A 57,671-nucleotide genomic window follows, 5' to 3' on the forward strand; every position below is an offset into this window, starting at 1 on the left:
TGTTAATGCTTTGCTAAATAAAATGGTGTTGTTAAATTTTTTCTTCATAGTTTTATTCACTATTTTCAAATAAAGTTTATAAACCTCAAAATTCACATTTCAAGGTTATAGGTCATTGATTTAAAAGGTAATTAGAAACGTGCATACCAGCGAAAATTAAATCGCCCATCTGTAGGGCCGTCGCTTCGATTTCCATGGGCGTACTCTAAAGCTAATGAGCTATTGAAAGCTGAATCAGCCTTGGAGTCCCCTATCCTTAGTCCTATGCCGAATGCTTTTGCATTGGTGTATTTGTCTTCTGCAGCGGTGGGTTTTTCGATTGATGCAGCACCCGCTGCGCCATAAACATAAGGAACGATGTTAGAAGCAAGGCCAGGGAGAGAAAGCGTTTCAGGCAACAATAGAGGCAAACTTAATTCACCACGTACCACGGCTCCCGAATCCCCCATCAAGACTCCACCTTCAAATGCGGAAATCCAGTCAAAGCCACCTAGAGAGAATTCTTCTGAAGAGATCAAAGTGTCACCCATTGATGTTTGGGCCTTACCTGATAAGGACAGTTGCAAACGGGTATTTTTAAAACCTTGTTGATAGTTAGCACTAATCGCCAATTTTTTAAATTCAGGTTCAGCGCCATCCCGAGACATTTTTAAAGCACTTGTTGGGCTGCGTGCACCAATACCATCGACGCCAAAAGACGCAGTTATTTCTCCCGATAGAAATCCGTTCGAATGCGTATACATATCAACATTTTGCGTAAGGCGAAGAATGCTCACCTTGTCTTGCTTCCAGTTTTCTCGGACTCCCTGAAGATCGAGACTTAATTTTTCATCAATAAGGTCTAGACCTAGTACTGAGCTAGTATTTAGATTACGACTACGAACCCAGTGATACCCCAGCTTCGTTGAAAAACGCTGATAATCATCAGGCACGGTATATCCGACATCGGTGGTTGGATGAGTTTGGCTACTTACAACTTCCGCATTCATCCAAGCACCATCTATTGAGAGTGGTAAATTAAAGCCTGCAACAATTTGCCTGTTGCGAGGGGCGCCACTAAAAACACTATTTTCTGTCCCAAAGTAACCACCTAGCTGAAAGTAACCCGCCTCACCTAAACCAAGCGTATTATTAAAATTAGCACCTACACTGGCTCCATAATTCCCAACACCATCGCTAAGGCTATTATTAACTGAAGCTGTTAATGACACGGGATCGTATCGACCATCAACAATGATCATAGTCGCGCCCGGTTTATCTCCGGCTTTGAGTGTTGATCTCAATGAAACGCCCGGTATATCACCAGCTAGCAGCAAGCGTCGTTCGAGTTCACGTTTCAATAAAATCATCTTACCGACCAGCGGTTGTAAAACGGCTTCAATGCGCTGTTTTGTCACACCGTAAAAGGCTGAAGCATCAATACTTTCAACAAAACCATTTGTCACAACCAGCCGAAGAGGAAGACCATCCTTGATTGTTTGAGGGGGAAGTGAGACGCGTGCTAAAACGTAGCCAGCCTGAACATAAGCCGACTCTAGTTTTTGGGCCGCTTCAAAAAGCTCAACGCCAGAAATTTGCTTGTTTTTGATCCCAGCTTCGATTTTATCTGTTTGTTCCTCAACCCCTTTTAGCTGTCCTTCGATAACTAACCCAGATGGTGTGACCTTCAAATTTTCCGCACCTTTAGGAACAGAAAGTGTCGACAAAGCGGGGAACTCGAACCCGCCTGGGACTTGACGTATGACATCCGGGGCATAACTTGGTTGAGTTAGTTGCCCTGCCGTTTCAGAAAAAGCAAATGACGACATAAAACCAAGCACTCCAGACAAAGCAAGAGCGGGAGCGAAATGACAATATTTATTAGGCTTCATTACTAAAAATCTCATCTTTAACTATTAATACAAGTCATCAATCTAATTTTATGACTGTGTGGTCGATTCTTTTATTCTTCTTTTTTTCCAGCTTATGGTTAGCCAACGGAGTATCCAAATCAGAGCTAGCCCTGAACTTACAGAACCGTAAGAAGTGAGTTTTTCGGCACCACCAACAGGTTCAGCATTTAAGCTTTTAACTATTTCACCTGTGTGCAGAGCATCAGTATTTAAAGGTAATTTCTTTGAAAAAACCTTATCTGCACTATTGTGTTCAGTCAGACCATCAGCCTTTATATCTGCACCTACTGATGCGACATTCTTTTGCTGGTCGGTTGCCCACACTGGTGAGACCAAAAATATAAAGATGACCATAAAAAAAACTGTTTTTATTAGCCTAATGTCCGGTCTAAAACCTCTAAACCATAAAAATTTCATTACCCTCTCCATAGAAAAAAATACATAACTTGGATACCCGCCTTGTAATAGGCAGGCACACCAAAAGACCCAAGGGGAATAAAAAACATAGAAAAGAATGTGGATGATTTAAGCAGGTAACACTAAAAAGCAGATGATATAAACAAGATGTCAATAATGTATTCGTGTAACAGAGCAATACACCGTTAACCAATTAGTAGAGATAACAAATACTCCACATTCATAAAGTTTAGTATCCGTCCCAGGTTTTCACCTCAAGAAACAAACACTAAACACATCATGGATAATCAAAAACTTTCTCCTTGCTTACATGTAAAAAGACCATCCATGATCTAACATTAATCTTTATCAGTCTTTTTCCTTAAAAAGACCGATACTTGAATTGAATCAAGCCACCTCAACTACACCCCTGAAAGTGATGCTCAAAATTCTTGCATTACCTTTCAACAAGCCAGTTACTTCCAAAAAATTACAAAAAAACACCTAAAATCTATTGTAGAAAAATAAATTAAAACTTCTTTTTTTTACACCAATACAAATTATCGGTAAAACTTCATTTAAATCCGTTAGTTAGGAATTATTTAGGGGGCGGGAATTTAGCACAAAAAAACAACACTAACTATTACAAAAGTTACTTAAAATTACCTAAATCGTCTTAATGCTTACAATATTCATTTTTTTTGCTAATTTAAAACTTCATTTGTCGTAAAATTACAAGCTTTAATTGAGTTAACCTGTCAGCATACCGATTACTCACTTTGAGAGAAAAAGACGCCAGAAAACAACACAATCTCTTGTCTGTGGACATAAAAGAAAGGCGATTAAATAAGAAAATATGAGGCACTGATGGCGGGAAAAGTCTAATAATTAAAGAATTAACTTTCTTGTAAATTCCTTGCTAAAGAAAGGCACGTAAAACATAGTCGCAGAACTTGAAACAAAAAAAATGCCGCTTGTTTTTATAAAAAACAAGCGGCATTTTTCACTACACATATTTTGTAAGTAGAGTCGAGTACTAGCCACCAAGTACACTATCTACTAAGGATTTCGCCTCGCTTTCAAGCTCCGCAAGATGTGCTTCTGAAACAAAACTCTCTAAATAGATCTTATAGACGTTTTCAGTGCCGGACGGCCTAGCGGCAAACCAACCATTTTCAGTAGACACTTTCAAACCACCAATAGCAGCGTCATTGCCGGGAGCGTGTGTTAATACCGAAGTAATGGCTTCACCAGCTAATTCGGTTTGCATTACATCTTTGGCGTCCAAAGCTCCTAGCAAAGCTTTTTGGGCTGATGATGCAGCAACATCAATACGTTTATAGAAAGGTTTACCATATTTAGCCACTTGCGCTTCATAAAGCGTTTGCGGATCTTTGCCTGTTACTGCTAAGATCTCAGCGGCAAGCAGCGCCATGATGAATCCATCTTTATCGGTCGTCCAAACGCTTGCATCTTTACGAAGGAAGGACGCTCCAGCGCTCTCTTCTCCACCAAATGCCATAGTGCCTTCGTATAAACCTTCTACATACCATTTGAAGCCAACGGGCACTTCGCAAAGCTTACGGCCAAGTCCAGCTACTACGCGATCAATCATGCCACTGGAAACTAGCGTTTTGCCAAATTGAATATCTTGCGGCCATTGTTTGCGATGTTGTGATAAATACTCAATTGCCACCGCTAAATATGCATTTGGATTCATCAATCCAAAGCCTGCACACACAATACCGTGTCGGTCGTAATCTGGATCATTACCTACCGCGATATCGAAGTCATCTTTCAGCTTTAACAGTCCTTGCATGGAATAAGGCGAAGAACAATCCATACGAATACGGCCGTCTTTATCTCTTGGTACAAAGCGGAAAGTCGGATCCACTTCTTTATTCACGACGGTAATATCTAAACCATATTTTTTCGCTATCGGCTCCCAGTATTGAATGCCTGAGCCACCCATTGGATCCACACCAATACGAATTTTCTTATCCGCAATGGCTTTCATATCGATGACATTTTCAAGGTCATTAACGTAATGATTGATGTAGTCAAAAGGTTCAATTAAGCCGCTGGCTTCTACTTCTTCGAGAGAAAAACGTTTTACGCCTTGAAGGTTATTTTCTAGTAGAGCATTTGCTCTTTTCGCCACCCAATCCGTTATGTCTTTGTCTGCTGGACCGCCTTTACTTGAATTGTATTTGATACCGCCATCTTCTGGTGGATTATGGGAAGGCGTAATGACAATACCATCGCTGGTGTCTGATTGTGTTTTGTTGTGGGTTAATACGGCATGGGAAATAACTGGTGTTGGTGTGTAACCGCCATTCAATTGTACACGCACCCGTACGCCATTAGCTGTGAGCACGCTCATTGTAGTTTGAAAAGCCGCTTCAGATAAGGCATGCGTATCTTTGCCCAAGTACAACGGACCAAATATATTTTGTGATTGGCGGTATTCAGCAATAGCTTGAACAATGGCTAAGATATGATTTTCATTAAAACCGGTTAATAAGGCACTGCCACGATGTCCGGATGTACCGAAACTGACACGTTCATCTGGATGTGTTGTAACACAAGGCTTTTTTAAGTAATAAGCCGACATAAGTTCTGGTAGGTTCACAAGTAATTCGTGAGAAGCAAGCTGCCCTGCTTGAGGATGAATTGCCATATTTTAATCGCCCTATTAAGTCATTGAAACCGATGCAATTAGTCTCCCTTATAATCACATCGGTTTCAATGACTTAACTTGGCTATTACTTAACTTAGACAATTTATTTCGCTTTGAAAAGAATAAGCAATTAGATGCTTAGGTTAGCGTTTACGAAGGATCAAACTGCCTATTGAGTAGCCCGCACCAAAGGAACAAATCACGCCAATATCATCCGTTTTTAAGTCTTCATGATATTTAGCAAAAGCAATAATAGACCCAGCCGAAGCCGTATTAGCGTATTCATCAAGTACCACTGGCGCCTCTTCAAGCGTGGCGTCTCGGCCGAGCAGTCGCTTGCTAATCAACAAGTTCATATTGATATTGGCTTGGTGCAGCCACCAGCGTTTTAGTTCTGACACTTGAATACCTTGGCTCTTCAAATGGCCTTCAATATGGTCCGCCGCCATGGGGCAAACTTCTTTAAAAACTTTTCGACCGTTCTGATGAAATAGCATATCTGCTGAATAAGGATCTTCATCGGTAACCCGGGTCGTATAACCAAAGTTAGAACGAATATTATTTGAATACGAGGTAATGCATTTACTACTTAGCACATCAAACGAATGCGCTGACTGACAGGTTTCACTGCTCTCAACCACCACAGCGGTTGCTACATCGCCAAAGATAAAGTGTGAATCTCGATCCATATAATTAACTTGTGGAGATGTCAGTTCAGGGTTAATCACCAACACACCTTTTGACGAACCCGCTTTTATTGCATCAACGGCGCGCTGCAGACCAAAAGTAGCGGCCGAGCAGGCAACCAGCATATCAAAACCAAAACCCTCGATCTTTAAGGCTGCTTGTACTTCAATCGCAATCGCTGGATATGAGCGTTGCGTATAAGCACAGGACACAATTACCATATCTATGTCGCTGGTTTTTTTATTCGCTGCATTTAGCGCTTTTTGTGCTGCAGCGATAGCCATTTCAGCTTGATGGGAAACTTGCTCATCGCTTCGCACTTCAAGTATTGGACGCATGCGATTGATGTCTAATGCGCCTTCTTTTGAGTAAATATAGCGGCTTTTTATACCGGATGCTTTTTCGATGAATGCTGCGCTAGAAAGAGGTTTCGCTACTATTTCTCCTTTCTCAATCGCATCAGAGTTTTTGGCATTAAATTGTTCAGCCCAAGCGTTATAACTGTCTACCAGTTCTTCATTACTAATACTGTGCGCGGGAGTCCAAAGACCAACACCGCTAATGACGACAGAAGAATTCATGGCGTTATCCTTTTTCTTATTATTCAAAAAGTTTTCATTTATCTTTATGCATCTATTTGTCTAAAGAGTATAGATGGGATTGTGGAATAGATTGCTTAGACAGTCCACAATTAGTAATAACAAATGCACTGTATTATTCAAAAAACTTATATCGTCAGGTGGCACAATTCTCTGTGCCACGCCATACTTCATAAAAGCGAGTGATTGTTTTAATAGAAGAAAGCTGTATTTTGTGAGATACATTGACTGCTTGAACAGATTCAGACTAGGCGAGCCTTTATGACAAATAACAATGCATTAATCTTATCTGGTGGCGGTGCTCGTGCGGCTTATCAGGTGGGTGTTTTATCTGCAATGGGAAAGATGCGACCTAAACATACGCCTCTTCCCTTCCCCATATTATGTGGCACATCAGCTGGTGCATTGAATGCCACCATGCTCGCGTCCCATGCAGATAATTTCTCCAAAGCTGTTTCATCTTTGGCTTTTGTTTGGCGCCATTTAACACCAGACCAAATATACACAGTTGGCCGCTGGCCGGTTGCCAGTTCACTGACAAAAACTCTGCTCTCGCTTTTTCATCTGCATAATCATGATGAGTCCATTGCATTGATGGACAACACGCCTTTAAAACAACTGCTTACAAATCATTTGGATTTTTCAAGAATAAACACTGCGATTGATAAGCATCAACTGAAAGCTTTGGCTATTACCGCGATGAGTTACAGCACCGGGGAATCCACCACTTTTTTTCAAGGAACGCCTGATCTACAGGCATGGCAAGGAAATCGACGAAAAGGTGTGGCGGCAAATTTAGGTGTGGATCATCTGTTAGCATCTAGCGCTATTCCGACTATATTTCCAGCCCATAAAATCCATAATCACTATTATGGCGATGGCGCCATAAGACAAAAATCAGCCATTTATCCGGCTCTTAAACTAGGTGCGGATAAGCTATTTATTATTGGTGTGAGCGGCAACCGAAGCGCTAAAAAATGGGCGACGCAAGAAAAAGATGTTGATACTAGTGCACCAAGCATGGCGCAAATTCTTGGCCAGTTATTAAATAGTGCGTTCATCGACAATCTTGAGGATGATATCTATCAACTTGAAATTATGAACAGTCTTATTCGCGACCTTCCAAAAGACAAACAAGCCAACCATCAAAACCTTCCGACGGAGACGCTGATTATTTCTCCATCTGAAGAGCTGAATGAGATAGCACATCATTACATTGCCACTTTACCTAAAAACATTAGAATTCTGTTAAAAGCAGCAGGAGGTTCAACAAGGGAAAAAATCAGTTCTGCGGCGAGCTACTTACTCTTTACGCCGCAGTATTGTCGAGCATTAATGGAGTTGGGTTATCAAGATGCCATGTGGGAAAAGGATCGAATTATCGCTTTCCTTGAAAATAGCAATTAACCATTAAATTAAAACATGCCTACGGTCTTTGATTATGCCTGACGATATAACCCATGACGTAAGGCGCTGCATATTTTGCAATCCAAGAGAGCTGCAAAGTTCGATGCTGCCTTGATTTAGAGTGCTATCTTGATTTTTAGAAAGGATATCAAGCAACGGATTCATTTCATTAGGATAAGATTCTGTAAGACGGCGAATTAGCTGAGCAGTCACGCCTTCGCTTGGTTCTATGATCTCACACTCGTTACCTAAGGCTTTCTCAAATAAATGCTTCACCAAAGGGTAATGAGTACAAGCCAGAACTAATGTATCAATGTTTTGAGCAAGCATTTCTAGGCTTAATTGGTCAATCGTTTGCTTAACTTTGTCTTCTGTTTCTGGCCAGGCATCAATATCAAAAGCTAGTGTTGAACTGGACATGATAGAGACATGACTGTCCGCTTTCCAAAGATCAATCAATTGGTTTAGACGTGGGCTTTCTGAGGTCACAGGCGTTGCAAGTACTGCGACTCTGCGTTTTTTACTGAGTCGAAAAGCAGGCTTTACCGCAGGTTCAACACCAATAATAGGCAACGAAGTACTAGCTCGCAATGCATCAATGGCTGCGACAGTTGCCGTGTTACAAGCGACGACAATCGCACCAACTTTTTCATTTTCAAAAAATCGTCCGACCTTAACCAATCTATCTTGTAATTGAACAATGCTTTTACTGCCATATGGCGCAAAAGCATCGTCTGCTAAATACACCAAATCAAGATAAGGATGTTTTTGGTGTATGGCATTAAGGATAGTTAATCCCCCGGCTCCAGAATCCATCACGCCAACTTTCAACGTTGTGCCTCCATATCAAGAGGCAATCGAACGGGCTCTCGCTCTAATTGAACGCCATACCTTTCAAATACCGATTGCTTTATTTGAGCTTCCAGCTCTAGCAAAGCAGCGGCGTTAGTCTCTGAATGATTCACTAACACCAAAGCCTGTTTTTCATAGACTCCCACGCCCTTATATTGCTTACCTTTCCAGCCAGCTTGGTCAATTAACCATCCAGCAGCCAATTTGAAACCATCCTCAAACGGAAATGATACTAGGTTTGGAAAACGATCTTTTAACTCATCATGCTGAGCCTGACTAACAATCGGATTTTTAAAGAAACTACCTGAATTTGCCAGTACTGCAGGATCAGGTAGTTTTTCACTTCTAACGCGACATACAGTATTAAACACAGCTTGAAGGTTTGGCTTTCCTTCAATTCGTTCAGACAATCCGCCATAGCTTAATAAAAGCTCAGATTGTTTTTTCAATGACAATTCAACCGAGGTGATGAGTAACAAGTCTTTCCATTGAGCTTTGAAATAACTATCGCGATAGGCAAAGCCACAGTCTCTGCCATTTATCCAGTAAACATCACCCGTGTTTCTGTTGATGACTTGAACACGAGCCAAGACATCTTTTATTTCAACACCATATGCGCCAATATTTTGTACTGGTGCTGCGCCTATTGTTCCAGGAATTAAAGCGAGGTTTTCAATCCCGTACCACCTTTGAGCGACGGCGTATTCGACTACCTTATGCCAGTTTTCACCGGCAGCCACTGTCACGCTTACCAGATTGCCCGTGTGCTCTCTTGCATTAATACCAGTTAGTCGATTGATAATAACAAGACCAGATACATCGGCCGAGATAAGCAAGTTACTGCCACCTCCAATAATGGTGACTGTTTGGTGAAAATGCTTTGCCCAAGCCAGTAAGGCTTTTAATGATTCCAAAGTGTCTGCTATTGCAAAATATTCAGCAGAGTAATCAAAGCGAAAGGTGTTGTATGTGGCCAGAGAAACATTTTCTTGAATGGAGTTTTCAATGCGCTGCGCAAAAGCATCTTCGGTATTGAATCGCATTTTCATTGTCTGATTTAATCTTCTTGATGGGAATTAAGATGGTGCACAAATGCGTCGGAGATATTTGTAAGGTGCTTTCTCATCTCAGTAAAGCCTTCGTCGCCGCCATAATAAGGATCCACTACTTCTCCAAACGCAGCATGGTCATAAAACTCACCAAACATAACTAATGTCGCTTTGCTATTTTTAGGTTGAATTTTCTTAAGGTTAGACAGATTCTCTCTGTCCATCGCAAGAATCCAATCAAATTCATTAAAGTCGGCTTTAGTGACTTGGCGAGCTTGTTGATGACTGATGTCGATGCCAACCTGATGAAGCGCATTAATGGATCGTGAATCCGGTGGATTACCGATGTGATAAGCCGCCGTTCCCGCGGAATCAAGCTCTAAAAATACACCATGTTTACAGGCAATACTTTCTAAAATCCCTTGAGCTGCTGGTGATCGACAAATATTGCCCAAGCACACCGTAAGCACTTTATAAGATCTCATTTTGCCGAACCAGAATCTAAACGCTCATCGGCAGTTAACGTGCGTGCTTCTGTTTCCAATAAAACAGGAATGCCGTCACGAACGGGATACGCCATTCCACCTACTTTGCTAATCAATTCGGTTCCGTCTTTACTCAAAGTAAGAGAAGCTTTAGTAACAGGACAAACAAGGATATCAAGTAAAGTTTTATTCATGGGAATGATCCATTTTAATAAGGTTAAGTTTTGCTAAAAAAGCTTGCTGAAAGCTTGTTGGTAAATCCAAAGATACGGGTAAATACCAAACATTTGAATTCGATAAATCAAGAGATTGGCATTTTACTGCATCTTTCTCTGTCATCACTACTGCGCCATTTGAAGGCACGTCGTTTGCTTCAAATGAATGATGATCGGTAAACCATTGATGAGTGATGTTTTTCTTTTGTAATCCTAAACGCTCTAGCGTTGCCATAAAACGCTCAGGATTACCGATTCCTGCCATAATATGCCAGTTTGAATTACCTGCAAATGCCTCATGACAATCTAGACTCTTGGTTCCATCCAGTGACACTAATTTAGTGGGCACTAATGGTGCTAGTGTAATTGGTAGTTTTAAAGTTTCTAGGGACTTGGTCATATTCTCAGCAACGCTAACTATAAAATCGACTTCAGCGAGGCGCTCAACAGGTTCTCGCAAAGGACCGATGGGAAGCAAATGTCCGTTCCCGACGCAGCGTGTTGCATCCAGCATCGCAATTTCAATGTCTCTATTGAGTTGATAATGTTGCATGCCATCATCACTCACTACGATATTAACGTCTGTTGTACTGAGCAGAAACTTTACTGCTTCATCCCTTTTCGGAAAAACCACCATAGGACAAGCAGCCCGCCGCGCCAGCATCACAGGTTCATCGCCTACGTCTTTTGACAGGCTATCGGGATAAACACGAGTCGGCCTTTCAATTTTTGCACCATGTCCGCGAGACACGATACCAGGGCGATAGCCATTTTCAGCTAAAAGCCTACAAAGAGCGACAACCATTGGCGATTTTCCAGTGCCACCAACGCTAATATTACCGACAACAATCACAGGAACTGATGCTTTGTATGACAACTCAGGATGAGCTAAAAACTTGGCTCTTTTATTCAGAACCATATTTTTTATCAGAGGTTGAAGCGGGAAAAATATATTCGTCCAACCACAACGACCATACCAAGAACGTGTAAAGAATGACTCTACACTCACTGGGCGGGCTCTTTCTGTGCAGTGTGAGCCAGTTTTGTAATACCTAGACTTGCGGCCGCATCGTAGACTCTTAGCACCATGTCATAAGAGGCTTTTGCGTCTGCGGTAATAATGAGTGGTCGAGTGTAATCCCCTTCGCTCACTTCCTTTAAACCCTGAATCAAGGTACCAACTTTCTCATTAATAAGCGTCTGACCATTAATGACATATTGGCCATCTGCAGTAATCACCAATTCTACGTTCTTAGAACGATCTGAACTTGGCGCGTTTGACGTGGCGGTTGGCAAATCAATAGTTAATTCGGTGCTCTGATTGAATGTCGTACTGACCATAAAGAAAATAAGCAATAAAAAGACGACGTCAATCAGAGGCGTTATATTGATTTGAACGTCATCTATTTTCTGACGACGAAATTTCACTGTGCGACTCCTAGCTTGTCTCGATCACCATGTAATGAATCAATTAACTTTGTAGATTGTTGTTCCATGGTGACAACTAGTTCGTCGATTCTACGGCTAAAAAAACGGTGAAAAATTAACGCCGGAATAGCAACCCCCAAACCCGCAGCCGTTGTTAGTAAGGCTTCAGAAATCCCGCCAGCCAATAAAGCCGTATTACCTGCGCCACTTTCCATCAACACTGAGAAGACTTTAATCATACCAACAACAGTGCCCAGCAAGCCGAGCAATGGTGAAATTGCAGCAATCGTACCAAGGGTATTCATAAAGCGTTCTAATTCATGAATGACATGGCTCGCCGCTTCTTGAATACTTTCTTTCATGGCGCCGCGACCATGCTTTGAATTTAACAGTCCTGCAGCAAAAATAGACGCTAGACCCGTTTTAGCCTGCATTGAGCGAATATACTCAATGGTCATTCTGTCATCACGTAATCTTGCCATCACATCAGATAAAAGTCCCTTTGGCGCAACACCTGCTCTGCGAAGCGTCCAAAAACGCTCAATAATAATAGCCAGCGTAAGGATGGAACACGCCATTAACGGCCACATGAAAAAACCACCAGTTTGAATAAAGGCTAACACTTCGCTCTCCAATTTAAGTTTGCAGGTAATTTAACACACTCTCTAACTTTTCTACACGTTTGCAAGTGTCAGATTTTAAGAGAAAAAATGAATATATACAGGAAGAGTGACGCAATGAAATGCGGTTGTTTTGAAAATGAAAACCCAACGATTCGTCTATTGAAATCACAAGCCAATCTACATTGAGTGCATTCAGCATTTTCAGAGTTTGTTCTGGTGCCTCTTTTTTTAGCATTACCCACTCAATACCATGATCTAGAAGCATTTGTGGAGACAGGTCTTTTATCGCGCTGGGTGATAAAATGTAAGCGTTACGGCTATTCGCTTTCAAATAAGAACCGATCATTAATCGTGATAAATCAGTGCCAGCCCAAGAATCGGCTAACAAAATTTCATTTCGATTAGACAGAATCAATTTATTTTCTTTATTGGTCAGTGTTATGTCTGCATTTGGATCATTAAAAAACATGGAAGAAAATAAAATACACCAAATACTAAGCGCACTGACGATGCCTCGTTTTAATGGACTCTGATAGACCCAGAACCCAATCAATAACAACATTATTAATCGCGGAACACTCGATACAAATTGCTCAAAAAATAACAAAGGCAATTCAAAAACGATCCATTCGATTGAAGTCATCACATAATAAAGAAGGCTATCTAATAATTCGTAGCTATATGTCGATCCCATCACAAATGCCTCCAAGCTAGAAATCATTGCCCATGGGAACCATAAAAAGGCCGCGAATGGGATCAACAGAATATTCATTACAATAGAGGCGCTCGAAATGGCCTCCTGCCAGCCGAGTATTAATACCATTGAGGCTGTGCTGAGCATGAGTTGCACCGTAACCAATCGTGACAGTTTGGTTGATGTTTGACAGTAGCCAATTAACAAATACACCATACTAAAAGACAACCACAGCCCAGGACTGAGGACAGATCTAGGATTCAGCAAAAGCACCAGCCACAAAGCAAAAGTAATAATGCCGTAAGGTGAGATTTTCAGCGCCAACATACGACTAAATAAATAAACACTGAGCATAATAGATGCTCTTACAACAGGCTCACCCCAGTTTGTCACATAGGAATAAGCCAGTAACAAGGGCATCACAACGATGGCATCGCAATGCCAACGAGTGAGACCTGAAAGCATGACGTTGTTCGGTAACAATCGCCAAACAACCCGGCTTATCAAACATCCAATTGCGAACATAAAACCGGTATGCAGGCCGGAAACGACAAAAAGGTGAGCTAATCCTAGTGAACGAATTATCCACGTATCTCGTTCATTCCATAAATCATCTTGTCCTAGCAATAATGCTTTGGAAAAGCGCCACGAATTAAACTCCCCAAACATGGCATCAAGTTTAAAAAGTAGCTGATCACGCAAAGAAAATTGAATCAAGTCTATGTGAGTAAGGTCCTGGTCTGAGAATTGAATAGTGAGCTGAGCTGCTTGCTTTTTTACATAGAGCTGTTTTTGCCACCAAGGCCCGTTTTTATCTGGTAGCAGAATACGGGCTACTTCGCCTCGGAACGATGAAGTCGATTGGGCTTCGTGAATTGAAGCCGTGCTAGTCACATAGAGTGAGAAGTTATCTTGAGTTTGTCTTTGCCCTGCTTCCGAAAAATACACAATACTGACGGGTTGCGTTTCGGCAAAAATCCAATCATTTGAGAGCTGACCTTGCTCTAGAACAACATTCCGTTTAATAAAATCAACATAAACCACATTATCTATCTGTAATGGTAAAGAGGATGTCGGTAGAAACTCGCTAGAGATGACTGAAATAAAGGAGAGAAATGTCAAAAACAAAACTATTAAACGCTTTGACCATATTAAGTAGAGACACACAAGAATGATATGAGTAGAATACACCCACAAATAATCGCTCGGCACCAGTATGGCGCCCATCAATATGGACAAACTACTTAGTAACATAAGACCTCCTTGTCTTAGATTGCTAAATTATTTTTTACCTGACTATGCCGAAGAATTATCTTAAAAAATTCATACCAAATCCAGAAAAGTTAAGACAAAGCAAAGCTTTAGGTCTTTTAGGTTCTCAGATTTACGAAGCTAATTTATGGCACCTAAATCGTAGATCGGTTGCCAGAGCTTTCTTTAATGGCTTATTTTGGGCATTTATACCAATGCCCTTTCAAATGCTTGCATCGGCGCTATTCGCAATCCCATTGCGGGCAAATATCCCTCTATCTATTGCGCTTGTATGGATAACCAACCCCCTTACTATGCCCTTTGTATTTTACTTCAACTACAAAGTGGGCATGTTAATTCTCGGTTATCAGGATGAGAAAGATTTCCAACTTTCAGTCGAATGGATTTGGGATAAAATGGAACATATTTGGTTGCCACTTTATACTGGATCCATTGTATCTGGCCTAATCGTGGGTGCAATTAGTTATGCAACTATCACTATTTTGTGGCGTCTACATGTTATAAAACGCTGGAAAGAACGCAAGCTAAGAAATAGCAAATAACCCATTACTGTACAAACAAAAAAACCAAGACTCAAATGAGTCTTGGTTTTTTTGTAATCGAGTTTTTTCTATTAACTAAATATTCGCCTGTTTTAACGGGTGCAAAGCACCTTGAGATAAGCGATAAGCGGAATCCATCCAGTTCAACATCTTCTCGTCATGAGTAACGACAAGAAACGCCATATCATAAGTGGTTTTAAGCGTGTTAATCAGATACTGAATTTCTAGAGATGTCGTTTCATCTAGATTACCGGTTGGCTCATCCATCAATACACAAGCAGGTCGATTAGCCAACGCACGAGCAATAGCTACACGCTGACGCTCTCCACCAGATAATTGCGAAGGCTTATGATTCAAACGATCCTTCAGACCAACTTGAGCCAAAAGCTCTTCGCCACGCTGTTTGGCTTCTTTTTTACCCAAGCCTGCAATCCACATGGGCATCAATACATTTTCTAACGCAGTAAACTCAGGCAACAAATGATGAAACTGGTACACAAAGCCCATTTCTTTGTTGCGCATCTTAGCTCGCTTCGAATCCTTCATGCTCGACCAAGAAACACCTGCCAAACTCACATCACCGGTTGTAGCTAAATCCAGACCAGCCAAAAGATTCAGTAATGTTGTTTTACCCGAGCCCGATGAGCCAACAATAGCGCAAGCCTCTCCTTTATTTAGCGTCAGATCAATAGATTGAAAAACCTCAATGACTTGCTTACCGTCTTGATATTGCTTAGACAGTTCACGACATTCTAAAACGACACTTTTACTCATAACGTAACGCCTCCGCTGGCTCTACTTTCGAAGCGCGCCAGGCTGGGTAAATAGTAGCGGCCACAGTCATAACAAAGGCAGATATAACAATTAACTTCACATCAGACCACTGAAGTTCTGAAGGCAAATAGTTGATGAAGTAAACGTCTGCACTTAAAAACTGGACATTTAATAGCGTCTGCAAAGCGGCAATAATCTCACTCACATTGAGCGCCAAAGTGACACCGAGTACTACACCAATAAGTGTTCCGAGCATGCCAATAAACATACCTTGTACAACAAAGATCCACATAACCTGACTTGACGTTAAACCCATTGTTCTCAGAATTGCGATGTCATTTCGCTTATCTGTCACCACCATCACTAAGGTAGAAACAATATTAAAAGCAGCGACAGCAACGATTAGCAGTAACAACAAGCCAATCATGGTTTTTTCCATTTTTATCGCTTGGAAAAGACTACCGTGAGTACGAGTCCAATCACTCACTCTATTTTGCCCCGGCACTGCACGAGCGATATCCCAAATACGTGACGGCGCGACAAATAAGTTATCGAATGAAATTCGCAGTGCTTCCACGTCATCAGCTTTGTAACGCTTTAACTTAGCGGCATCTTTGATATTGATGTAAGCAAGACTGCTGTCGAGTTCGGCTCCGACTTCAAAAGTTCCCACTACAGTAAATCGTTTGAGAACAGGTGAGACTCCTGCAATAGACACATTCGCTTTTGGCAATATCGCCGTTACTTTATCGCCGATATCGACTCTTAACATCTTGGCTAACTGAGCCCCTAAAACGATACCAAAACTAGTGTCATTGAGAGCCTCTAAAGAACCAGACGCTATATTGTCGCCAATGATTGAGACCTTTTTCTCCATGTCTGGATTGATGCCATTTAAAATAGCGCCATGAACACTTTCACCAGATTGAAACATAACTTGCGCTTGGATATGTGGAGCAACGCCAACAACATCAGGCATTTTAGCAACAAGCTTTGCAGTATCACGCCAATCATTGAGCACTGGATCTCCCCACAAAGTTGCATGAGGAACCATACCTAAAATCCGTTGACGTAATTCCCGATCAAAGCCATTCATTACAGACAGCACGGTAATAAGAACCATCACACCAAGAGCAAGACCGGCAATAGAAGAAAAGCTAATAAAGGAAATGAAGTGATTGGAGCGTTTTGCTCGGGCATAACGCAAACCGATAGCAAAGGGGAGGAAGTTAATCAATGTATGTCCTTGTATGACAAGCTTGCGTGGTAAAAATAGAGGAGCAAAGCTCCTCTATTTATGGACTAAGTTACCAATCCGCTTATGCGTCGAAATCGATACCTATACGACGACCTACATCTTCGTAAGCTTCGATCACGCCACCCAAGCCTTGGCGGAAACGATCTTTATCTAATTTCTCTTTGGTTTTGGCATCCCATAAACGGCAGCCATCAGGAGAAAACTCATCACCTAATAAAACCTCGCCTTTATATAGGCCAAATTCCAATTTGTAATCAACTAGAATCATGCCCCCTTCTGCAAAAATCGCTTTTAATACATCATTCACCTTGAATGTAAGTTCTTTTGCCTTAGCCAAGTCAGCTGTTTTCGCCCAACCAAATGATTCAACATGCGATTCGTTGATCATTGGATCACCTAACGTATCGTTCTTTAAAAATAATTCGAACGTTGGAGGTGTAAGAGTAATACCCTCTTCTACACCTAGACGACGACAAAGGCTACCAGCAGCAACATTTCGAACGACACACTCAACAGGAATCATATCTAGGCATTTAACAAGCGATTCTGTATCGCTCAAAAGCTTTTCAAAATGAGTAGGAATACCAGCTTCCTGTAGTTTTGTCATGATGAAAGCGTTGAACTTATTGTTCACCATACCTTTACGATCAAGCTGCTCAATCCTTTTGCCATCAAATGCAGAAGTATCGTCTCGGAACACTAGAACCATTTTGTCAGGGTCATCTGTACGGAATACAGATTTTGCCTTACCTGCATACAGCTCTTGTCGTTTTTCCATTGGAGGGTCTCCAGTTTTCTTTTATGAGGGGTTAATCTTATTTAATTTACAAAGCGCTGGGCTAAATGAAACGAAACCACTTCAGGTGAATCCACAGAGGAAACATCAATAACTAAAAAGTCACCTGCCTTTTGATGACTAATTTTGTAAGGGTATTCGCGTTCTTCCCAACTAACATCGTCTAAATTTTTTCGTACTGATTTGATTGACTTTAAGGTTTCGCCATCCGTAAATGGGATGTTAAAATCAACAATATCACCAACGCGTGCAACATCTTCCGGTGGAACAGGCGCTAACATTTGATTTTTGCCAGGTATTAAGTAAATACCTGCAGCGCTTAATTTCGCTTCAATATCGGCAGACGAAACATCTTCACCTAGATGAATTGCGAAAAGACCGTGATGATCTACCCAGATAGGGAAAGACGCAGTATCACCTCGGTTAGAAAGATAAGCAGATGACTGATTTAATTGACGCCCCATTGTTCCCCATAAACGCACAGCAACAGAGTAAGCGTCATCATTTTGGGCAGGGCTCATCCAATTACCTAGCTCAACATCCTGTTGCTCATCTCTAAATTGAATTGAAACTAAGGTTTTTCCTTGTTCTTTCTCATCGAATTGGAAAGAAAAGGCAGTTTCTACTGGGTGCATCCGTGTAATGCTACTCCATAATGATGCCCACCACCCTTGTGGATGAAAATCAAATGGCACACTGATTATTTGATCGTCAGTCTGTGATGCAATCGACGTCCCTGCTCCATGAAGCGCAGTAAGGAAATCAGTCACAATACGTTTTGATTGCGTCATATTTGCAGGAACAGTGAACTCAATCGCATCGCCTTGTTCTTCAATGCCAATGGTAACCATTGGATAATATACAAACGGTGCTCTTGCTGTTGTGTAAGTTGTTGTTCCTTCTAAATTAGCAATTGCCTTTTCATTTGGAATAACCAAAACATCAGTTGAAGGAGCAGAACCTGCAGGCATTTCTAATGTAGAAGTGACAGGTTCCTCTTTTTGATAATCACCTGAGTGGTCGGTAAAAAACATACTGCAACCAGATAACATAAGAGTTAACGAGCTTGCGCCCACTAACTTCAAGGTAGGCTTATTCATACTAATAAAACTCCAGCTTCTATCATGGCTTGTCGAACAGCCGAATGATACTGCTCAGAAAGAGGGGTTAGTGGCAATCGAATCCCTTCTTCACATAGCCCTAGTTGGCTACATGCCCATTTTACAGGGATAGGATTAGATTCTAAAAATAAATTCTTATGCAGTGAAGAAATGGTTGTATCTATGGAGTGAGCCTGATCTGCGTGGCCCGCTATCGCAAACTCAGCTGCTTGAGCAACCGCTTTTGGAGCAACATTTGCAGTAACAGAAATATTACCTTTACCACCCAAAAGCATCAAAGCAACCGCCGTTGGATCGTCACCAGAGTAAACGGCAAATCCCTCAGGCAAGGCTTTAATCAGCGCTTCACCACGTTCAAGATTACCTGTAGCGTCTTTTATACCGACAATGTTCTTAATAGAAGAAAGACGCACAACGGTGTCATTTTGCATATCGCATGCGGTTCTACCCGGCACGTTGTATAGAATTTGAGGGATATCGACGGCATCGGCTATCGCTTTGAAATGCTGATACAAACCTTCTTGAGTTGGTTTATTGTAATAAGGCGTAACAAGTAGACAAGCATCTGCACCAGCCTCTTTCGCGCTCCGAGTTAGATCAATGGCTTCATGAGTTGCATTGGCACCCGTGCCAGCGATAACAGGAACACGACCATTAACCGTACTAACAACCTGACGAATGACATTGGCATGTTCTACTGGCGTCAAAGTGGAAGATTCACCGGTGGTTCCTACGGCAACGATGCCGTGAGTACCCTCGTTAATATGAAACTCTATTAGATCATCTAATTTTTTAGTATCTACAGCGCCATCTGGTGACATAGGTGTAATAAGCGCAACTAAACTACCTGTGATCATTTCGAGTCTCCGATAAAATTATAAGCGCGCCTATAGTACCGTCCAGACTCAGGTTTAACAATAATTGACAGACGTAAAGCCGGAGTAAATTAACAAGAAACGCCATTCGGGGGGATTTTTCACTTATGTCTTGTTAAGCTAATACTTGTTAAGCTAATACTTGTTAAGCTAATGCTAATTGCAGACAAACTATTTTTCTTTCAATATTTCGTTGAACAGTAGAGTAACCTTATGACAATCGAAATCGGACAAATTGCACCAGACTTTAGCGCCAAAGATCAGAATGGCGACACCATTACACTTAGCCAATTCAAAGGTAAAAAAGTCGTCTTGTATTTTTATCCTAGGGACTCCACTCCTGGATGCACTGCCCAAGCTTGCGACTTGCGAGACAACTACCAAACGCTACTAGATCAAGGTTTCATTGTTCTTGGGATTAGTACTGATACCGAGAAGAAACACCAAAACTTTATTGCTAAATATGACTTGCCCTTTCCATTGATCGCAGACACAGAGAAAGAAGTTCATGAGCTATATGGTACTTGGCAACTGAAGAAATTCATGGGTCGGGAATCAATGGGCACGGTAAGAACGACCTTTATCATTGATGAAAACGGCGTTATTTCAGACATTATAAGTAAGGTCAAAACCAAAGCCCACGCTGAGCAAATCTTGAAGTAAACAGGACAAAAATGGCGCGATAATTTTCGCGCCATTTTTTCATTTAGCGACATAAATTCAAATACCACAGCGAATATACTCAGTCGCTTCTTTATCTTCCACTGGCTTAAATTCATTACTGGGTTGCCAGCAACCTAAGCTAATCTCCGACACCGCAAATCCCGACTTCCCTAATGGCAAGAACCATTAAGCGCGATAACTTCATTGTATTTCTTGCTTGGGAGCCTCACCCAATGAACGTGAACTTCGACTTAAAATACTTAACCGGAGGTGATAAATACTTTGGTCCTGATTATGGTGGCGCGACGATTAGAACACTAACTCGCAAAGGCTACGCAAACAAATGCCCTAATGAGGCTAAATTATTAAGTAATCTTGAGTTTGGTTTAACGATGGAGAATGAAATAATTGGTTCAAGTGAAAAACCAGAGCAAGCTGGATTAAAGCCCATCCAGAAGTTCTAGATAAATGACTAGAAGGCGTAACAACTTACGACGGAAAACCTACAATAACTGCCGTAAAAAAAAACAACTTAACGTAATGTAAATATCGCTAAAGATTGAAAAATTAAAAAGCCGCATAATTTGTAAATTATGCGGCTTTTATTTTAAAGCTAAGTAAAAACTACTGGCGCGTTAAACGATCATTCCCCAACACTAGTGGCGCGGTTGAGCGATATGGGTTGATATCCAATCCTCCACGTCTGACATAGCGAGCATAGACAGTTAAACTCTCTGGCTTACACTGGCGCATAATGTCAATAAAAATCCGCTCAACGCATTGCTCATGAAAGTCAGTATGCTCACGGAATGAAATAACATACTTCAACAAGCTTTCGTGGTGAATCTTAGGGCCTTTATAATCAATAAAAACCGACCCCCAATCTGGTTGATAGGTCACAGGGCAATTTGATTTTAAAAGATGGCTCACCAATCGCTCCTCAACCTCCCCCATTGATTCATCTGTCTCTAACAAACCAGCATTTGGGTGATATTCCGATACATCAACATCCAATTCATCAATGCAATAATCAGGCGTTAATACAACCAACGATGCCATTGAATCAACATCGCGAATAATAACCGTTACCTCTGCTCCAGCAGCACTCGAAAGATCTTTCTCAAGTATGGCTTGGACTTCTTCAGCTGAGTCATAGCGCATTTGATTCAATGAATTCAAATACAACTTAAAGGATTTGGATTCAATAATATTTGGCGAATCACAAGGCAATCGAAATTCAGCCAAAGCAACAATCGGCTTTCCTTTCAAATTTAACCATGACAACTCATAAGCATTCCAAACATCTTCACCAAAAAACGGCAGACGTTCAGACTCAATAGCCATTTCAGTCCATTTATCGACTCTTGCAATGGGGTAAAGCAACCCTGCATCGTATTCAGAAACATACTCTGTTTGCTGACCTAAGGGTAAAAAGCCCATATAACACTACCTCAACTTCTAATACCTTTGCCCTGATTGAGCAAACGTAGACCGAATCCAAACAACACCACAATAAACACGCAGACAATAACAAGAGCCCAATATACGTTGATATCAGAAACACCCAAAATGCCGTAACGAAACGCATTAACCATATAAAGAACTGGATTTAATAGCGAAACGGATTGCCAGAAATCAGGCAGCAAATCGATAGAATAAAAAACACCACCTAAATAAGTGAGCGGCGTTAAAATAAAAGTCGGGACGATGGACACATCATCAAAACTTCTCGCATAAATAGCGTTAACAAAACCGCCTAGAGAAAACATAATTGCCGTCAAACACACCACAAGAATCGTTAGGAATAAACTTTCTAATGCCAAGTGAGTAAAAAACAGCGACAACAGAGTAACAATCAAGCCAACACACAAACCGCGTGCCACACCGCCAAGCGTATAGCCCATTAGAATCACCCAGTTTGGCGTAGGTGAAACCAGTAACTCTTGCACACTATGCTGAAACTTCGCAGAAAAGAACGACGAAGACACATTTGAATACGAGTTTGTGATGACAGACATCATGATCAAACCTGGCACAATGTATTGCATATAGCTGAAGCCGCCCATCTCCCCAATTCGATCACCGATTAGATTGCCGAAAATAGCAAAATACAATGTCATCGTGATTGCTGGTGGTAATAATGTTTGCGGCCAAATACGAGTAAATCGACGAATCTCTCTTACCAAAATCGTATAAAATGCGACCCAAATTTCCGAATTTTTCATCTATCTAGCCTTTAATTAATTTAACGAAGAGCTCTTCGAGTCGATTAGACTTATTACGCATGCTCACTACGTTGACTGAGATTGCATCGAGCGCCTTGAAGATGGCATTAATAGACTGTCCTTTAATCACTTCAACTTCTATCGTAGTTGCGTCTTTACTAATCAACACACTAAACTCAGGCAAATCCCAATTATCAGGTAAACTAGCATCTAAATCCAAAATGAAGGTTTCTTGATTAAGTGTTTTCAACAAAGCCTTCACACTGGTGTTTTCAACAATCTCACCAGCATTAATAATGGCGATATTGCGGCATAGCTGCTCTGCTTCTTCCAGATAATGCGTAGTTAAAATAATGGTCGTACCCTGCTCATTGAGTTTTTTAATGAACTCCCACATAGAACGACGAAGTTCAATATCAACCCCTGCGGTTGGCTCATCTAAAATAAGCACTTCAGGCTCATGGATCAGCGCCCTTGCTATCATCAAACGGCGCTTCATACCACCAGATAACATTCGGGATTGATCGTTTCTTTTGTCCCAAAGGTCCAGCTGTTTTAGGTACTTCTCCGCACGCTCTTCCGCTAAAGAACGGCTAATACCATAAAAACCAGCCTGAGTTACCACAACATTAAAAACGGTCTCAAAAACATTAAAGTTAAATTCTTGAGGCACAACACCTAAATATTTTTTAGCCTTAGCAAAGTCCTTATCAATATCGGTACCAAAAATGGAAACATTGCCCGATGTTTTATTCACCAACGAGCATAAAATACCAATTGTTGTAGACTTGCCAGCTCCATTTGGGCCGAGTAACGCGAAGAAATCTCCTTTTTCAACTTTTAAATCGATACCTTTTAGCGCTTCAAAGCCGCTATCATAGCGCTTTTTAAGGTCACTAATTTCGATTGCATATGTCATAATTGAAGTTCTCGTACGGCAGTAGCCGACTAAATAGTTACTTACTTGAATAGGGTTTTACGTGGAATCACGCACACAATACATACTTGACGCTTTTGCTGATTTGCGTCAGCGCATCACAGAACACGCACCTTTTGATCAGCCAGACTTGGCAGAAGAAGAATTAGACTTCTTAGAAAAGTGGGACGACCTGATGAAAAACATTCAGGAAAACACCCATGATTATACTTTTGATGCTCAAGAAGTATTATCACGCTTCATACGATGCTACGCAAATCTGGTCCCTCTCATAAAGAGAGAGCTATTATGGTTTGTCGGTGGAGAATGCCTGCACTTTCTAGGTGATGAGGAAATTGCTCTTTATCAGCAGCTGGAAGATCATTTATATGAGCTAGACAGCCAAAATAAAAGCTATGATATATCAAAAGAAATTAGTGCATTACGCGGCACACCAACTCAAATCCATTAATAAAGTTAGCTATTGTGGGCGGATTATAATCCGCCCACCTAGGGAAGGTGCGAACAAGTCCTCTTGCCTCAGCATGTGGATAAAAGCCTGTTATTCGAGGCGAGTACCGAATGTAAATAGTGGTTCTATTTTCGAGGTGCTCAACAAAGAATAACAGGCTTTTAGACCATGCCCTATGGGTCTTTCAGAGAAAACGCCATATGTCGTTGCGACTCTTTGAAAGGTACCTACATTCCTTCAGAGTCGTGCCTTATCTGACGATTTCTCTGAAAGACTGAGGCTTAGTAGACTTATTCGCACCTTCCCTAGTATTTAAGATATTTTCTTAAACACTAGCGTTCCATTCGTCCCACCAAAACCAAACGAGTTATTTAAAACAACGTCTATTTTGCGTTTTTGCGGCGTTCCAGGAACATAATTCAAATCACAACCTTCACCCGGCTCATCTAAGTTGATGGTCGGCGGTGCAACTTGATCTCGAATAGCAAGTATCGAAAATATTGACTCAACCGCTCCAGAAGCACCAAGTAAATGCCCAATCATCGACTTAGTCGAACTCATAGCAACATCCGATGCATCTTCACCCATAAGAGCTTTTACAGCCTGCGTCTCTGCCAGATCACCTGCAGGTGTCGATGTTCCATGAGCATTAATGTAATCAATATCTAAAGGCGTAAGATGCGCATCTTTTAAAGCCGCTCTCATCGCTGACGCTGCGCCTTCGCCAGTCTCTGGTGGTGCTGTCATGTGATATGCATCATCGCTCATACCAAAACCAGAAAGCTCTGCGTAAATTTTTGCACCACGCGCGACGGCATGTTCGTATTCTTCTAATACCAAAATACCAGCGCCATCACCCATAACAAAACCATCACGATCTTTATCCCATGGACGGCTTGCTGTTTTATAATCATCATTGCGAGTAGACAAAGCTCTAGCCGCACCAAAGCCACCAATACCTAATGGCGTAATAGCCATCTCAGCACCACCTGCAATCATGACATCAGCATCGCCATAGGCAATCATACGTCCAGCCATACCAATATTATGAGTACCAGTCGTGCATGCAGTAACAATAGAGATATTAGGACCTTTGAAACCAAAACGAATCGCAACATGACCTGAAATCATATTAATAATCGCGCCTGGAACAAAAAAAGGAGAAATACGTTTTGGGCCTGACTCATTCAATAGCTCTAGGTTTTTTTCAATCATTGGCAAGCCACCAATTCCTGAACCTATCGCACAACCAACACGAGTTAAATCTGCTGTATCGGCATTAAGATTGGCATCATCCAAAGCTTGCACTGCTGCGGCGATACCATATTGAATGAAAAGATCCATTTTGCGAGCTTCTTTGACGCTCATATACTGAGTCGCATCAAAACCATTTACTTGCGCTGCAAAACGGGTGGAAAACTGGCTAGCGTCAAAAGAAGTGATCTCCGATACACCGCTTTTGCCTTCCAAGATATTATCCCACGTATCTTTCACATTATTGCCAAGGGGTGTCACCATTCCCATTCCTGTGACTACAACCCGACGACGAGACATAAGATTTCTCCAGCAATTCGCCCTCAATTCTTTAAGAGCTATTAATAAGAAAAGCCGCTGTAACGAATACAAGCGGCTTTTCGGAAAACTCAGTTCACCAATATCTTACAAGTTAGCGTTGATATAGTCGTTCGCTGCTTGTACGGTAGTGATTTTTTCAGCTTCTTCATCAGGAATTTCAGTATCAAATTCCTCTTCAAGAGCCATCACTAGCTCAACTGTATCTAGGGAATCTGCACCTAGGTCATCAACAAAAGATGCTGAAGCAACAACATCTTCTTCTTTAACGCCTAGTTGTTCACAAACGATTTTCTTAACGCGTTCTTCAATGCTACTCATTAGAAGTTCCTACTCTACTCATTAACAGCTCAGTGTGAGCATATTATAAAAATTCGATCACCAAAAAGGGTGTGATTCTCGACATGAACCGGAGACGTATTTTCGTTGAATTAAATATAAAATTCAACTCAAATTACGACATATACATACCGCCATTGACATGCAATGTCTCACCGGTAATGTAAGCAGCGCCATTTGACGCTAAAAATGCGACAGCTGCCGCAATTTCTTCTGGTTGACCAAGACGTGATGAAGGCACTTTTTCAACCAATTTGGCCTTATGTTCTTCAGGCAACACCTTAGTCATATCCGTTTCAATGAATCCTGGAGCCACACAATTTACTGTGATGCCACGAGACGCAATCTCTGCTGCCAAAGAACGACTAAAACCTTCTAGCCCAGCTTTTGCTGCAGAGTAATTCGTTTGTCCGCCATTGCCCATTGAGCCAACAACAGAACTAATACTAATAACACGACCGAATTTTGCTTTAGTCATGCCACGTAAGCAAGCTTTTGTCACACGAAAAACAGAAGTCAAGTTAGTGTTGATCACTTGATCCCACTCATCTTCCTTCATTCGCATCATCAAATTATCACGAGTAATGCCGGCATTGTTTACAAGAACCGTTGGCGCACCAAATTCTGCAGTAATTTCTTTAATTACCGCATCAACCGATTCACTTGACGAAACATCAAGTACCCAGCCTTTACCATTTGCACCCAAATACTCAGTAATACTTTGTGCTCCAGACTCACTGGTTGCCGTACCAATTACGGTCGCGCCCTGCTCGACTAAAGCAACAGCAATTGCTTTACCAATGCCGCGAGTAGCTCCAGTAACTAGAGCGATTTTCCCTTCAAGACTCATGCTTGTCTCCAACAATCAATTTCAAAAAATGTATTTCGGACTGTTTAATTAAATAAATTTACGCAGACAAAGCCGCTTCAAATCCAGCCAAATCACCCAAAGAGAAAGTATCCAAACCTTTGACAATTCGCTTATTAAGGCCACTTAACACTTTACCTGGGCCACATTCCACTGTCGAAGTGACACCTAATTCAGAAAGCAACACAACTGATTGAGTCCACAATACTGGTTCACTTAATTGAGAAACCAAATTTTCCTTAATCACCAAAGGATCTGAAACAGCTTGAGCTGTAACGTTCTGCACCAAGATACAAGAAGGTGAATTGAACGCAATAGTCTCAAGTTTTTCAGCCAATTTAGCACCAGCAGGAAGCATCAGTTCGCAATGAGAGGGCACGCTCACTGGTAGCGGTAAAGCACGCTTAGCGCCTGCTTCTTTTGCATTAACCATTGCCGCTTCAACAGCATCAACATGACCTGCAATAACCACTTGGCCTGGCGAATTAAAATTAACCGCACTAACGACACCCGCAGCTGCAGCACACGCAGCTACAACTTTGTCATCGTCAAGTCCGATAATCGCTGCCATTGCACCTTCCCCCGCAGGAACCGCTTGCTGCATATATTCACCACGCAACTTCACAAGCTCTACCGCGTCAGCAAAAGCAATTACACCAGCACATACTAAAGCAGAATACTCACCAAGACTATGACCTGCAACATAAGCTGGCTTTTCGCCACCTTGCTGCCCCCAAAGACGCCACAAAGCTACACTAGCAGTCAATAACGCGGGCTGTGTTTTGTCTGTTTGACTAAGTCTCTCAGCATCATTTTGCACTAGATCCCATAAATCATAACCAAGAACAGCTGATGCTTCGGCGAAAGTTTGCTCAATTATATCGTGTTTTTCCGCCAAATCTGCCAACATCCCCAACTGCTGAGAACCCTGACCTGGAAAAACAAATGCTAATTTTGTGCTCATTTAATCTCCTAGCTATAAAGCCTAACTACAAAGACGCGCTTCTATCGCAGAATATAAATCTGCTCGCGCAATATCAATCCCATACTCAATCGCACCGATCATAGCAGACAAGTCTGAACAACCATGGCCTTTTACCAAATTGCCACGCACGCCAACTAAACAAGCACCGTGCCTACGCTCAGTTTGGTAAAAAGTCTCAAACAAGGATGATGCACCGCCCACCCCTTTAAATTTACTCATCATAAAAGACAACAGCCCTTCCGATGCTTTTAGCACAGCATTTCCCACCATACCATCACACACGATGACGTTTTTATCACCATCAAACAACTCAGTTCCTTCTGCGTAACCAAAATAATCGGGCCACTTCTTATTAGCTAAAAGTCGATCTGTCTCACGAATAACCGCACTTCCTTTCGAATTTTCAACACCAACATTTAACAGCCCAACTCTTGGCGGCTCATCACTCAGCGCTTCAATATAAGCGGCACCTAGTTCAGCAAAGCCAACCAACATTGACGGCGGACAATGAACATTAGCACCTAGATCTACCAAACAGCGTAAAGGATTAGAGTATAGCTCTCTAATCAACGCAGGATATAACTTAGGTCGTAACACACCTAATATGTGGCGCGCCAATGCAACCATAGCGCCAGTATTACCCAAGGTTACAACTACGTCTGATGACTGCTGAGCCAATGCATTTAAAGACTGGTAAAGCGTGCTATTTCGACGACGAAATAAAGATAAAACTATCTCTTCATCTCCATCAATAACATCAGAGCAAGCAATCAGAGATAAACGTTCATGAGGCGCAGGAAGTTCCAGACCGGAATAAGAGGAATAATAAATAGTGATAACGACGTATTTATGGCGAGAAAGAATCTCCACTGCTCCGTCAAAAGCAATGCGGGGACCTAAGTCCCCGCCCATAGCGTCTAAAGCTACCCTGATCATGGGTATCTTAGTTACTCACCTTTAGGGGTGATAACTTGACGACCACGGTAAAAACCATCTGCAGAAATGTGGTGACGACGGTGAAGTTCACCAGTTGTCTTTTCTACAGAAAGAGTTGGACCAGTCAAAGCATCGTGTGAACGGCGCTGGCCGCGACGTGAACGAGTTACTTTACTTTTTTGTACTGCCATTTTTGGAGCTCCTAACTTTACTTGGCCTTTAATTGGGCCAATATACTAAATGGATTCGGTTTTTCGTCATCCGGTGCGTCATCGGTAGACGAGGCATACTTTACAGCTGTTGGGTTGCAACCACTCTCTTCGTGATAGGCAACAATTGGTAAAGCAAGTATAATTTCTTGCTCAATCATATCTGCCAAAATTACTTCACCATCGGTCATGACAACAGGATCGTAATTGTTCGGTAAATTCTTAGCATGATCTTCGTCATAAACGAATGCCAGCGACAAATCTAACGCTAGATCATATGAAACAGCCCCCATGCAACGCTGACAAACAACTTGCACTTGAGCCGTTAATGAACCAGTAGCAATATAGCGCCTATCCTCATCAACTCTAAAGTCTAGATGAATAAAAGCATTACCCTCATCAGAGGCTAATATAGCACAAAGCTCCTTAAATTCATTAAGGGGCACGTACCCTTCGAACGCTTGCTCATAGCCAGCGTATTTACGAGGGTCAAAATATTTAGGTAATGTATCATTCAACATGGCGGGGGATAATATTGCTAAGGGCCCTTTTTGTCAAAGTCTAACTGGCCTTAAAGCGCTTTTTTTCACTTTTTTAAGTCATATTGGCTAAAAAAAAGTAAAATCCCCTTTCATCCCAATAAAATGATTAAAAAACAATGCAAAAAAAACTCATACTCGGCTCATCTTCACCTTATCGAAAAGCACTCTTAGAGCGTCTAAGAATTCCTTTTGAATGCCATTCACCGAACATTGATGAAAGCCCATTCAGCCTCGAATCAGCTGTCGATTTAGTCAAACGCCTTAGTATTGCAAAAGCGCATGCCGTACATTTGGAACGACAACAGAGTAAACAAGGTTCAGCTGATATAATTATAGCGTCTGATCAGGTTGCAGTATTAAACAATCAGATTTTAGGAAAACCCCATACAGAAGAAAATGCCATAAACCAACTTTCTAGCTTTAGTGGTCAAAAGGTGAGTTTTCTAACCGGCCTTTGTGTCTTTAGTCAACAAGACCAATCTTATCAGTATATATTAAGCGAATATCATGTTCATTTTAGGGACCTAACGACAAAAGAAATCGCTAATTACGTTTCACTTGAGCAACCACTTGATTGCGCTGGCAGCTTCAAATGCGAAGGATTGGGCATTTGTCTTTTTGAAAAAATGGAAGGAGATGATCCTAATAGCCTAATTGGTTTACCGCTCATCTCTCTGTCTCGCTTATTAAGAGAACTAGAAGTAAACCCTTTAGACTAAAGATAAAAATCAATAGCCTTTCGGGAAAGAAAAATAACTAGCCGAAGGCAATTCAAGACCATCAATCGCTTTTAAAGCCGTTTTATAGCCAAACTCAACCAACTCTTTAGCTCGCCAGAACTCATAGAACCCAGAGATATCCTTAGGTATTGATATAAGTAAATCCGGTGGATATCCAGCCAATTTATATTGAGTAAGAGATTCCTGCATCGTCTCAAACATCATATTGATAGTCTGCAATCGCCCCCAGCTTTCTGGTGAATATTTAACCTTCTCATCAGCCCCATCTTTGTTTTTCCCAAAAAAACCTTTAGTGCTAAGCCACCAAGCAGGCCCTTCGGAATCACTCTCTGAAACGTTTTTTACAACTCGCTCAGCGGGACTAAGATCAACTGCAACAATATAATCCGCACCAGCGGGCACAGAAGGAATGATAGGCAAAGGATTCAACACCCCACCATCAACATACATTTGCCCATTAAGCGTAACAGGTAACACCAGAGACGGTATAGCAGCGGATGCACGCATGGCACTTATCAAATCACCACGCTGAAACCAAAATTCTTTTTGATTTAATAAATCGACTGCAACAGAGGTGTAGGCTATTGGCAAAGACTCAATAGTAGGTGTCCCTATCATGTCTTGAATTTTTTCAAAAAAACGATCACCTTTTACATAGCCACCATTCAATATAGACATATCCAATAAACGAAGGACATTCATACGGTCTAAAGATTCTGCCCATTCACGATACTCAGATAATTTTCCCGCCGCATAAACACCGCCGACTATTGCCCCAATAGAGCAACCAGAGATACTGACAATGTCATATCCACGCTCTTCGAAAGCCTGGATAACACCTATGTGTGCATTACCACGCGCCGCGCCACTCCCCAAAACCAGAGCAACCGTTTTTTTCGTATTCACGACTACCGCCTATGGACGAACATAAACAAAAGAGATGCGATTAATGCCAAGAGATTCTCGACCTAGATCAGCCAAATTAATAAATCTAACCTTATCCTTAAGCTGATCACCCAAACCTGCCAATGCCATTGATATAAGTCGATCACCCGACTCAATAGCGCTTAAACTCCCTGTTTTTTGACTTGTAACGAAACCAACCACATTTTGACCAGCGGGCAAATCATTAACAAAACGACGTATTCTAGGAATATCCTGAACATCCATCTGCGCCACAATTTCAAACTCTGTTTCATTCGCCTCAGCTGATTTCACTTCATCTAAGCGAACCATGACATCGCCCGCACCACGGCGGTTAAGATACAAAATTTGATAAATATCTTGCTTATTCTTAACCACCAGTAAAAATTGACTTTGATCAGAACCATACAAAAGGTAATCACCAAAAAAATTATTCGCCCAAGCATTGCTACTACCGCAACTGCGACTATCGCACTCAAACAAAATACTACGACCATCACTCAACATCTGCGAGCGATAATGATCATAAACATCCGATAAAAGTGCATTGCGATTGATTTTATATAGTGATGAAAAATAATCACCTTTTAAGCGAATAACCGTTTCAGGCTCCCATCCGCTGCCAGCACGTCGGATTTTGCTCAAAGGAATTTCAACAAATTGTTCTGCTTGAGAATTACTTTTAACCAACTGCGCATCACGATAAGGTTCAATCCCTAAAACCCCAGCAAAAGAAACACCACTGAAAGCAGCCAATAGATATAACACGCCTCGAAACTTAACCATATAACCTTCCTATCATCCCAACTAAGGATGGGCTAACGCATTAGTTTTGATCAATAAAACGCTGAACTTCAGTTGCCACTGCGAAACAAGTATCTGGCTCTAAATGAAAATGGTGATTACCTTCAAGCCATTTCAATTTTATCCATGGGAATTGTGCCGCGCGCTTTTCAACTAACTGATGATCATTCTGATAAATCCCCTCTTTTGCAACCAAAGCCAAAGTTGGGCATTTTATTTCTTGAATAAAGGCTTCAACGCTTTCTTCATCCATACGAAATGGCGAAGGAAAGGTTAACTCACCATCATGACGCCACGTCCAAATTCCATCATCATTCTGCTTAGCACCACGCTCAACCAGCATTTTCGATGCAGATTTGGATAATTGAGTAAAACCATCCATTCGAGCCAATATCATGTCTTCTTTGGTCTTATAACTTGTGTCCCTACCCAAGCGATATTTGGCCATTTTATTAATAGCTCGCTGCAGCGTAACCACACGATCAGCCGGCGCTCCACTTAATGGCCCCATATTATCTAGCACAATCAGACCACGAACTTTATCTGGGGCAATCGCAGCGACCAACATAGCAACAGCACCGCCCATACTATGCCCAATCAACCAAACGCTTTGTTTGGACTGGTTTAAAATAGACACCACATCCAAAACATAATCCCATAAATGGTAAAAACTTCCCGTTGGGCGATGTAAAGACAAACCATGCCCTGCAAGATCTAGTGCGACATGGGAAAAATCAGAGAGATGAGGAGATAGATTAGAAAAACTTGCTGCATTATCAAGCCAACCATGCAGCGACAACACCTTAAATGCCGAGGTGTTTTTAGGCAGCCATTGCAACGCCGCTATCTCGGTATGCGCGAGCTTGTAAACAATTTCATTTCCCATATATGCTTTTTAACCAACCCATGAAATTCAATTAAATAATTTATGATGGTGAAACACACCAACGAAATTGACAACATGCCCCAGCAAAAAGTTCACCTTCAACTGCTGCAATCGTAGCCGTTGTCATAGCAAAGCTCACGGGCAAAGGCTCATCAACTAAAAAGTCCACCAACTGATGAGCGAAAGGTTGATGAGTCACTAATAAAACAGAGTCATAAGACTGCTCATTTAACCAAAGCGCCACATCCATCTCACGACCATCCGGCGTAATTAAGGGACAATCTTTAACCTCGACGGACACATCAAGATCGGCTAAAAATGTTTTTGCGGTTTGTTGAGCCCGAATATAAGGACTGACAAAAACCACATCAAACACCTCACCTTTGTTTCGAAAAGCCCGAGCAGTTGTCTTCACCTCTGCCACCCCAAGCTCAGTTAGCTCACGACGCTCATCTTTGTCATAACCATATGGCTGAGCATTGCCGTGACGCAAGACATAAAGGCGTTTAAGCTTCTTCATCCGCATTCACCTGAGGCCATGGTTGAAATGGAAAAGGCTTCTCTTCTGACTCGAAAGACAAAAATGAAAAAATTTGCCCAATAAAAGCCGTTACACCCTTTAACCAAGAAGACAAAGTCACTGGCTCATACTTTGAGCCTAGCTTTACTAAGCTTACTAAGATAAGTAAAACACCAAATACAGTAACTGCAATATTTAGAACAACCCAATACAGCAGCATAAAAATCACACGAAACCAAAAACCTTGATCAGCATAACCTGGATTAGACATTTTTATTCTCCTCATTTGTCGCAAATTCGACATCCCACTTCTGCTCACCTGTCATCATTGACCCAATCAATGATTCCAGCTTAGCGCCTTCAAACAATAATTTAGACAAACCTTCCGCTAGAGGCATATACAATCCATGTTTATGGGCTTCATCAACAACCATCTTTAAGGTATTAACGCCTTCCGCAACCTCACCTATTCCACCAATCGCTTCATCTAAATTATGTCCAGAACCAATCGCAAAACCAACACGATAATTTCGACTCAAAGGCGAAGTGCAAGTTGCGATTAAATCCCCCATTCCCGCCAAACCAAGAAATGTCATCGGGTTGGCGCCAAAATGCACAGCAAACCGACTCATCTCAGCCAAACTTCGTGTCATGATCATCGACATGGTGTTTTCGCCAACATTTAGCGCTTTAGCAAGACCACATACAATCGCATAAATGTTTTTTAGTGCGCCGGCCAGTTCAACACCGGTACTGTCAATATTTTCATACACTCGAAAAGTAGGTGATTTCAACAGCTCAATAACTCGCTGGCGCACTTTGTCATCAGCACTGGCAATGACCGATCCAGTCATCTGTCCTGCCGCAATTTCTTTTGCCAAATTTGGGCCACTTAGCACGCCAATTTTTTGCGTCACAGGGTTTCGACGCAAAACATCACTCATAAGTTCAAATCGGTTTGGATTAAAACCTTTGGTGGTGCTAATTAAAATTTTATCCGCCGTCAATAATGGCTCAATGCGTTGCACAACCTGCTCGAACGATTTAGATGGAATGGAGACAAAAATCGTATCACTATCGCGTATTGCTTGCTCTAAATTGCTCGTCGCTAATAACTCTCGGTGCAACGGCGCATTAGGTAAATAACGGCTATTCAAGCCAGTCAAATTAATCTCTTCAACTTGCTCTTCATTACGCATCCATTGGCTAACTTGATGGCCATTTTTGGCCATAATATTCGCCAAGGCTGTACCAAAACTACCACCACCTAATACACATACAGAATGCTTCATAATGACTGTTTCTCTTTAAAAATATCGTCTAACTATATAAATTGAACAACTCTAAGACGAACAACTAACCTCTAACGATTTGCCCCAATCAGGCGCTCTTTGCGCAAGAACGTCTGACTCTGGATGCTCATCAAAAGGATGAGTGAGCACGTTCAATAAGCGTCGAAAAGGTAAATAATCTCCGCGCTCTGCCGATTGAATCGCATCATGAGCCAAATAGTTTCTTAGTATAAATTTGGGATTTACAGCCAACATAGAAACACTAATATCAGCCCATGTTAAATCACTTTTCATTCGCGCAAACTCATAGCGTTCAAGCCAATTTGACAGTTTTTCTCTATCAACAACCTCATCGAGCAAAAGCGAAAAATCACCTTGCTCAAAATGACTCAATAAACGGAAAAACACCGTGTAGTCCATTTTCTCTGCTGCTAATATTGCAAATAGCTCAGGCAATAACTCGTGTACATCTTCTATAAAACTTAAGCCCGTTTTACTCATCATCAGCGCATCATAGTGAGTCTGTAACTCTGGCTCGTAGCACTGCAAGATAGCAATAAGCCGATCTCGTTCAAGATGCTTTGAAAAACATCGCATCAAGCAATTGAGATTCCACAAACCAACACCAGGTTGCCGAGAAAAAGCATACCGCCCTTCATGGTCAGAATGATTGCAAATCCAATCTGGCTCATAATCCTCCATAAAACCATAAGGACCATAATCGATCGTTTCCCCAGTGAAAGAAAAATTATCTGTGTTCATTACGCCATGTTGAAAACCAATCGATTGCCATTTAGCAATCATTCTGGCAGTACGTTTGACCACTTTGATCAACATACTTTCTAGAGGTGATTCCGACTCTAAACATTCTGGGTAATAATGTTTAAGGCAGTATTCGATCAGTTGATCCAGCTCTGCTTGTTTACCTTGATAGAAAAAGTATTCGAAGTGACCGAAGCGAATATGACCTTGTGCCACTCTGAGCAGCATAGCACCAGCCTCTGGCGTTTCTCGATAAACCGCCTCTCGGCTATCATAGAGCGCTAAAGCACGTGAAGAAGGGACTGACAGAGCCGCCATAACCTCACTCGCCAAATACTCACGAATACAAGAACGCAAAACAGCACGGCCATCGCCACGACGAGAATAAGGCGTCGGCCCAGCACCTTTCATATGCAAATCATACAAAAGATCATCTTGACCACGAACTTCGCCCAATAACACACCACGACCATCACCCAATTGAGGTGAAAAACCTCCAAACTGGTGGCCTGCGTAGACCATGCTAAGACTAGAAGACAAAGCCTTTTCGCCACTTAAGACTTGTTTGGTTTCAGTAGATTTAATATCAATAGACAGAAAAGTAGCGAGCGATTGGTTAAATTCAACCAACCGCTGCTCTAGAAGTGGTTGGATAAGGGTTTTCGAAGAAAACGCCTCACCCAAACTTGCAAAATGGTGTTCTAAATTCATCTTATCTCACTTAAAAATTAAGCGATCTTTATAGAGATGTATCGACCATGTACTCACAGCGAATACTCTCACCGACGACTCTTTCGATTTCAGGAATCATGAAAGCATCATCTTCACTGGCAAAGCTTACTGATTTACCCGTTTCACCGCCTCGACCAGTACGGCCGATACGATGCACATAATCCTCAGGGCCTTCTGGCAACGAATAATTGACAACTAACTCTACGTTATCAACGTGAATACCACGCCCAGCAACATCTGTTGCCACAAGCACTTGAATGATACCTTCTTTGAAGTTCGCCAAGGTTTTTACACGTTTATCTTGCGCAACTTCGCCAGATAATATCGCACAATTAATATTGGCTTTGCGTAAACGCTCATAAAGATCGCGTGTTTCGTCACGACGGTTAGCGAAAATAATAGTCCGTTGACCGCCATTTTTTTCGATCAACTGCTGCAATACAGGCCATTTTTGGTCCGCTTCGACAGTATAAATAACCTGATCAATATTTTGATTTGTTGCTTCTTTTGGAACAACAGACACTTCTTTCGGGAAATAAGTCCATTGCTGCGCCAATGCCTGAATATCTTTCGGGAAAGTCGCACTAAACAACATAGTTTGTCGTGTTTCTTTGTGTGGTGTCATACGAATAATGCTTTTTACATCAGGGATAAAGCCCATAGACAGCATGCGGTCAGCTTCATCTAGCACCAAGCACTCTACTTTACCCAATTGCACTTTACGACTGCGGGCAAAATCCAACAAACGGCCAGGCGTAGCGACTAAAATATCAACATTTTCAGTTTCTAATGCGATCTTTTGTTTTTCATAGCTCAAACCACCAACCAAAGTCACGACATTCAAATGACAATTCCACGTAAGTTTGACCGCTTCATCGGCAATCTGTATCGCCAATTCACGAGTCGGTGCGATAATCAGGCCACGTGCAAAATTATTCGCTCTTTTTTCTTCAAGCGGGTAATCAAGAAAATCACTGATCATTGCGATTAAAAAAGCAGCCGTTTTACCGGTCCCTGTTTGAGCTTGACCAATAATGTCATAACCCAACAAAGTCATTGGCAAGGTTTCAGCTTGGATTTCACTGCAATATTCAAACCCCATTTCTGCAATAGACTTAATGACGCGATCAGGAAGATTTAAATCATGGAAGCGCATCTTGCCTTCAACTTCAGCAACCGGAAAATCTTCTATGGACCAAATTTTAGAGTTTGCATTCCCTGCTGATGTTGTTTCACTACTTGTTTGTGCATTAGCTTGAACGCTTGCAGGGCTATCATCATTATTTCTTGGTCGCTTATTTGGGCGACGAGTACGTTTTGGTTTTGCTGTTGTTTCTGATCGTGCTTCTTGAGTTTGGTTTTCCATATTGGAATCTTTACGCTTCTATTGTGTTTTGAGGTTAATAATCTGTGCAAGGAGTGTACCTAATTGGTAAAGCTTTATCACCCCTTGCTTACGCTTTGTTGAACCTAGGGAAGGTACTTATAGGGCGGCAAACTGTTAATCAATTGCGATCCATATCGTTTGGTACGCAAGCGCTTGTCTAAAATGTGTATTTCACCTGAGTCTTTTTCACTTCTTAAGAGTCTTCCAGTTGCCTGCACTAAACGCAAAGAAGCATCCGGGATTGTTATTTCCATAAAGGGATTACCACCACGTTTTTGAATCCATTCCGCCAGCGTGGCTTCGACAGGATCATCTGGAACAGCAAAAGGAATCTTGGCTATGTACACACAGGTTAAATAATCACCTGGCAAATCCACCCCTTCTGCAAAACTGGCTAAACCAAGTAACAAACTGCCTTTCCCTTCATCAATACGAGATTTATGTGAATCCAAAATAACGCGTTTAGATTGCTCGCCCTGCATTAAGAGTATTTCTTGCAAACCAGCAGACACAGACTGAGCCACTTCTTCCATCTGACGGCGAGACGAAAACAACACCAAACTGCCCTTTTCCGTATTCACATGCTTATCTAAATAGGTAACAATTTCTGCGGTATGTTGCTCTACTCTATTAGGTTCATTCTCCATATCTGGAACCACTAAAAGACCACTTTCTTGAAAATTAAACGGACTAATCACTCGTAGGTATTCACTCTCGCGTGGCACGCCAGATCGCATATTAAAACGATGAAATTGATTAAGCGCGGTTAACGTTGCGGACGTTACTACCGCGCCGAAGCATTTATCCCACAACTGCTGCCTTAATGTGTTCGCAGCAAGAATCGGAGAACCACCGAGTTCAATATCTTGTTCCATGCCTTGACCAGATAAAACCAACCAACGTGCATTAGGCGGAAAGTTCTGATCGTCAACCGTAGAATATAAACGCCAAAGCCCAATGCATTGCTCTAAACGACCAAGAATGACACCCAAAATAGGCTGCCAAGTTTCTGCTGTTTCCGGTGTTACACCCATCCCTTCATTTTGCTTCGTCTTTTTACATTCGTCTTGGATACTTTCAATGTTGTTGAATAATTTTTGATAAGACGTTTGTAAACTGTAAGCCAGCTGGCGCAACTCATCTGGAATTTGACCAAACTCAAAGCGGTGCTGATTATTTTCTTGATCTAAACCCAATCCCTGAATATAAGGCGCTAAACCTTGCTGGGCATATTGGATAAAGTTCACGATACTTTGTATTTGCTGAGGGATTTTTAGTAATAGCTGTCCAGTCAGACTAACATCGTCAGTTAGCTCTTGCTTTAAGTTGACTAGATTTTTTTCTAGCTGACGCAACCAAGCAATACTTTGCTGCAAGCGAACTTCATGACGAAAGTGCCCTATCGCTTTATCAGGAAGATGATGACCCTCATCAAAAACATAGATGGTTTCTTTTGGAGGAGTAAGAATCGCGCCACCACCCAATGACAAATCCGCCAATACCAAATCGTGATTGGCAACAATCACATCAGCCACTTCGATTTCAGCACGCGCTTTAAAAAACGGGCAGGCGGAATAATTCGCACAATTACGGTTGGTGCATTGCTGATGATCTGTGGTTAAGCGTCGCCAGTCTTGATCTCGAACGATGCCCGCCCAGTTATCTTTATCGCCATCCCAGTCGCCTTTTTGCAAAGCGGCATCCATTTCTTGATAAAGGACAGTGTTCACATCATCAGAATGCAAGTGCTGCTCAAACAGGCCCGCAAACATATCATCCATAGCTTGTTCTTCTGAGCTAAGAAAGCCCTCAAGATTATTCAAGCACAAATAACGCCCCCGCCCTTTAGCAAGAGTGTACTTAAAAGTAAGATCGGTATGCTCGAGCAAGTCAGGCAATTCTTTATGTAGGATTTGTTCCTGAAGCGCGACCGTTGCCGTAGAGATAATTAATTTGAGGCCACGGGCTTTCGCAATAGGAATCGCCGCAAGGCAATAAGACAAGGTCTTACCTGTGCCTGTTCCGGCCTCAATCACGGCAACATGCTTTTCTTCAAGGCGTTCGCCTTCCGAGCCTTGTTTAATGTTACCCAAGGTTCGAGCGATTGCACCAATCATCTGGCGCTGTCCAGCCCTTGGTTTATGGGACTTCGCATCCAAAGATGCTCGGTATGCAAGTTGAATCTGTTTTTTTAGTTCGTCTGAAAGCATTTATATCATTGAGTATAGTTAGGAATGCTGTATATAATAACAGTAACTGTATAAACAACCAGATAACCTATGATTAAATTAACCAAAAGACAATCTGACGTACTAGAAACCATTCGCGAATTTATTGGTGAAACAGGTTTTCCACCGACCAGAGCAGAAATAGCACGCCGGCTTGGGTTTAAATCTCCTAACGCCGCCGAAGAGCATCTCAAAGCCCTATGTAAAAAAGGCGCAATAGAAATGCTGTCCGGCGCATCAAGGGGAATACGCTTAGTTGATCGTGCATCAAATGACGATCCTGCAGACGACCTTGGCTTACCTGTCATCGGCAAAGTCGCTGCAGGTTACCCTATTTTGGCTCAGGAGAACATTGCTTCTCATGTGAACATCCCAGCCAATATGTTTTCACCACAAGCCGATTACTTCTTGTCTGTCTCTGGGACCAGTATGAAAGACATCGGAATCATGGAGGGTGATTTATTAGCGGTTCATAAAACCACTACTGTGCGCAACGGCCAAATTGTCGTTGCTCGCATTGGTGATGAAGTAACGGTTAAACGCTTCGAACAAAAAGGCAGCATCGTTCGACTTATTCCAGAAAACGAAGAGTTCAATGACATCATTGTCGACCTTGAAAGCGAAGAGTTTGCCATTGAAGGCTTATCTGTTGGTGTAATTCGCCAAGGGCTTTAAGTAACCGCTGCCACATAAAACAAACACTATTCCAATAAAAAAGCGAAGCTTGTGCTTCGCTTTTTTATTTCAGCCTATGCTGAACTCCATCGGTATCATCATAGCTGATTTAGTGCAGAATCTTAGGACGAAACTCCTCATCATCAAGATACTCCGAGTCATCGTCAAAAAACGAATCATCCGAATAAACAAAATCAATGCCCGCATGAAACATGCATTTTGCTAATTCAAAATAACGATCCTTTAAATAAGATCGAGTGTCGTCTGAAATCTGCAGTGTCGCTAATGGAACGGTTTCCTCACCACCCTCACTGGCTGGACGCAGGACGATATCGCCGTTATCTAGCTCAACAATTTCTAGGTAGGATTCTTTCATATTCAATACTCTGATGACTCTTCTCTAAAACGTAATACCAATTCAACCAACTTGGCCAAATAAAAACTTACAGACGCTCCTGCGTCACTTCCACGACCAATTAGGTTATCACTTTGAACAACTGATGACATAGAGGCGCGACACTCAAACTGAACTAAATAGGCCTGGTTCAATTGAAAACACCAAGAATCAGAGCGAGACAGTAAATCTGCCAACTCAGCTAAAACTGGAACGACGACTTGCTTGCTTTCTGACTCAGCTAATAATTTAGTAACATCAAGCGTCCCCGTTAAAGAGTAAGCTGATGCCACCTCTTTCAACAGCCCATTAAGCGCGCTTCTTAACTGGAAAATAGCCGAGCTTTCCAGCCCGACTTTTAACCATGCTTCGTCACTATCTTGACTCTGCTTAATGAAGCGTCTTGCCGTATCCAGCTTTTGATTGGTTAGGCTAGCTAAACTAGCGCCACTCATTTCTTCTTACCTTCCTCAATCACCCATTTAGAGCCAACATAAAATGCCTTCCAGCCAGTTGGTTTGCCCTCTTCTTCCGTCATGACATATTGCTCTTTCGTCTTACGGCTATAGCGGATGATTGCAGGACGACCTTCAGAATCTTTTTTAGGCGCTTTTGCAAAAAAGTGATATTTAGGGTCTATTTGATCCATATATGGCAGTAACTCTTCAACCAAAGGTGCACGAGTTTCACGCTTACGCGGAAATTGGCTAGCTGCCAAGAATAAACCAGTTGCACCATCACGAAGAACATAGTGATCTTCTACTTTTTGGCAAGCAAGATCAGGCATTGGTACGGGGTCCATTTTTGGTGGTGCCGCTTCGCCGCTCTTCAATAACTTACGAGTGTTTTTACACTCGTCGTTAGTGCAACCAAAGTACTTACCAAAACGACCAGTTTTAAGCTGCATTTCTGATCCACACTTATCACATTCAAGCGTAGGACCATCGTAACCTTTGATTTTGAAAACACCAGTTTCTACTTCGTAACCCGAACAAGCAGGATTATTACCACAAACATGCAGTTTGCGATGCTCATCCATTAAATAACTGTCCATGGCAGATCCGCAGATCTTACAACGATGCTTATTGATAAGCGCTTTAGATTCGCCCTCTTCGTCGTCTACCGCAATCGCTTCGTCACCACGTGTTAGGTTAATGGTTGCTTTACAACGCTCTTTTGGAGGCAAGGCATAACCAGAACAAGACATAAACACACCGGTGCTGGCGGTACGAATCTGCATTGGACGAGAACAAGTTGGACATTCGATATCTGTCGGGGTTGGCTCATTCAGCATCATACCGCCATCAGGCGATTCTGCTTTCGCTAGCACCGAACTAAAATCTTTATAAAACGCATTAAGCGTTTTAATCCAATCTTTATTACCTTGAGCAATATCGTCTAGCTGCTCTTCCATTTGTGCCGTAAAGCTAAAATTCATCAAAGAATTAAAGCTATCAACCAAACGCTCAGTCACGATATCACCCATTTTCTCTGCATAGAAACGACGATTTTCAACACGCACATAACCACGATCTTGAATCGTAGAGATGATAGATGCGTAAGTTGATGGACGACCAATTCCACGTCTCTCAAGCTCTTTAACCAAACTTGCTTCGCTAAAGCGCGCAACAGGTTTGGTAAAGTGTTGCTCAGGCAATAACTCTTTAAGATCCAAATATTCACCCTGACCTACGTCAGGCAAAATATTATCTTCACCTTTTTTAGCAACTGTCTGCATGGCACGAGTGTAACCATCGAAACGTAAAATACGACCTTTGGCTTTAAACTCGTATTCACCTGTAGTGACAGTGATAGTCGTAGACGTGTATTCCGCTGGCGTCATTTGACACGCCATAAATTGACTGCGGATCAAGTCGTACAAGCGATGCGCGTCTTTTTCCATGCCAAGCAAATCATCAACACGCACAGTCACATCGGAAGGTCGAATGGCTTCGTGCGCTTCTTGAGCACCTTCTTTACTGCTATATCGAATAGGATCAGCTGGTAAATAAGCCTCACCAAAGTTGGAAAGAATATAACCTCTCAACGCCTCTACCGCATCAACACTTAAATTGGTCGAGTCAGTACGCATATACGTTATGTAACCGCCTTCATACAAGCGCTGCGCTAACATCATGGTCTTCTTAACGCCGTAGCCTAAACGCGTACTTGCCGCTTGCTGTAACGTAGAAGTAATGAACGGCGCAGATGGTTTGCTGCTTGTTGGCTTGTCTTCTCGACTACTAACCAAGTATTTCGCATCATTTAAACGAGCAACATGCTCATCAGATTGCGCTTTGTTAACAGGTCGATATTCTTTGTCTTGGTATTTTGCAGCCTCGAATTTAATAACTTCTTTCGATGGCGTCGCAAGCATTGCATCCAATTCCCAGAACTCATCAGGAATAAACGCACGAATCTCTTTTTCGCGCTCGACAATTAATCGCACAGCAACCGATTGAACTCGTCCCGCTGACAAGCCTCTAGCTACTTTTGACCAAAGCAAAGGTGACACCATAAAGCCAACTACTCGATCTAAGAAACGACGAGCTTGTTGAGCGTTAACGCGATCCATGTCTAATTCAGATGGCGTTTCAAATGCCGCTTTGATGGCTTTTTTAGTGATTTCGTTAAATACCACGCGCTTATAGCGAGTATCGTCACCGCCAATGGCTTCACGAAGATGCCAAGCGATTGCCTCTCCCTCTCTATCCAAATCGGTTGCGAGATAGATGGTGTCAGCATTTTTCGCCAAACGCTTTAGTTCATCGACAACTTTTTCTTTGCCTGGCAGAATTTCATAGTGAGCTTTCCAGTTACTTTCTGGATCAACCCCCATTCTAGAAATTAACTGTTTACGCGCTTTGCTACTTTTATACTCAAGTTTTTCTTCCGGACTCATTTTACGTGTCAAAGCAGCTTGCTTCGCACGCTCTTGAGGCGTAGAGGTGGCAGTTGTACCTGAAGGCAGGTCACGTATGTGCCCGACACTCGATTTGACGATAAAGTCGTTGCCCAGATATTTATTGATGGTTTTCGCCTTTGCCGGCGATTCCACGATAACCAGTGATTTTCCCATTGAACTGTGTAAGCCTTTTAATAAAGTAGGTCTGCAAATCCACGTTGCACGAAGTTTAATCTCTAGGGGCGCTGATATTAAGCAAACACCTTTTATATGACAAGCGATCCCTGTATTGTTTCACACATTAAATCTTGCTGAACTTAGTATTTCTTATTTAACATACTGAATTCGTTGCTTAAGGACAATCATGGCTACCCTTCAAATATTAACCATTGCTTTTTTGATCATCATTGTACTTTTGTCAGTGGTCATTGGATCACGCGCCCATCAAAAAGAAAAAGAAATTACTGAACGACGCGTAAAGCAATTGCAATTATCAAATAGAGCGGATCGTGTTGAACAACACATTCGCGGTTTAAAAGATATTAATACCGATACTATTGCCACCGATGTGCTTTACGATTTCTATCTAGACACACTTCGAGAGCTTCTGCAATATTCCGATGATCCTGAAAAGATTGAAGTACGCATAGCAACCGCTGAAGAAGGCAGAAACAACGACCCTATTCCATTCAACCCAGAACCCGAACCTTTTAGCTTCCAAGAAAAAAGTAACTACAAAGAGCGCCTTACAAAATTAGCCAAAATGTTGCTTTATTTACGTCGTAAAGGCCGTATAAGCAACTCTCATTATCAAGCTTGTTATGAATATCTACGTTGGCTTAATTTATGGATTCAATTAAATCGCCAAATGGTTCAAGCAAATAAAAACTTTGACAGCGGAGACATGCGCGTTGCACAAACGCTTTATAGTGTAATTTTGTCGCATATTAAATCAGATTCAATAGAGCGCCCAGAAAAAAATACATTAAAAACCTTTGTTACCGATAGGATGAAAGAAATCCTGTCACCGACTATTGCAGCTATGCAAGAAAGTGAAAATCCCGAAGATGCCTTAAGCGCACTTCTTCAAAATTTAGAGCTACCTAAAAACTCTTAACGGCTAATTCTCATTTTACCGAGCGTCACGCTATGCAGTGACGCTTTTTAACTCTACTAATGAGTTTATAAGTCTCGCCAATTCCTCCAAAACCGCCTCGTCACCAGATTCATCCCAATACAATGACACACTCTCTGGCGCGATTTTTATTCCTACCAACAACGATCTATGCTTTTCCAATATTTTTTTAGCCTCTGACGTTAATGCAAATAATTCACTAGACCACCACCCATCAGGCAAGGCATTATATTTCCACACTTCATAAGGTAGCAGCCAAATACAATCAGGCAAGGAAGTTACAGGCTTTAGTCGATAAAAAGAATAGGCAATCGTTTTTTTCCTATTCATTGATTTATCCCACTTGTCAGGGAGGTCAATTGATGTAAGCTGAACAGTAAGACCAAGTTTTCGAGCATGCATACGTAAAGCCATGCGTTGACGCTCTTTTTTTGGAGGCATAATCCATAACGCTGACCCCATTAAAGAAAGTGTAATAAAAATAACAATAAGAGCGGTCATATTTTAATGTCTCTCTAGTTTTAAACTAAAATAAATTAATCGAGCCAAATTTGGAGGTGTTCTATGATGTATAGCAGAATTCTACTTGCTGTTGACCTAACCGATGAAAGTATAAAGGTAGCTAACAAAGCCGTTGCGCTCTGCAAAGCAACGGGTGCGGAACTTACCATACTTCATGTCATTGAATCACTCAATTACGCCTATGGTGGTGATGTACCCATCGATATCACAGATATCCAAGCACAATTACAAGAAACAGCCAAAGAACGTATCGCCATTCTTGAGGCTCAATTAGACGTTCCCGTTCAAGAAAGCTGCATATCTCAAGGCGGAATAGAAAGCGAAATACACCGCATTGCTGAAGAAAAACGCGTTGACCTGATTGTTGTAGGAAGTCACGGCCGTCATGGCCTAGCTCTGTTACTCGGCTCTACAGCTAATGGCGTTCTTCACGGCGCCCCATGCGACGTATTAGCCGTTAAAGTGATAAAAGACAAAGACTAACTAGCGCTAGCGTTATTTAGTTACTTAATAAAAAAGGCGATGATCCCATCGCCTTTTTTATTATTTTAAACTTACCACTTCAACTTCTGGTCCAAGTCGTGCCTTCTCGGCTATCGAGAAGCTCAATTCCTTGGCTAGCCAGTTCATCGCGAATTTCATCGCTGCGAGCAAAGTTTTTATCTTTACGAGCTTGCGTTCTTTCGTCAATCAAGACCTGTATTGCAGCTTCATCCAACCCTTCAGATACAGTGCTGTTTTGCAAAAAATACTCTGGATCTTGAAACAACAAGCCAAGCAATTCTGCCAAAGAGCGTAACTCTGCGGCCAACACTAACGCTTTATCCGCATCTTCTGTTTTCGCTTTATTGAGCTCACGAACCAGCTCAAACAAAACAGAAACAGCAACCGCTGTGTTGAAGTCATCTTTCATGGCCTCTTCAAAACGCTCAGTGAAGATTGTAGGCTCAAATGACTCAGCAACCGGTTGTTGGCGCAATGCAGTGTAAAGACGCTCTAAAGCAACTTTTGCCTCTAGCAAACTTTGATCTGAGTAATCAATCGCACTGCGATATTGGCTTGAAACCATCAGGTAACGAACCACCTCAGGATTAAACTTAGCCAACACATCACGTACCGTGAAAAAGTTCCCCAAAGACTTGGACATTTTTTCGTTGTTAACTCGAACCGCACCACAGTGCATCCAATAGTTTACATAGTCCTTGCCTGTCGCCGCTTCTGACTGAGCAATTTCGTTTTCATGATGCGGAAACTTAAGATCAGGCCCGCCACCATGAATATCAAAATGACTACCAAGACAATTAGTCGACATAGCAGAACATTCAATGTGCCAACCAGGGCGACCATCACCCCAAGGAGAAGGCCAAGACACTTCGCCAGCTTTTGCTTGTTTCCACAAAACAAAATCCGCCGGATGCTCTTTGGCTACTTCAACATCAATACGCGCGCCAGCCAACATATCTTCAAGCTTACGGTTGTTTAATTTACCGTAATCTTTAAACTTAGTTGCTCGGTAGTAAACATCACCAGAAGTTCCCTGATAAGCAAACCCCTTATCGATAAGGGTTTGCACCATATCGATTATTTCTTGCATGAATTCAGTAGCTTTTGGCTCACGATCCGGCATTTTGTTACCAAGACGCAATTCATCTTCACGCTGCGCAGCGATCATACGCTCAGTTAAAGACTGCGTTGACTCGTTATTTTCTTCTGCACGCTTAATGATCTTGTCGTCAACATCGGTAATATTGCGAACATAAGTCAGCTCATAGCCAAGATGGCGAATAAAACGCGAAATAATATCAAAGGAAATCATCGCACGAGCATGACCAATGTGGCAGAAGTCGTATACCGTGTTGCCACAGACATACATGCCCACTTTACCTTCTTCAATTGGTTTGAAAATTTCTTTCTTCCCACTAAGGGTGTTGTAAACCTTCAACATGTACTTAATTTCCTTTTGCTTCAATTTTCGCCCAAGAATCACGTAACGTCACAGTGCGGTTAAACACCACACCTTCTTCTTTCAAGTCGCGACAAAAATACCCTTCTCGCTCAAACTGAAAACCTTGACCTTTTTCAGACACCAACAAAGAAGGTTCTGCCTTCGCATTTGTTAATACTGTCAAAGACTCAGGGTTAATAAAGTCCAAGAAGGTTTTGTCTTCGTAATTGGCATCAGGTGCTTCATTGACGAACAAACGATCATAAAGATTCACTGTCGCGTCTACCGCATGTTTTGCACTCACCCAATGAATCACACCTTTTGGTTTATAATCTTCTGGATTCACACCAAGCGTTTTTTCATCATAGCGACATAGTAGCTCGACGACTTCGCCCGCTTCGTTTTTAATCGCTTCATCGCAAGTAATCACGTAACCACCACGAAGACGAACAGCACCATCAAGCGTTAAACGTTTCCATTTACGAGGAGGCACTTCAGCAAAATCAGCAGCGTCTATATATAAATCTTTGCTGAACTGCACTTCACGCGTGCCCGCTTCTTCGTTTTTAGGATGATTACTCACTGTGAAGATTTCTTCTTTGTCAGCTGGGTAGTTAGTCAAAGTTACCTTAATAGGATTAAGAACAACCATGGCGCGATTAGCGCTCGCATCCAAATCTTCACGAATGGCGTGTTCTAACATGCCAACATCAACAACACTGTCAGACTTGGTCACACCAATGCGCTCACAGAAGTTACGGATGGACAAAGATGTATAACCGCGACGACGCAAGCCAGAGATAGTTGGCATACGTGGATCATCCCAGCCATGAACATGTTTTTCATCCACTAACTGTTTCAATTTACGCTTACTTGTCACTGTGTAGTTTAAGTTCAAGCGAGCAAATTCGATTTGCTGCGGATGAGCTGTTTTTAGTGTATCCAATACCCAATCGTACAAAGGACGATGATCTTGAAATTCCAACGTACACACTGAATGCGTAATATTTTCCAAAGCATCAGACAAGCAATGAGTGAAGTCATACATTGGATAGACACACCATTTGTCACCTGTTTGGTGATGATGTACATGACGCACCCGATAAATGATCGGATCACGCATATTGATGTTTGGGCTCGCCATATCGATTTTGGCACGCAAAACCACTTCGCCATCTTTGTACTTACCGTTTTTCATGTCCATAAAAATGGTCATATTTTCTTCAACGGTGCGATCGCGGAATGGGCTGTTTTTACCTGGCTCTTTTAAGGTGCCACGGTATTCGCGCATTTGTTCAGCGTTTAGCTCACAGACATAAGCTTTGCCTGCCTGAATAAGCTGCACGGCAAAATCAAACAACTGATCAAAATAGTCTGAAGCAAACTTAGGTTCGCCCTTCCATTCAAAACCAAGCCATTCAACATCACGCTTAATAGATTCAATGTATTCAACACTTTCCTTCTCTGGGTTAGTGTCATCGAAACGTAGATTACATTGACCGTTGTAACGCTGCGCTAAGCCAAAATTAAGGCAAATAGATTTAGCATGACCAATGTGTAAGTAGCCATTTGGTTCAGGTGGAAAGCGAGTAAGAACCTTACCGCCATGCTTGCCTGATTCGTTATCTTTATCAATGATTTGGGTAATGAAATTACCTGGTTTAGACGTTTCTGACATGTTTGATGTAAGTCCCGATAAGTGTTGGTCTAACAATATTGTTACTTTGATCGGCAAGTATATAGTATTTAGGTTTGCATGGGATATTGAGCAGAAAATCTTTTCAGTGTTTTTCCCTTTTTTATAATGAAAATCCGTATTTCGCCACGAAAAAAACCAAAACGCCCACTAGAATAGTTAGCAATTGCTGCTGACGCCAAATACCGACGATAAAAGCCGCTAACGCGCCCAATAACCATGGATTTGATAACGAAAAATCCATATACTGATTCGGCATCAAAATCATCGGCGTGATGATGGCCGTTAAGACTGCAACAGGCACAAACTTCAACGCTTTTTCAATAAAAGCAGGCATGACAACTTTATCTGCTCGTGCAAACAAAACAAACCGCACTCCAAAGGTCACGATAAACATACCCAGAATAATCAGAACTCCTTGCCACAATGTCATTTGCTTACCTCTTGAACGCCTTCGTCCGAATTTGAAATCGTTTTCGCGGAAGTATCTGCAAAATATCCCACCGCAACACCTATCACTGCAGAGACCAGCAGGCCTAAATTATTTGGTAAATTAGATAGAATAATCGAAGACACACCAGCACTTAACAAGCACATCCAAAAGGCTTTATGTTTCAGATATGGCGTAATGATGCCTATGAAAGTGGCAACCATAGCGAACTCCAACCCCCATTCGCTCATACCGGGAATAAGTTCACCAGACAATACACCTAAAATGGTGGTCACATTCCACATCACATAAAAGGAAAGAAACGAACCGAGGTAGACTTTATGGCCATTTTTTTCATTTGCTGATCCCACCTCATACATTGGGCGAACCGCTGCATAGGTTTCATCAATCAAGCCAAAGCCCATAATAACTCGAATCGGCATAGGCAAATGTTTTATGAATTTCACCAAATCAGCGGCGTATAAAAGATGGCGAAGATTGACAATAAAAGTGGTCGAAACAATTACCCAGATGGGTGCATGTAATGCGATCAAGCCAAGCGCGACAAATTGAGCAGAGCCAGCAAACACAAAGGCCGACATAGCAACAGCAAACCAAGGACTCAATCCATAACTGGATGCTAACGAACCAAACAGCAAACCAAATGGTATACCACCAATAATCATAGGAATGGAGGCTACAGCACCTCGCCGCATATCTTGTATTGTATTCATAAAGGATCTCAATTCGTTTTCAATATTAATGATTTTTCCATATAGACATCCGCTCTTGCGTACAAGGAAGGGATCGGAAATGGTTTCTCAACAAAACCGTTTTTATCATAAAGATGCCGTGCTACGTCTAAACAAGATGCCGTTTCTAGTGATAATGTTGAAAAACCACCTTGAGTAGCAAAATCAATCGTCGTGGACAGCAAACGTTGAGCAATCCCTTTACCTTGAGCATGCTCATCAACAGATAATTTAAACACCTCCCCTCTTTTGTCACTTGAAGTACCGCCACCCACAGGAGCAAACGCAATGGTTCCGACAACAGAGTCTAACGCTTGCTTTTTACGCACCGCCACCCAGACAGCACCGCCTTGCTGAATGATCTCTTGTTGCGGGTTTCGCAATATATTTCGGTCTTTCTCGGCGATCTGCTCTGGAAAATAACGTTCAAGCCAAGCCATATTAAGCTCATAAAACGCTTTTTCGTGCTGCGTTTCTAGCAAGACAATTTCAATAGGCTCTAAGCGGTCCAACACCTTATCCGCTAAGCTTCCATTTAAAACCCGCGATTCTAAGATAGACAAACTAGCCATAAAATTTTCACTAGAAAAAGCAGTCATTTTTTCAAGGATGATTTCCATTTCCTGTAACACTGGCTCTACACGTTGCATAGCGCTTAGGCCAAACTCAGAAAGACACAAGGAAGATCTTCGCTGATCTTGCTCATCGACTGTTTTCTCTAACAAGTTTTCTTTGATCATCTTGGTGGTTTGCTTACTTACCGCTGGATGACTTAGGCGCAAGCGATCGGCAATTTCCATCACTGATAAACTCCCCGTTTTCTGCAACAGCCTAAGAATTGGGAAATAGGTTGCCGAGATAGGTATGTCGCATTGGGAATAGATTTCTTGCACTTGAATAAACAAATGATCACTTAACCGCTTTAGTCGACTGCCAAGTGTCAGTACTCCGAACTGTTCCATGAAGTTTCCAACAAATAAAATTTTTACAATAAAGTAAGGCTACCCAAAAATAGGTAACCAGTTACGTATATAAAAATATCGCAAAATTCCAGCCGTTACAAGCTCTGTTTCCTCTGAGATTTCTATTTTGATTGTTTGCCTGTCTGCTATACTCCGCGCTTTATCAACTCTCGCCTTGTTACTGTTTTTTTGCAGTAACAAATTAGGCTTATTTTTGAGGAACCAAATGATGTCTGAAAAAGCCGTCGTTGTGTATTCGGGAGGAATGGATTCATTTACCGTTCTGAATACAGCAATTCAAAACGGACTGGATGTTTATGCTTTATCTTTTAACTACGGACAAAAGCACAGCAAAGAATTAGAAGTCGCCACACAGGTATGCCGTGAATTAGGCATTTCCCATAAAGTTGTCGATATCACCGCAATTAATAGCTTAATGGCGAACTCATCGCTAACCGGCGATACAGAAATCCCAGAAGGCCATTATGAAGACGACAATATGAAGTCTACCGTTGTTCCTAATCGCAACATGGTTTTGCTTTCTATGGCGATTGCTTATGCGGTATCACTAGAAGCTGGCAAAGTCTATTACGGTGCTCATTCTGGCGATCATCATATTTACCCAGATTGCCGTCCAGAATTTGTGGGAGCCATGAACGCGGTATCAAAAATTGCCAATTACCAGTCTGTCGAAATCGTCACGCCGTTTCTACATTCTTCAAAAGGTGAGATCTTAAAAGCTGGATTGGATATGAACCTTAACTATGCCAATACATGGACTTGTTACAATGGTCGCGAAAAATCTTGTGGTAAATGTGGCGCTTGCTACGAACGTTTAGAAGCGTTTGCAGAACAAGGCCAAACAGATCCACTGGATTACGAAGCTTAAACAAGAAGTTAGACAAAGAATTATTCCTGATTTTAGTGTGTTTGTTTTAGTGCCGATTGGCTTTTGTTCCACAAATCCCCAATTTGGCGATTAAATTATCAACTAAAGTTATAACCCTTACCTCGAACTGTTTTTCGAGACACTGCTTGTCAGTATGTAATTGGTGTAACAAAATGTACTCTATTAAAGAAGCCTTTTATTCATTACAAGGCGAAGGTGCCCACGCTGGACGCCCTGCTCTATTTTGTCGTTTTACCGGCTGCAACTTATGGTCTGGTCTTGAAAAAACTCGCGCCAAGTCCGAATGCCAGTTCTGTGACACCGATTTTATCGGCACAGACGGGCAACATGGCGGAAAATTTAAAACAGCTGAACAATTACGCTCCCATATCGACGCACTTTGGCCTGAAAACCAAGGTCATAAATACGTTGTGTTTACTGGCGGTGAACCGGCTCTTCAGTTGGATGATGACCTCATATCTCAAATGAAGCTACATGGCTACACCATCGCCATTGAAACAAATGGCACCATGACCTTACCTCAAGGAATTGATTGGATCTGCGTTAGCCCAAAAACCGCTAAACCTTTGCTTGTAAACAAAGGCGACGAACTCAAGCTGGTTTATCCGCAATCACACCTCTCGCCCGAGTTATTTGAAAATCTAGATTTTCAACATTTTTACCTGCAACCTATGGATCAAAGTCACTTAATAGCGGATCAAATTCCACTCATTGACACCCAACAAGCCACTTTACAGTATTGTTTATCGCATCCAAGGTGGCGTCTTAGCTTACAAACACATAAAATGCTCAACATTGATTAAGCATTAATAACGATTTACCTAACAAAGGAATATTCAATGATCATTTTACATACAAACCACGGTGATATTCACGTTGAACTAGATTACGAAAAAGCACCAAAGTCAGCGAAGAACTTCGAAGACTATGTCACTTCAGGTTTTTATGATGGCGTAATTTTCCACCGTGTAATCAATGGTTTCATGGTTCAAGGCGGTGGTTTCGAGCCAGGTATGACTCAAAAAGAATCTCGTACTGCAATTGAAAACGAAGCAGATAACGGTCTTAAAAATGAAATTGGCACATTAGCGATGGCTCGCACCATGGACCCACATTCTGCTTCTGCACAGTTTTTCATTAACGTTGCTGATAACAGCTTCCTAAACCACCGCAGCAAAACGCCAGATGGTTGGGGTTACGCAGTATTTGGTAAAGTTACTGCAGGTATGGACGTAGTAAACAAAATCAAAGAAGTGAAAACAACAATGAAGTCTGGACACCAAGATGTTCCTGCAGAAGACGTTATCATTGAAAGCGCTGAATTAGTTAAAAGCGAAGACTAATGATCCGTTATTTCATTTCAGATCTGCACTTAAGCGACAAACGCCCGGATCTTATCCGAGCGTTTGTACAAATGAGCAAAGCGCTTATTGCACGAGATGAGAAAGCAGAACTTTATATTTTAGGTGACTTCTATGAAGCTTGGATCGGTGACGATTATAAGGCAGATTGGAATACTCAAATAGAAAACGCCTTGGCAGATATCTCTCAGTCAGGAATTGCTCTGTATTTTTTACATGGTAACCGCGATTTCTTAATTGGCAGTGATTGGGTTAACCGTGTTGGCGCTACACTTATTCAAGAACAGACTAAACTCCCCCTTGAAGACTGTGCTGTGCTATTAACACATGGTGACGAATACTGCCTTGAAGATACTGAGTATCAAGCTTTCAGAAAAACGGTTCGTTCTAGCGCATGGCAGAAACATATTCTCGCAATGCCGCTCGAGCAACGGATAGCACTGGCTGCTCAACTTCGCAACGACAGCAAATCTATGGCGTCAGAAAAATCTATGGCGATTATAGATGTCACAAAGTCAGCTGTAGAAGAATCTTTAACTAAACACCACTGTAAAACCTTGATACATGGACACACACATCGACCTGAAGCTCATAAAGACAATCAGTATCTACGGTGTGTACTCGGTGACTGGGATGACTCTATTTGGCTCGCCACTATTGAAGACAATTTTTACACTCAATATAAGGCATCAGTAGAAAATTTCTCGCATCAGGGATTTGCTGGACTAGAAGCAGTTCATAAAGAAGCACTTTATTAGAATATCGCAATAGTTGTTTAGCAAAGTTACCACACAAAAATGCCAGCATACGCTGGCATTTTTTATCGATATTTAACGATTTAAAAGCTCACGCACCCAAACCGTCTCTTCTGAATTGCGAGATCGACTGAACTCAATATTTCGATTATGTAACAGCGCCACAGCACGAAAAAAAGCGTTATTAACAATCACTGGACTCAATTGGATACCATAAGCTTGCCACCAATGTTGCTGCACCTTACAAGTAAGCAATTGGTATAAAAAATCCAATTCCAAAGACCCTTTATACATGACATCTAAGTCAACCACAGGGTCTACTTTTGCAATTTCTAATGCAAGCCAATAAGTAACATCAGGCAAGGTTTCGCTCTTATGTATGCCCATTATATTCTCCAGAAGCTCTGACAATACTATGAGTGTAGCACCCTGCTTAAAAGTCACCATTAAGATACACAAGTAGATTGTGGCGTTTTGTAACTCACGTCAGACTTGGTGGACCACTGTGCATACGAAACTCTGTATCAGGCTCTGTAATAAGTTTTTCTTCTAAATCGCGAAAAAAAGCCACGCGATCATCAATCGGTTCGTTTGAATACTCTTTTGCAAGCTCTAGGTAGTCTTCGAAGTGTCTTGCTTCAGATTTTAGCAATGATATATAAAACTTCGACAACTCTTCATCCAAGTGCGGAGCTAAAGCTGCAAAACGCTCACAAGAACGCGCCTCAACAAAAGCACCGATAATCATAGTATCAACCAGACGCGCAGGTTCATGGGTTCGAATGTGTTTGCGAAGGCCATCCGCATAGCGTGAAGCCGACAAATGATCATAGGCAACGTCGCGTTTTCGCATGATTTTATGAACTTGTTCGAAGTGCAATAATTCTTCACGAGCCAAACGAGACATTTTATGAAGTAAATTATCGCGATCAACATAGCGATACATTAAACTCATGGCTGTGGAAGCGGCTTTTTTTTCACAGTGAGCATGATCATTTAATAGCAGAGTTTGATTCTCGAGAGCCCAATTTACCCATGTTGCAGGAGATTCACAGGGAAGAAATTCAACAAGCTCTGGATACGCTGATAACATTACTCTACCTTTTTATGTTAAAAAACGTGATTATACCCTGTATTAAGCACTTAGGCAGCAACGTCTTGATTTGGATATCAAATTCGTAATGAATGATTTTTATGACCCTACAAAACTAAAAATTGGCCAACATGTTGGCGTCGAGCTCGATCCGTATGTTTTAAACTACCCTATGGATAGCCATAAAACCACTTGGGTTGCAGATCAAGGTGGACGCCCTTTCGTCTTACGCTTCTTCCAATCGAACAAAGGCAAGGTCGAAGATTTCTTACAAAATGCTAGAAAATATGCCAGCGTCAAACACCCCGCAATCACACCAAACTACCCACCCTTTTATTCTAATTTGTGGGTATTTTCATGTTCTGCGGTTTGTGGCGGCGAGAATCTCTATAGCTTTTTAGGCAAATACCCTGACGGAGCGCCTCTTAATGTCGTCATAAGCTTATTCGACAACATAGCCAAAGCATTAGATCAAGTTCATCGCAATGGTCTTTTTCATGGCCATTTGGATTTGAGCTCCATTCATGTCGTTAATGGCTTAGGCTTGATGACAGGGTTTGGTTCTCATAACTGGATGAAGCGAATTGAAGACAGTGAAATGGATGCCCGCTTCTTCCCGCCAGAGTATTTAAAAAAGGAGCAACAACGCAGCTCAACCTCAGACAGTTTCGCTTTTATGCGGCTTTTGATGGCAGCGTTATTGGGCGAATCTATTCTTGATAAAGATTTTGCCACTGGCCTACCAGATACTCACCCTAATTTAAGCGACGCCACATGGAGCCGTTTACTGAAATGGAGCCGCGAAAGTGAGCGTCATAGACCTAAATCGTTAGCGGAAGTGATACGAATTATTCGCGCCAATCTTTATAAACCAGAGGTCAGTGACAGCTCAGCAACAAAACGAGCTGTTAAGCGCTATGCCCGCACGCTATCACCTGTCACTATTGGTGCAGCCGCTTTTGTTGCCACAGGCCTTGTCGCTGCTATTATTTTATGGCCAGAAGCAACACCTCCCAAAAAAATGGCTGCACCCAAAATAATTCAGCCTGAAATTGAAGAAAAAACACCATTCGAAGCCCTGCCCCAGGTATTGGAAGAACCACTTATTTCAGGCGGAACCGCACCTAAAATAGAAAAGATTCCACCCGCGACTTTTATTATGGGCGATCAAGGTCATATGGGTGACGACAATGAGAAACCCGCTCATGAAGTCGATATTCCTAATGGTTTTTACATCAGTAAATATGAAGTTACCTTTGACCAATATGACAAATTCGCCAAAGCAACGAATAGAGAGCTTCCTCCAGACAATGGCTGGGGACGAGGGCTACACCCAGTCATTAATGTTAGTTGGTACGATGCCAAAGCCTATACTGCGTGGATATCTAGTGAAACAAACGCAGAGTACAGATTGCCTACAGAGATTGAATGGGAGTATTCCGCCAGAGCCGATTCAAGTACTGCCTTCTGGTATGGCGATAATGTTAAACAAGGCTATAGCGTCTGTGACAGCTGTGGTAGCAAATGGGACGGTGTATCGTCGGCGCCAGTTGGCAGCCAAGCAAGTAATCCACTAGGCTTATTTGACATGCACGGTAACGTCGCAGAATGGGTAGAAGACTGCTATCACGACACCTATGACGGAGCGCCTACTAAAAATCAGGTCTGGTTAGCAAATCAGTGTGATAACAGAGTGCTTCGAGGTGGTTCTTGGTTTGATATTCCAAGAGTTGGTCGCAGCTCTACTCGATATAGAGCTCAGCCCGATTTAAAAGCCAGCAATTGGGGATTTAGAGTAGTGAGGATTATTCAGCAAGCTGATGATTTAGCTAAATCAGAATAATTCCGCTAAATGTCACCTATTCGAAATTGTTATGGTGCATAGTAAGTTTTAAGCCATTTTTTTCTATAAAATAAGTGCATCAAAAAATGATAAAAATATCGTTTAAATTGATTTTACTTATATCTAATCGACTTTTTAGGCTCTGTTGTTTGAAAGTCGACAATAAAAACTAGGGGATTCAGTATGATATTGAACTCACTGAATCCCCTCTTGATACAATAAACGATCTGTATAGAGACCGCTAATCAAGGAATGAAACAATCAGTTTAGCTATGCTTTCTTGAAGCAAATATAGCCAACCTAGATTCCATTATTAGCACATAACGTTATCGTAAATTATAATTCAGAGGTGCAAATGAGCTTATATTTAGACTACTTACAAGAAATAGAGAATCGTAAAGGCCAAGGATTGCATCCTAAACCAATTGATGACGGCGATTTATTATCTGAAATCATCGCTCAAATCAAAGATGCAGGGCATGAACACCGCAAAGAATCTCTAAACTTTTTTATCTACAACACCTTGCCGGGCACAACAAGCGCTGCGGGCGTTAAAGCAAAATTTTTGAAAGAAATCATCCTAGGCAAAAATAGTGTAAAAGAAATTTCACCTGAGTTTGCTCTAGAATTACTTTCTCATATGAAA

At 41.8% G+C, this 57,671-nt stretch carries 63 protein-coding genes (2 of these 63 cut by a window edge); 15 read left to right on the top strand and 48 right to left on the bottom strand.

Annotated elements, in window-relative coordinates:
• The 5 genes from ACO05V_RS13720 to ACO05V_RS13740 form a co-directional block, all read right to left on the bottom strand.
• Positions 1-60, bottom strand: partial view of an invasion associated locus B family protein gene (locus ACO05V_RS13720; protein WP_421856969.1) — the start only. It extends 603 nt beyond the left edge of the window; only the first 60 of its 663 coding nucleotides appear in the window; it begins with the start codon at positions 58-60; its stop codon lies off the left edge, out of view.
• Between the two features lie 71 nt (positions 61-131).
• Positions 132-1,871 (bottom strand): ShlB/FhaC/HecB family hemolysin secretion/activation protein, encoded by a 1,740-nt coding sequence (locus ACO05V_RS13725; RefSeq protein WP_421852391.1) that lies wholly within the window; start codon positions 1,869-1,871, stop codon positions 132-134.
• Between the two features lie 48 nt (positions 1,872-1,919).
• The gene (locus ACO05V_RS13730; RefSeq protein WP_421852394.1) at positions 1,920-2,309 is read right to left on the bottom strand and encodes a hypothetical protein; all 390 of its coding nucleotides are present in this window, start codon (positions 2,307-2,309) and stop codon (positions 1,920-1,922) included.
• Between the two features lie 1,015 nt (positions 2,310-3,324).
• A complete protein-coding gene (gene pgm / locus ACO05V_RS13735) occupies positions 3,325-4,968 on the bottom strand; it encodes a phosphoglucomutase (alpha-D-glucose-1,6-bisphosphate-dependent) (RefSeq protein ID WP_421852397.1) in 1,644 nt (547 codons plus the stop codon).
• A gap of 143 nt (positions 4,969-5,111) precedes the next feature.
• A complete protein-coding gene (locus ACO05V_RS13740; RefSeq protein ID WP_421852400.1) occupies positions 5,112-6,236 on the bottom strand; it encodes a beta-ketoacyl-ACP synthase III in 1,125 nt (374 codons plus the stop codon).
• Between the two features lie 279 nt (positions 6,237-6,515).
• On the opposite strand from ACO05V_RS13740, the gene ACO05V_RS13745 reads away from it, so the two are divergent.
• Positions 6,516-7,661: a patatin-like phospholipase family protein gene (locus tag ACO05V_RS13745; protein WP_421852403.1), complete on the top strand. Its 1,146-nt coding sequence runs from the start codon at positions 6,516-6,518 to the stop codon at positions 7,659-7,661.
• Positions 7,662-7,664: 3 nt separating this feature from the next.
• On the opposite strand, the gene murI is transcribed toward ACO05V_RS13745, so the two are convergent.
• Genes murI through ACO05V_RS13785 form a run of 8 tightly spaced genes read right to left on the bottom strand, consistent with a single transcriptional unit; the run spans position 7,665 to position 14,261 of the window.
• Positions 7,665-8,492, bottom strand: a complete 828-nt coding sequence (gene murI, locus ACO05V_RS13750) for a glutamate racemase (RefSeq protein ID WP_421852406.1) — start codon at positions 8,490-8,492, stop codon at positions 7,665-7,667.
• Positions 8,489-9,562, bottom strand: a complete 1,074-nt coding sequence (gene murB / locus ACO05V_RS13755; protein WP_421852409.1) for a UDP-N-acetylmuramate dehydrogenase — start codon at positions 9,560-9,562, stop codon at positions 8,489-8,491. Before murB ends, murI begins: the two co-directional genes overlap by 4 nt.
• 8 nt (positions 9,563-9,570) lie before the next feature.
• Positions 9,571-10,047 (bottom strand): low molecular weight protein-tyrosine-phosphatase, encoded by a 477-nt coding sequence (locus ACO05V_RS13760; protein WP_421852412.1) that lies wholly within the window; start codon positions 10,045-10,047, stop codon positions 9,571-9,573.
• The gene (locus ACO05V_RS13765) at positions 10,044-10,241 is read right to left on the bottom strand and encodes a Trm112 family protein (protein WP_012069854.1); all 198 of its coding nucleotides are present in this window, start codon (positions 10,239-10,241) and stop codon (positions 10,044-10,046) included. The genes ACO05V_RS13760 and ACO05V_RS13765 overlap by 4 nt, the downstream gene beginning before the upstream one ends.
• Complete coding sequence (lpxK, locus tag ACO05V_RS13770; protein WP_421852415.1) at positions 10,234-11,271, bottom strand: tetraacyldisaccharide 4'-kinase; 1,038 nt, start codon at positions 11,269-11,271, stop codon at positions 10,234-10,236. Before lpxK ends, ACO05V_RS13765 begins: the two co-directional genes overlap by 8 nt.
• Positions 11,268-11,690, bottom strand: coding sequence for an ExbD/TolR family protein (locus ACO05V_RS13775; protein WP_421852418.1), 423 nt, complete (start codon positions 11,688-11,690; stop codon positions 11,268-11,270). Before ACO05V_RS13775 ends, lpxK begins: the two co-directional genes overlap by 4 nt.
• Positions 11,687-12,313, bottom strand: coding sequence for a MotA/TolQ/ExbB proton channel family protein (locus ACO05V_RS13780; protein ID WP_421852421.1), 627 nt, complete (start codon positions 12,311-12,313; stop codon positions 11,687-11,689). The genes ACO05V_RS13775 and ACO05V_RS13780 overlap by 4 nt, the downstream gene beginning before the upstream one ends.
• Positions 12,314-12,326: 13 nt before the next feature.
• Positions 12,327-14,261 (bottom strand): ComEC/Rec2 family competence protein, encoded by a 1,935-nt coding sequence (locus ACO05V_RS13785; RefSeq protein ID WP_421852424.1) that lies wholly within the window; start codon positions 14,259-14,261, stop codon positions 12,327-12,329.
• A 44-nt stretch (positions 14,262-14,305) separates the two neighbouring features.
• On the opposite strand from ACO05V_RS13785, the gene ACO05V_RS13790 reads away from it, so the two are divergent.
• Positions 14,306-14,821 carry a DUF2062 domain-containing protein gene (locus tag ACO05V_RS13790; protein ID WP_421852427.1) on the top strand — a complete coding sequence of 172 codons (516 nt, stop codon included), beginning with the start codon at positions 14,306-14,308 and terminating at the stop codon, positions 14,819-14,821.
• A gap of 75 nt (positions 14,822-14,896) precedes the next feature.
• Here the strand turns inward: ACO05V_RS13790 and ACO05V_RS13795 are convergent, their stop codons facing one another.
• The 5 genes from ACO05V_RS13795 to dapA all read right to left on the bottom strand — a co-directional run bounded on the left by ACO05V_RS13795 (position 14,897) and on the right by dapA (position 19,627).
• Positions 14,897-15,595 carry an ABC transporter ATP-binding protein gene (locus ACO05V_RS13795; protein ID WP_421852430.1) on the bottom strand — a complete coding sequence of 233 codons (699 nt, stop codon included), beginning with the start codon at positions 15,593-15,595 and terminating at the stop codon, positions 14,897-14,899.
• Positions 15,588-16,832, bottom strand: a complete 1,245-nt coding sequence (locus ACO05V_RS13800) for a lipoprotein-releasing ABC transporter permease subunit (protein ID WP_421852433.1) — start codon at positions 16,830-16,832, stop codon at positions 15,588-15,590. The genes ACO05V_RS13795 and ACO05V_RS13800 overlap by 8 nt, the downstream gene beginning before the upstream one ends.
• A gap of 82 nt (positions 16,833-16,914) precedes the next feature.
• Positions 16,915-17,631 carry a phosphoribosylaminoimidazolesuccinocarboxamide synthase gene (gene purC / locus ACO05V_RS13805; protein ID WP_421852436.1) on the bottom strand — a complete coding sequence of 239 codons (717 nt, stop codon included), beginning with the start codon at positions 17,629-17,631 and terminating at the stop codon, positions 16,915-16,917.
• A gap of 41 nt (positions 17,632-17,672) precedes the next feature.
• Positions 17,673-18,749, bottom strand: a complete 1,077-nt coding sequence (locus tag ACO05V_RS13810; RefSeq protein WP_421852439.1) for a hypothetical protein — start codon at positions 18,747-18,749, stop codon at positions 17,673-17,675.
• Positions 18,746-19,627 (bottom strand): 4-hydroxy-tetrahydrodipicolinate synthase, encoded by an 882-nt coding sequence (gene dapA, locus ACO05V_RS13815; protein WP_421852443.1) that lies wholly within the window; start codon positions 19,625-19,627, stop codon positions 18,746-18,748. The genes ACO05V_RS13810 and dapA overlap by 4 nt, the downstream gene beginning before the upstream one ends.
• A 231-nt stretch (positions 19,628-19,858) precedes the next feature.
• Here dapA and bcp point away from each other — a divergent pair, with 231 nt between their 5' ends.
• Together bcp and ACO05V_RS13825 are read left to right on the top strand one after the other, a co-directional pair.
• Entirely contained in the window at positions 19,859-20,308 is a 450-nt protein-coding gene (bcp, locus tag ACO05V_RS13820) for a thioredoxin-dependent thiol peroxidase (protein ID WP_421852445.1), read from the top strand.
• A gap of 173 nt (positions 20,309-20,481) precedes the next feature.
• Positions 20,482-20,772 (top strand): glycine betaine ABC transporter substrate-binding protein, encoded by a 291-nt coding sequence (locus ACO05V_RS13825; protein WP_421852448.1) that lies wholly within the window; start codon positions 20,482-20,484, stop codon positions 20,770-20,772.
• Between the two features lie 160 nt (positions 20,773-20,932).
• On the opposite strand, the gene queF is transcribed toward ACO05V_RS13825, so the two are convergent.
• The 3 genes from queF to ACO05V_RS13840 are packed head-to-tail and all read right to left on the bottom strand — an operon-like array spanning position 20,933 to position 23,452.
• Positions 20,933-21,748, bottom strand: coding sequence for an NADPH-dependent 7-cyano-7-deazaguanine reductase QueF (gene queF / locus ACO05V_RS13830; RefSeq protein WP_421852452.1), 816 nt, complete (start codon positions 21,746-21,748; stop codon positions 20,933-20,935).
• An 11-nt stretch (positions 21,749-21,759) separates the two neighbouring features.
• The gene (locus ACO05V_RS13835; protein ID WP_421852455.1) at positions 21,760-22,533 is read right to left on the bottom strand and encodes an ABC transporter permease; all 774 of its coding nucleotides are present in this window, start codon (positions 22,531-22,533) and stop codon (positions 21,760-21,762) included.
• Positions 22,534-22,537: 4 nt separating this feature from the next.
• Positions 22,538-23,452 (bottom strand): ABC transporter ATP-binding protein, encoded by a 915-nt coding sequence (locus ACO05V_RS13840; RefSeq protein ID WP_421852459.1) that lies wholly within the window; start codon positions 23,450-23,452, stop codon positions 22,538-22,540.
• Positions 23,453-23,513: 61 nt separating this feature from the next.
• Between ACO05V_RS13840 and ACO05V_RS13845 the strand changes: the two genes are divergently transcribed.
• On the top strand, positions 23,514-23,921 hold the full coding sequence (locus ACO05V_RS13845; RefSeq protein ID WP_421852462.1) for a PA2817 family protein: 408 nt from the start codon (positions 23,514-23,516) through the stop codon (positions 23,919-23,921).
• A 312-nt stretch (positions 23,922-24,233) separates the two neighbouring features.
• Here ACO05V_RS13845 and fabF read toward each other — a convergent pair whose 3' ends face one another.
• The 7 genes from fabF to ACO05V_RS13880 form a co-directional block, all read right to left on the bottom strand.
• A complete protein-coding gene (gene fabF, locus ACO05V_RS13850; RefSeq protein WP_421852465.1) occupies positions 24,234-25,475 on the bottom strand; it encodes a beta-ketoacyl-ACP synthase II in 1,242 nt (413 codons plus the stop codon).
• Positions 25,476-25,580: 105 nt separating this feature from the next.
• Positions 25,581-25,814 carry an acyl carrier protein gene (gene acpP, locus ACO05V_RS13855; RefSeq protein ID WP_012069834.1) on the bottom strand — a complete coding sequence of 78 codons (234 nt, stop codon included), beginning with the start codon at positions 25,812-25,814 and terminating at the stop codon, positions 25,581-25,583.
• Between the two features lie 133 nt (positions 25,815-25,947).
• Entirely contained in the window at positions 25,948-26,682 is a 735-nt protein-coding gene (gene fabG, locus ACO05V_RS13860) for a 3-oxoacyl-ACP reductase FabG (RefSeq protein ID WP_212918783.1), read from the bottom strand.
• A gap of 58 nt (positions 26,683-26,740) precedes the next feature.
• Positions 26,741-27,664: an ACP S-malonyltransferase gene (gene fabD / locus ACO05V_RS13865; RefSeq protein WP_421852470.1), complete on the bottom strand. Its 924-nt coding sequence runs from the start codon at positions 27,662-27,664 to the stop codon at positions 26,741-26,743.
• Positions 27,665-27,685: 21 nt separating this feature from the next.
• Entirely contained in the window at positions 27,686-28,621 is a 936-nt protein-coding gene (locus tag ACO05V_RS13870; RefSeq protein ID WP_421852473.1) for a fatty acid synthesis protein, read from the bottom strand.
• Between the two features lie 11 nt (positions 28,622-28,632).
• The gene (gene rpmF, locus ACO05V_RS13875) at positions 28,633-28,812 is read right to left on the bottom strand and encodes a 50S ribosomal protein L32 (protein WP_072839128.1); all 180 of its coding nucleotides are present in this window, start codon (positions 28,810-28,812) and stop codon (positions 28,633-28,635) included.
• A 17-nt stretch (positions 28,813-28,829) separates the two neighbouring features.
• Positions 28,830-29,351, bottom strand: coding sequence for a YceD family protein (locus ACO05V_RS13880; RefSeq protein WP_421852476.1), 522 nt, complete (start codon positions 29,349-29,351; stop codon positions 28,830-28,832).
• A 137-nt stretch (positions 29,352-29,488) separates the two neighbouring features.
• Between ACO05V_RS13880 and ACO05V_RS13885 the strand changes: the two genes are divergently transcribed.
• On the top strand, positions 29,489-30,091 hold the full coding sequence (locus ACO05V_RS13885) for a Maf family protein (RefSeq protein ID WP_421852479.1): 603 nt from the start codon (positions 29,489-29,491) through the stop codon (positions 30,089-30,091).
• A gap of 9 nt (positions 30,092-30,100) precedes the next feature.
• Here ACO05V_RS13885 and ACO05V_RS13890 read toward each other — a convergent pair whose 3' ends face one another.
• The 9 genes from ACO05V_RS13890 to dinG all read right to left on the bottom strand — a co-directional run bounded on the left by ACO05V_RS13890 (position 30,101) and on the right by dinG (position 39,629).
• Positions 30,101-31,018, bottom strand: coding sequence for a patatin-like phospholipase family protein (locus ACO05V_RS13890; protein WP_421852482.1), 918 nt, complete (start codon positions 31,016-31,018; stop codon positions 30,101-30,103).
• 9 nt (positions 31,019-31,027) lie between these two features.
• A complete protein-coding gene (locus tag ACO05V_RS13895; RefSeq protein WP_421852485.1) occupies positions 31,028-31,822 on the bottom strand; it encodes a DUF4892 domain-containing protein in 795 nt (264 codons plus the stop codon).
• Positions 31,823-31,862: 40 nt separating this feature from the next.
• Entirely contained in the window at positions 31,863-32,726 is an 864-nt protein-coding gene (locus ACO05V_RS13900) for an alpha/beta fold hydrolase (RefSeq protein WP_421852488.1), read from the bottom strand.
• A gap of 40 nt (positions 32,727-32,766) precedes the next feature.
• Complete coding sequence (sixA, locus tag ACO05V_RS13905) at positions 32,767-33,246, bottom strand: phosphohistidine phosphatase SixA (RefSeq protein ID WP_421852491.1); 480 nt, start codon at positions 33,244-33,246, stop codon at positions 32,767-32,769.
• The gene (locus ACO05V_RS13910) at positions 33,233-33,517 is read right to left on the bottom strand and encodes a DUF4389 domain-containing protein (protein ID WP_421852494.1); all 285 of its coding nucleotides are present in this window, start codon (positions 33,515-33,517) and stop codon (positions 33,233-33,235) included. Before ACO05V_RS13910 ends, sixA begins: the two co-directional genes overlap by 14 nt.
• A complete protein-coding gene (locus ACO05V_RS13915; protein ID WP_421852497.1) occupies positions 33,510-34,538 on the bottom strand; it encodes an NAD(P)H-dependent glycerol-3-phosphate dehydrogenase in 1,029 nt (342 codons plus the stop codon). Before ACO05V_RS13915 ends, ACO05V_RS13910 begins: the two co-directional genes overlap by 8 nt.
• A gap of 51 nt (positions 34,539-34,589) precedes the next feature.
• Complete coding sequence (locus ACO05V_RS13920; RefSeq protein WP_421852500.1) at positions 34,590-36,011, bottom strand: protein adenylyltransferase SelO; 1,422 nt, start codon at positions 36,009-36,011, stop codon at positions 34,590-34,592.
• Positions 36,012-36,039: 28 nt separating this feature from the next.
• Complete coding sequence (locus ACO05V_RS13925; protein ID WP_421852504.1) at positions 36,040-37,398, bottom strand: DEAD/DEAH box helicase; 1,359 nt, start codon at positions 37,396-37,398, stop codon at positions 36,040-36,042.
• Positions 37,399-37,502: 104 nt separating this feature from the next.
• A complete protein-coding gene (gene dinG / locus ACO05V_RS13930) occupies positions 37,503-39,629 on the bottom strand; it encodes an ATP-dependent DNA helicase DinG (RefSeq protein ID WP_421852507.1) in 2,127 nt (708 codons plus the stop codon).
• 69 nt (positions 39,630-39,698) lie between these two features.
• On the opposite strand from dinG, the gene lexA reads away from it, so the two are divergent.
• The gene (lexA, locus tag ACO05V_RS13935) at positions 39,699-40,322 is read left to right on the top strand and encodes a transcriptional repressor LexA (RefSeq protein ID WP_421852510.1); all 624 of its coding nucleotides are present in this window, start codon (positions 39,699-39,701) and stop codon (positions 40,320-40,322) included.
• Positions 40,323-40,431: 109 nt separating this feature from the next.
• Here lexA and ACO05V_RS13940 read toward each other — a convergent pair whose 3' ends face one another.
• The 3 genes from ACO05V_RS13940 to topA are packed head-to-tail and all read right to left on the bottom strand — an operon-like array spanning position 40,432 to position 43,795.
• Positions 40,432-40,698 carry a hypothetical protein gene (locus ACO05V_RS13940; RefSeq protein WP_421852513.1) on the bottom strand — a complete coding sequence of 89 codons (267 nt, stop codon included), beginning with the start codon at positions 40,696-40,698 and terminating at the stop codon, positions 40,432-40,434.
• 2 nt (positions 40,699-40,700) lie between these two features.
• Positions 40,701-41,171: a DUF6586 family protein gene (locus tag ACO05V_RS13945; protein ID WP_421852516.1), complete on the bottom strand. Its 471-nt coding sequence runs from the start codon at positions 41,169-41,171 to the stop codon at positions 40,701-40,703.
• On the bottom strand, positions 41,168-43,795 hold the full coding sequence (gene topA / locus ACO05V_RS13950) for a type I DNA topoisomerase (RefSeq protein WP_421852519.1): 2,628 nt from the start codon (positions 43,793-43,795) through the stop codon (positions 41,168-41,170). The genes ACO05V_RS13945 and topA overlap by 4 nt, the downstream gene beginning before the upstream one ends.
• 190 nt (positions 43,796-43,985) lie before the next feature.
• Between topA and ACO05V_RS13955 the strand changes: the two genes are divergently transcribed.
• On the top strand, positions 43,986-44,738 hold the full coding sequence (locus ACO05V_RS13955; RefSeq protein ID WP_421852521.1) for a DNA topoisomerase I: 753 nt from the start codon (positions 43,986-43,988) through the stop codon (positions 44,736-44,738).
• 30 nt (positions 44,739-44,768) lie between these two features.
• On the opposite strand, the gene ACO05V_RS13960 is transcribed toward ACO05V_RS13955, so the two are convergent.
• On the bottom strand, positions 44,769-45,257 hold the full coding sequence (locus ACO05V_RS13960; RefSeq protein WP_421852524.1) for a hypothetical protein: 489 nt from the start codon (positions 45,255-45,257) through the stop codon (positions 44,769-44,771).
• Positions 45,258-45,320: 63 nt separating this feature from the next.
• Here ACO05V_RS13960 and ACO05V_RS13965 point away from each other — a divergent pair, with 63 nt between their 5' ends.
• Positions 45,321-45,761 (top strand): universal stress protein, encoded by a 441-nt coding sequence (locus ACO05V_RS13965; RefSeq protein WP_421852527.1) that lies wholly within the window; start codon positions 45,321-45,323, stop codon positions 45,759-45,761.
• 79 nt (positions 45,762-45,840) lie between these two features.
• Here the strand turns inward: ACO05V_RS13965 and cysS are convergent, their stop codons facing one another.
• The 5 genes from cysS to ACO05V_RS13990 all read right to left on the bottom strand — a co-directional run bounded on the left by cysS (position 45,841) and on the right by ACO05V_RS13990 (position 51,063).
• Positions 45,841-47,223, bottom strand: a complete 1,383-nt coding sequence (gene cysS / locus ACO05V_RS13970; protein WP_421852530.1) for a cysteine--tRNA ligase — start codon at positions 47,221-47,223, stop codon at positions 45,841-45,843.
• Positions 47,224-47,227: 4 nt separating this feature from the next.
• On the bottom strand, positions 47,228-48,901 hold the full coding sequence (locus ACO05V_RS13975) for a glutamine--tRNA ligase/YqeY domain fusion protein (RefSeq protein WP_421852533.1): 1,674 nt from the start codon (positions 48,899-48,901) through the stop codon (positions 47,228-47,230).
• A 121-nt stretch (positions 48,902-49,022) separates the two neighbouring features.
• Positions 49,023-49,352, bottom strand: a complete 330-nt coding sequence (locus ACO05V_RS13980) for an AzlD domain-containing protein (protein WP_421852536.1) — start codon at positions 49,350-49,352, stop codon at positions 49,023-49,025.
• On the bottom strand, positions 49,349-50,083 hold the full coding sequence (locus tag ACO05V_RS13985) for an AzlC family ABC transporter permease (protein WP_421852539.1): 735 nt from the start codon (positions 50,081-50,083) through the stop codon (positions 49,349-49,351). Before ACO05V_RS13985 ends, ACO05V_RS13980 begins: the two co-directional genes overlap by 4 nt.
• Before the next feature lie 8 nt (positions 50,084-50,091).
• Positions 50,092-51,063, bottom strand: coding sequence for a bifunctional helix-turn-helix transcriptional regulator/GNAT family N-acetyltransferase (locus ACO05V_RS13990; RefSeq protein ID WP_421852542.1), 972 nt, complete (start codon positions 51,061-51,063; stop codon positions 50,092-50,094).
• A 229-nt stretch (positions 51,064-51,292) separates the two neighbouring features.
• Between ACO05V_RS13990 and queC the strand changes: the two genes are divergently transcribed.
• From queC to ACO05V_RS14010, 4 genes are all read left to right on the top strand, one after another.
• Positions 51,293-51,952 (top strand): 7-cyano-7-deazaguanine synthase QueC, encoded by a 660-nt coding sequence (queC, locus tag ACO05V_RS13995; protein WP_421856972.1) that lies wholly within the window; start codon positions 51,293-51,295, stop codon positions 51,950-51,952.
• Positions 51,953-52,125: 173 nt separating this feature from the next.
• Entirely contained in the window at positions 52,126-52,776 is a 651-nt protein-coding gene (queE, locus tag ACO05V_RS14000) for a 7-carboxy-7-deazaguanine synthase (RefSeq protein ID WP_421852545.1), read from the top strand.
• Positions 52,777-52,812: 36 nt separating this feature from the next.
• Positions 52,813-53,316, top strand: coding sequence for a peptidylprolyl isomerase (locus ACO05V_RS14005; protein WP_421852548.1), 504 nt, complete (start codon positions 52,813-52,815; stop codon positions 53,314-53,316).
• Positions 53,316-54,092 (top strand): UDP-2,3-diacylglucosamine diphosphatase, encoded by a 777-nt coding sequence (locus tag ACO05V_RS14010; RefSeq protein ID WP_421852551.1) that lies wholly within the window; start codon positions 53,316-53,318, stop codon positions 54,090-54,092. The genes ACO05V_RS14005 and ACO05V_RS14010 overlap by 1 nt, the downstream gene beginning before the upstream one ends.
• Before the next feature lie 72 nt (positions 54,093-54,164).
• On the opposite strand, the gene ACO05V_RS14015 is transcribed toward ACO05V_RS14010, so the two are convergent.
• Positions 54,165-54,476 carry a hypothetical protein gene (locus ACO05V_RS14015; protein WP_421852554.1) on the bottom strand — a complete coding sequence of 104 codons (312 nt, stop codon included), beginning with the start codon at positions 54,474-54,476 and terminating at the stop codon, positions 54,165-54,167.
• Positions 54,477-54,570: 94 nt separating this feature from the next.
• Entirely contained in the window at positions 54,571-55,182 is a 612-nt protein-coding gene (locus tag ACO05V_RS14020; protein ID WP_421852557.1) for a tRNA-(ms[2]io[6]A)-hydroxylase, read from the bottom strand.
• 88 nt (positions 55,183-55,270) lie between these two features.
• Between ACO05V_RS14020 and ACO05V_RS14025 the strand changes: the two genes are divergently transcribed.
• Positions 55,271-57,025, top strand: coding sequence for an SUMF1/EgtB/PvdO family nonheme iron enzyme (locus ACO05V_RS14025; protein WP_421852560.1), 1,755 nt, complete (start codon positions 55,271-55,273; stop codon positions 57,023-57,025).
• Between the two features lie 355 nt (positions 57,026-57,380).
• Positions 57,381-57,671 carry the 5' portion of a bifunctional aconitate hydratase 2/2-methylisocitrate dehydratase gene (locus tag ACO05V_RS14030; protein WP_421852563.1) on the top strand. Its footprint extends 2,511 nt past the window's final position, so the window shows 291 of its 2,802 coding nt (coding positions 1-291); it begins with the start codon at positions 57,381-57,383; the stop codon falls past the right edge of the window.

Origin of the sequence: Marinomonas sp., from assembly GCF_965225885.1 — a bacterium.
Taxonomy (GTDB): domain Bacteria; phylum Pseudomonadota; class Gammaproteobacteria; order Pseudomonadales; family Marinomonadaceae; genus Marinomonas.

Coding starts and splice junctions, on each gene's coding strand:
- ACO05V_RS13785 (WP_421852424.1), bottom strand. CDS start 14,261: ATGTTACTAAGTAGTTTGTCCATATTGATGGGCGCCATACTGGTGCCG.
- acpP (WP_012069834.1), bottom strand. CDS start 25,814: ATGAGTAGCATTGAAGAACGCGTTAAGAAAATCGTTTGTGAACAACTA.
- queC (WP_421856972.1), top strand. CDS start 51,293: ATGTCTGAAAAAGCCGTCGTTGTGTATTCGGGAGGAATGGATTCATTT.
- ACO05V_RS13975 (WP_421852533.1), bottom strand. CDS start 48,901: ATGTCAGAAACGTCTAAACCAGGTAATTTCATTACCCAAATCATTGAT.
- ACO05V_RS13915 (WP_421852497.1), bottom strand. CDS start 34,538: ATGAAGCATTCTGTATGTGTATTAGGTGGTGGTAGTTTTGGTACAGCC.
- ACO05V_RS13790 (WP_421852427.1), top strand. CDS start 14,306: ATGCCGAAGAATTATCTTAAAAAATTCATACCAAATCCAGAAAAGTTA.
- ACO05V_RS13960 (WP_421852524.1), bottom strand. CDS start 45,257: ATGACCGCTCTTATTGTTATTTTTATTACACTTTCTTTAATGGGGTCA.
- ACO05V_RS14005 (WP_421852548.1), top strand. CDS start 52,813: ATGATCATTTTACATACAAACCACGGTGATATTCACGTTGAACTAGAT.
- rpmF (WP_072839128.1), bottom strand. CDS start 28,812: ATGGCAGTACAAAAAAGTAAAGTAACTCGTTCACGTCGCGGCCAGCGC.
- ACO05V_RS13955 (WP_421852521.1), top strand. CDS start 43,986: ATGGCTACCCTTCAAATATTAACCATTGCTTTTTTGATCATCATTGTA.
- fabD (WP_421852470.1), bottom strand. CDS start 27,664: ATGAGCACAAAATTAGCATTTGTTTTTCCAGGTCAGGGTTCTCAGCAG.
- ACO05V_RS13940 (WP_421852513.1), bottom strand. CDS start 40,698: ATGAAAGAATCCTACCTAGAAATTGTTGAGCTAGATAACGGCGATATC.
- ACO05V_RS13885 (WP_421852479.1), top strand. CDS start 29,489: ATGCAAAAAAAACTCATACTCGGCTCATCTTCACCTTATCGAAAAGCA.
- queE (WP_421852545.1), top strand. CDS start 52,126: ATGTACTCTATTAAAGAAGCCTTTTATTCATTACAAGGCGAAGGTGCC.
- ACO05V_RS13870 (WP_421852473.1), bottom strand. CDS start 28,621: ATGATCAGGGTAGCTTTAGACGCTATGGGCGGGGACTTAGGTCCCCGC.
- ACO05V_RS13985 (WP_421852539.1), bottom strand. CDS start 50,083: ATGAATACAATACAAGATATGCGGCGAGGTGCTGTAGCCTCCATTCCT.
- ACO05V_RS14020 (WP_421852557.1), bottom strand. CDS start 55,182: ATGTTATCAGCGTATCCAGAGCTTGTTGAATTTCTTCCCTGTGAATCT.
- fabG (WP_212918783.1), bottom strand. CDS start 26,682: ATGAGTCTTGAAGGGAAAATCGCTCTAGTTACTGGAGCTACTCGCGGC.
- ACO05V_RS13910 (WP_421852494.1), bottom strand. CDS start 33,517: ATGTCTAATCCAGGTTATGCTGATCAAGGTTTTTGGTTTCGTGTGATT.
- ACO05V_RS13795 (WP_421852430.1), bottom strand. CDS start 15,595: ATGAGTAAAAGTGTCGTTTTAGAATGTCGTGAACTGTCTAAGCAATAT.
- ACO05V_RS13835 (WP_421852455.1), bottom strand. CDS start 22,533: ATGAAAAATTCGGAAATTTGGGTCGCATTTTATACGATTTTGGTAAGA.
- murB (WP_421852409.1), bottom strand. CDS start 9,562: ATGAAAATGCGATTCAATACCGAAGATGCTTTTGCGCAGCGCATTGAA.
- cysS (WP_421852530.1), bottom strand. CDS start 47,223: ATGTTGAAGGTTTACAACACCCTTAGTGGGAAGAAAGAAATTTTCAAA.
- ACO05V_RS13825 (WP_421852448.1), top strand. CDS start 20,482: ATGGCAAGAACCATTAAGCGCGATAACTTCATTGTATTTCTTGCTTGG.
- dapA (WP_421852443.1), bottom strand. CDS start 19,627: ATGATCACAGGTAGTTTAGTTGCGCTTATTACACCTATGTCACCAGAT.
- ACO05V_RS14025 (WP_421852560.1), top strand. CDS start 55,271: ATGAATGATTTTTATGACCCTACAAAACTAAAAATTGGCCAACATGTT.
- ACO05V_RS13925 (WP_421852504.1), bottom strand. CDS start 37,398: ATGGAAAACCAAACTCAAGAAGCACGATCAGAAACAACAGCAAAACCA.
- ACO05V_RS14015 (WP_421852554.1), bottom strand. CDS start 54,476: ATGGGCATACATAAGAGCGAAACCTTGCCTGATGTTACTTATTGGCTT.
- ACO05V_RS13965 (WP_421852527.1), top strand. CDS start 45,321: ATGATGTATAGCAGAATTCTACTTGCTGTTGACCTAACCGATGAAAGT.
- ACO05V_RS13725 (WP_421852391.1), bottom strand. CDS start 1,871: ATGAAGCCTAATAAATATTGTCATTTCGCTCCCGCTCTTGCTTTGTCT.
- lexA (WP_421852510.1), top strand. CDS start 39,699: ATGATTAAATTAACCAAAAGACAATCTGACGTACTAGAAACCATTCGC.
- ACO05V_RS14010 (WP_421852551.1), top strand. CDS start 53,316: ATGATCCGTTATTTCATTTCAGATCTGCACTTAAGCGACAAACGCCCG.
- ACO05V_RS13895 (WP_421852485.1), bottom strand. CDS start 31,822: ATGGTTAAGTTTCGAGGCGTGTTATATCTATTGGCTGCTTTCAGTGGT.
- pgm (WP_421852397.1), bottom strand. CDS start 4,968: ATGGCAATTCATCCTCAAGCAGGGCAGCTTGCTTCTCACGAATTACTT.
- ACO05V_RS13765 (WP_012069854.1), bottom strand. CDS start 10,241: ATGAATAAAACTTTACTTGATATCCTTGTTTGTCCTGTTACTAAAGCT.
- ACO05V_RS13990 (WP_421852542.1), bottom strand. CDS start 51,063: ATGGAACAGTTCGGAGTACTGACACTTGGCAGTCGACTAAAGCGGTTA.
- ACO05V_RS13880 (WP_421852476.1), bottom strand. CDS start 29,351: ATGTTGAATGATACATTACCTAAATATTTTGACCCTCGTAAATACGCT.
- ACO05V_RS13980 (WP_421852536.1), bottom strand. CDS start 49,352: ATGACATTGTGGCAAGGAGTTCTGATTATTCTGGGTATGTTTATCGTG.
- ACO05V_RS13810 (WP_421852439.1), bottom strand. CDS start 18,749: ATGAATAAGCCTACCTTGAAGTTAGTGGGCGCAAGCTCGTTAACTCTT.
- bcp (WP_421852445.1), top strand. CDS start 19,859: ATGACAATCGAAATCGGACAAATTGCACCAGACTTTAGCGCCAAAGAT.
- ACO05V_RS13945 (WP_421852516.1), bottom strand. CDS start 41,171: ATGAGTGGCGCTAGTTTAGCTAGCCTAACCAATCAAAAGCTGGATACG.
- ACO05V_RS13730 (WP_421852394.1), bottom strand. CDS start 2,309: ATGAAATTTTTATGGTTTAGAGGTTTTAGACCGGACATTAGGCTAATA.
- ACO05V_RS13900 (WP_421852488.1), bottom strand. CDS start 32,726: ATGGGAAATGAAATTGTTTACAAGCTCGCGCATACCGAGATAGCGGCG.
- purC (WP_421852436.1), bottom strand. CDS start 17,631: ATGGAAAAACGACAAGAGCTGTATGCAGGTAAGGCAAAATCTGTATTC.
- ACO05V_RS13745 (WP_421852403.1), top strand. CDS start 6,516: ATGACAAATAACAATGCATTAATCTTATCTGGTGGCGGTGCTCGTGCG.
- fabF (WP_421852465.1), bottom strand. CDS start 25,475: ATGTCTCGTCGTCGGGTTGTAGTCACAGGAATGGGAATGGTGACACCC.
- ACO05V_RS13840 (WP_421852459.1), bottom strand. CDS start 23,452: ATGACATATGCAATCGAAATTAGTGACCTTAAAAAGCGCTATGATAGC.
- queF (WP_421852452.1), bottom strand. CDS start 21,748: ATGGGCTTTTTACCCTTAGGTCAGCAAACAGAGTATGTTTCTGAATAC.
- ACO05V_RS13920 (WP_421852500.1), bottom strand. CDS start 36,011: ATGAATTTAGAACACCATTTTGCAAGTTTGGGTGAGGCGTTTTCTTCG.
- topA (WP_421852519.1), bottom strand. CDS start 43,795: ATGGGAAAATCACTGGTTATCGTGGAATCGCCGGCAAAGGCGAAAACC.
- sixA (WP_421852491.1), bottom strand. CDS start 33,246: ATGAAGAAGCTTAAACGCCTTTATGTCTTGCGTCACGGCAATGCTCAG.
- dinG (WP_421852507.1), bottom strand. CDS start 39,629: ATGCTTTCAGACGAACTAAAAAAACAGATTCAACTTGCATACCGAGCA.
- ACO05V_RS13740 (WP_421852400.1), bottom strand. CDS start 6,236: ATGAATTCTTCTGTCGTCATTAGCGGTGTTGGTCTTTGGACTCCCGCG.
- ACO05V_RS13760 (WP_421852412.1), bottom strand. CDS start 10,047: ATGAGATCTTATAAAGTGCTTACGGTGTGCTTGGGCAATATTTGTCGA.